Here is a 56,871-nt window from a genome sequence, read left to right as displayed (position 1 = left end):
GACATATCACCACAGAACGCACTTGCGACCTGCTCGGGGAAGCGGGTAGGGCTAGTAAGGACACACAGCCCTACAGCCGGCTTCGGAGGCGCCGCACACCGTAAGTGCACGTTTTTTTGGCTTCGGCAGCCATATGCCGAGAACGATGGAGGACACCCATGTCACCCCGGCTCGACGAATCGCATACCCCACTCGCGACGTCGACACCCACACCGGAACTGGATCATCCCATCAATCCCCTCGAGGCGATCGAGGGACTCCCGGAGATCCCGCCCTTCGACGAGGTCGGCGCGGTCGACGCCCGGGCGCTGTCCCGGACGCTCTTCGAGCGCCTCGAGTCGCTCGAGGAGGGAACGCCCGACTACTCGTACGTGCGCAACACGCTCGTCGAGCTGAACCTCGCGCTGGTCAAGTTCGCCGCCTCCCGCTTCCGCTCCCGCAGCGAGCCGATGGAGGACATCATCCAGGTCGGCACCATCGGCCTGATCAAGGCGATCGACCGCTTCGAGCTCTCCCGCGGTGTGGAGTTCCCCACGTTCGCGATGCCGACCATCATCGGCGAGATCAAGCGCTTCTTCCGTGACACCTCGTGGTCCGTGCGCGTGCCGCGCCGGCTTCAGGAGCTGCGGCTGGACCTGGCCAAGGCCGGGGACGAGCTCGCGCAGAAGCTGGACCGCGCCCCCACCGTGGCGGAACTCGCCGAGCGGCTCGGCATCTCCAACGACGAGGTCGTCGAGGGCATGGCCGCCTCCAACGCCTACACCGCCTCCTCCCTGGACGCCCAGCCCGAGGAGGACGACTCCGAGGGTGCGCTCGCGGACCGCATCGGGTACGAGGACCACGGGCTGGAAGGCATCGAGTACATCGAGTCGCTCAAGCCGCTGATCGCCGAACTCCCCTCCAGGGACCGGAAGATCCTCTCGCTGCGCTTCGTCGCGGGCATGACCCAGTCGGAGATCGGCGAGGAGCTGGGCATCTCCCAGATGCACGTCTCCCGGCTGCTGTCGCGGACGCTGGTGCGGCTGCGCAAGGGGCTGACCGTCGAGGAGTGATCCCTGTGGTGCCGCGTGCCAGGCGGCCCGGTCCACGGCGATCGGGCCGCTTCGCCGTATCCGAGACGGACCACGCCGGTTGCCGGGTACCCGGCGCCCCAGCCCTCATGCCCGCCCGCTCACGGGCCGGTTCCCCGCCCGGGTGCGTGCGCCGGTGCGCCCTCGCCCTGCGCGAACCGTTACCGGGGTTACCCGGGGAAACGTCTTTCCCGAAGCCCGTCGCTCCACCACCATGAGCCCCCAAACCGTCCGGTACGCCGGACAGTTCGAGCGGACGGAGGGCATGCGATGGCTCAGGGCGGCGACGGGGCCGCGGCGGACACGGGACTCGCCGAAGCTCCGGACGCGCGGCTGACGGCACTGCTGCGCACCTCGTCCCCGACGGCCTTCCCGGCCCTCCAGGAACTGCGCCGCCGACACCACCCGGCGGTCCTCGCCTACGCCCGGCTGTGCACCGCGAGCGAGTCGGCGGCCCGCAGGCTGGCGGCCGAGACGTTCACCGCGGCGGTCCGCGAGACGGCCCGCGGCCGGGAGCCGAACGTGCCCCTGCGCCACCAGCTCCTGCTGCTCACCGCCCGGCTGGCGGCCGCCTGGGCGGCCGACGAACGCGCCGCGGGCGTCGACGCCGGTCTGCTGCTGGTGCTGAACGCGAGCGGCCGGCCCGACGGGCCCGCACCGGCGCTCCTCCCGGCGTTCCAGACGCTCCCCTCCCGCGCCCAGGGCCTGATCTGGTACGCCGTCCTCGAAGCGGAGCCCGTGGAGCGCACCGCGGCCTGTCTGGGCCTGAGCCACGTGGACGTGAGCCATGACACCCCGCAGGCGTTGCAGGCGCTGGCCCAGGCCTGTCTGCGGCACCGCCTGGCCGGCTCGGACGACCCGCGCTGCCCGGACTTCCGCCGTCTGATCGAGGAGGCGGTACGGCCCGCGGGTCCCCGCCGCAGCGCCGACCTGGACGCCCACCGGGCCCACTGCCCGCACTGCACGGCCGCGGTCGAGGAGCTGACCGCGCTGCGGGACACCCCGCGGCAGACCCTGGCGGAGGGCCTGCTGCCCTGGCACGGGACGTCGTACCTCCGTCCTTCCGATCCGGATCCCGCGCCCGGTCCGCGTGCCACGCGCCGGAACCGGCCGCCCGGCCGCCGCTATCTGCCGGCGGCCGCGGCGCTCGCCGTGGCCCTGGCGCCCCTGCTGGTCCTGCTGCTCTCCCCGTCCGAGGCCGCCGACCGGCAGGCGACGGCGGCGACACCCGCTTCCCCGCCGGTGACGGTGACGGCCACGGTCTCGCTGTCCCCGTCGCCGGCGCCGACGCCCTCGCGCACCGGCCGGTCGCCGTCGCCCTCGCCGAGCAGGACCTCGCACGCCCCGGCCACCTCCCCGCCGCCCCGTCGCAGCACCCCGCCGCCGTCCCCGGCGTTCGCACCGCCGGGCAGCGCCTTCGCCCAGGTGGTGAACCTGGCCACGGGCCGCTGCCTGGACATCCGGGACGGCGAGCTGTGGAAGGGCAACGACGTCGTCATGGCGCCCTGCGACTCCTCCGCCACCCAGCGCTGGCGGGTCGACGCGGGTCCGGGCGTGCTGCGCTCGGCCGCCGACTCCGGCTTCTGCCTGGACAGCCGCGGCTCGACCGACCGGGGCGTGGGCATCTGGGAGTGCGACTCGGTCTACGGCCGCAACGGCCGGAACCTCCGCTTCGGCGTCGGCGCCGACGGCACGATCCGGCCGGAGATCGACAGCGGCACCGCGGTGACTCCGGACGACGGCGACGGCGTCGTGCTGCGGCCGCTGGCCGGGGCGTCGGCGCAGCGGTGGCGGGCCGGGGCCGTCTGACCGGCCGGCGGGTACGCCCGGCTCAGACCTCGCGCACGCCGCGCCGCCAGACACCGGCGGTCAGCGGCACGCCCGGCCGGTAGGCCAGGTGCACATGGCTCGGGGCGTCGAGCAGCAGCAGGTCGGCGCGGGCCCCCGGGGTGAGGCGGCCGATGTCCGTGCGGCGCAGGGCCGCCGCGCCGCCCGCCGTGGCCGACCAGACCGCCTCGTCCGGGGTCATCCCCATGTCCCGCACCGCGAGCGCCACGCAGAAGGGGACCGAGGAGGTGAACGACGAGCCCGGGTTGCAGTCCGTCGACAGGGCCACGGTGGCGCCCGCGTCCAGCAGCCGGCGGGCGTCGGGCCACGCGGCGCGGGTGGAGAACTCGGCGCCGGGCAGCAGGGTCGCGACCGTGTCGCTGTGGGCGAGGGCGTCGACGTCCGCGTCGGTGAGGTGGGTGCAGTGGTCGGCGCTGGCCGCGTCCAGTTCGACGGCGAGCTGGACGCCGGGGCCGTAGGAGAGCTGGTTGGCGTGGATGCGGGGGTGCAGGCCCTTCGCCCTGCCCGCGGTGAGGATGGCGCGGGCCTGGTCGCCGTCGAAGGCGCCCTTCTCGCAGAAGACGTCGATCCAGCGCGCGTGCGGCGCGCAGGCGTCCAGCATCTCGCCGGTGACCAGGGCGACGTAGGCCGCCGGGTCGTCGGCGCTCTCGGGGGCGACGATGTGGGCGCCGAGGAACGTCACCTCGTCGGTGTGCCGGGCCGCGATGCGCAGGGCGCGGGCCTCGTCGTCGACGGTGAGGCCGTAGCCCGACTTCGTCTCGAAGGTGGTGGTGCCCTGGCGGAGGGCTTCGGTCAGGTAGCGGGTGAGGTTCGCCTCCAGCTCCGCGTCGGTGGCGGCGCGGGTGGCCGCGACCGTGGTGCGGATGCCGCCCGCGCTGTAGGAGCGGCCGGACATCCGGGCGTTGAACTCCTGGGTGCGGTCACCGGCGAAGACCAGGTGGGAGTGGGAGTCCACGAAGCCCGGCAGCACCGCCCGGCCGCCCGCGTCGACCCGGTTGTCAGTGGCGGGTGCTTTCCTTGATTCACCGGTCCACGCGACGCGGTCGCCGTCGATGACGACGGCCGCGTCCTGGATCAGGCCGAGGGGGGAGTTGTCACCGAGGGAGGGGTCGTTGGTGACCAGCGTGGCGATGTTGGTGATGACGGTGCTGCTGCTCATGGTGTCCTCGTGGGTGGCCGGTCGGGGGTCGGCGGAACGCGGCGGCGCGGGCGTCAGCCGCGCAGGGCTTCGATGGCGTCCGCGAGCGCTTTCGGCACGTCGGGGACGAGCGCGTGGACCCCGTCCCGTACGACGTGACGACCGCCCACGATCGTGTGCCGCACGTCCGCCGCGGTCGCCGCGAATACGGCCGTCTCGGCGCCCAGCCGGGGCAGCGGCCCTGCCGTCCTGACCGAGTCGAGCGCGATCGTCGTCAGGTCGGCGAGCGCGCCCGCCTCGATGGCGCCGGCGTCCTGCCAGCCGAGGGCCGCGTGGCCGTCGGCGGTGGCGGCCCGCAGCAGTGCTGCGGCCGTCCAGTGGCCGCGGGTGCGGGTGCGCAGCCGCTCGTTCAGCTCCATGGCGCGCGCCTCTTCGAACAGGTCGATGACCGCGTGGCTGTCGGAGCCCAGGGAGAGCGGGGAGCCCGCCCGCTGCAGGGCGACGGCGGGGCCGATGCCGTCCGCCAGGTCGCGTTCGGTGGTGGGGCACATGCAGGTGCCGGTGGCCGAGCCGCCGAGCAGCGCGATGTCCTCGTCGGTGAGGTGGGTGCTGTGCACACCCGTGGTGCGCGGTCCGAGGACGCCGTGGTCGGCGAGCAGCCGGGTGGGGGTGCGGCCGTGCGCGGTCAGGCAGGCCTCGTTCTCGGCGGTCTGCTCGGACAGGTGCACGTGCAGCGGGGCCCGCCGCTCCTCGGCCCACTGCGCCACGGTCGCCATCTGGCCCGCGGGCACGGCCCGTACGGAGTGGATCGCCGCCCCGATCCGCGCGTGGTCCCGTTCCTTGAGAACTGAACAGCGTTCGGCCCAGGCCTCCGCGGTGCCGTCGGAGAAGCGCAGCTGGTGGGTGTTGGGCGGCTCGCCGCTGTGCTCGTTCCGGATACCGGAGGACAGGTAGGCGGTGTCCAGCAGGGTGATGCGGATGCCGGCTTCGGCGGAGGCCGCGATCAGCGCCTCGCCCATGGCGTTGGGCTCGGCGTAGGGGACGCCGCCGGGCGCGTGGTGCACGTAGTGGAACTCGCCCACGCAGGTGACGCCGGCCAGGGCCATCTCGGCGTACACCGCGCGGGCCAGGGCGTGGTAGGTCTCCGGGGTCAGCCGGTCGGCGACGGAGTACATCACCTCGCGCCAGGTCCAGAAGGTGCCGGTACCGACCTGGACGGTGCCGCGCAGCGCCCGGTGGAAGGCGTGCGAGTGGGCGTTCGCCAGGCCGGGCAGGGTCAGGCCGCGCAGCACCTCGGCGCCGGGCGGCGGCGTGGGCACGCCGGTGCGGACGGCGGTGACACGCCCGTCCGCGGCCGTCACCACCACTCCGGGTTCGACGTGGTCGCCGAGCCAGGCGTGCTCCAGCCAGTAGGTCGCGTCGGTCACGTGCAGGCCAGCCCTTCCAGTACGTCGGCGAGCGCGCGCACCCCGGCCAGGCAGTCGTCCTCGGCCGCGTGTTCGGCCGGGGAGTGCGAGACGCCGGTGGGGTTGCGCACGAACAGCATGGCGGTCGGGATGCGCCCGGAGAGGATTCCGGCGTCGTGTCCGGCGCCGGTTCCCAGCACGGGCACCGTGAGGCCGGTGTCCTTCCCGAGGAGGCGGCCGAGTTCGTCGCGCAGCGCGTGGTCGAACTCGACCACGGGGGTGAAGGACTCCCGGACGACGTCCAGGTCGATGCCGTGGGCGTCGGCGTACTCCCGCGCGGCCTTCTCGACGCCGCCGACGACGGTGTCCAGGGTCGCCTGGTCGGCGGCGCGGGAGTCGAGCCAGCCGCGCACCAGGGAGGGAATGGCGTTGACGCCGTTCGGCTCGACGGAGATCTTGCCGAAGGTGGCGACGGCGCCGGCGAGTTCGGCCTCGCGGCGGGCGGCGAGCACCGTCTCGGCGTACGACAGCATCGGGTCGCGCCGGTCCACCAGGCGGGTGGTGCCCGCGTGGTTGGCCTCGCCGCGGAAGTCGAAGCGCCAGCGGCCGTGCGGCCAGATGGCGCTGGCGATGCCGACCCGGTCGCCGGACAGGTCCAGCGCGCGGCCCTGTTCGACGTGGAGTTCCACGAAGGCGCCGATCCGGGCCAGCCGTTCCGGGTCGGCCCCGATGGCCCCGGGGTCGTAGCCGGCCGCCTCCATGGCCCTCGGGAGGGTGACACCGTCCGCGTCGGTGAGGCGGTGGGCCTGCTCGACGGTCAGCTGCCCGGCGGTGAGCCGGGAGCCGACGCAGGCGAGACCGAACCGGGCGCCCTCCTCGTCGCCGAAGTTGACGATGGCGAGGGGCTTGGTGAAACGCGCTCCCCTGGCCCGCAGTTCGTCGAGGGCCGCGAAGGAGGACACGACGCCGAGGGGGCCGTCGAAGGCGCCCCCGTCCGGCACCGAGTCCAGGTGCGACCCGGTGACGACGGCGTCCCCGGCGGCCGGGTCGCCCAGCCAGGCCCACTGGTTCCCGTTCCGGTCCACCTCGTGGGCCAGCCCGCGGGCCACGGCCTGCTCCTCGAACCAGGCCCGGCACTCCCCGTCGGCCCCGCTCCAGGCATACCGCCGGTACCCCCCGGAGTCGGGGTGCCGGCCGATGGGCAGCAGCTCCGCCCACATCTCCTGGAAGGAGGGTGGCCGGGGAGCGGCGGGTGCGGCCGCGGCCGCACCCGGCGACGGCGCCCCGGCCCCCGCCGAGGCGGCGCCGCCCCCGCCGCGAACGGAACTCACGCCTCGTCACCCTCACGCATCGGCACCCGCACGCCCCGCTCGTCCGCGACGGACTCCGCGATGTCGTAGCCGGCGTCGACGTGCCGGATGACACCCATGCCGGGGTCGTTGGTCAGCACGCGGCGGATCTTCTCCCCGCCCAGCTTCGTGCCGTCGGCCACCGTCACCTGGCCGGCGTGGATGGAGCGCCCCATGCCCACGCCGCCGCCGTGGTGGAGGGAGACCCACGACGCTCCGGACGCCACGTTGACCATGGCGTTCAGCAGCGGCCAGTCGGCGATCGCGTCGGAGCCGTCGAGCATGGCCTCGGTCTCGCGGTACGGGGAGGCGACGGAGCCGCAGTCGAGGTGGTCGCGGCCGATGGCGAGCGGAGCGGCCAGCTCGCCGGAGGCCACCATGTCGTTGAAGCGCTCGCCGGCCTTGTCGCGCTCGCCGTAGCCGAGCCAGCAGATGCGCGCGGGCAGGCCCTGGAAGTGGACGCGCTCGCCGGCCATCTTGATCCAGCGGGCCAGAGACTCGTTCTCCGGGAAGAGATCGAGGATGGCCTTGTCGGTCTTGGCGATGTCGGCGGGGTCGCCGGACAGGGCGGCCCAGCGGAACGGGCCCTTGCCCTCGCAGAACAGGGGCCGGATGTAGGCGGGGACGAAGCCGGGGAAGGCGAACGCGCGGTCGTAGCCGGCGAGCTGGGCCTCGCCCCGGATGGAGTTGCCGTAGTCGAAGACCTCGGCGCCGGCGTCCATGAAGCCGACCATGGCCTCCACGTGCCTGGCCATGGACTCGCGGGCCCGCGTGGTGAAGCCGGCCGGGTCCTTCGCGGCGGCGTCCGCCATGTCCTCGAAGGCGATGCCCACGGGGAGGTAGGCCAGCGGGTCGTGGGCGGAGGTCTGGTCGGTGACGATGTCGATCGGCGCGTCCATCGCCAGGAGCTGCGGGACCAGTTCGGCCGCGTTGCCGAGGACGCCGATGGACAGCGGGCGCCGGGCGTCGCGGGCCTCGGTGGCCAGCTGGAGCGCGTGGTCGAGGGAGTCGGCCCGCACGTCCAGGTACCGGTGCTCGATGCGGCGCTCGATGGCGCGCGGGTCGCAGTCGATGCAGATGGCGACGCCGTCGTTCATGGTGACGGCGAGGGGCTGGGCGCCGCCCATGCCGCCGAGGCCGGCGGTGAGGGTGATGGTCCCGGCGAGGGTGCCGCCGAACTTCTTCGCGGCGACGGCGGCGAAGGTCTCGTAGGTGCCCTGGAGGATGCCCTGGGTGCCGATGTAGATCCAGGAGCCGGCGGTCATCTGGCCGTACATGGTCAGGCCGAGGGCCTCCAGGCGGCGGAACTCCTCCCAGTTGGCCCAGTCGCCGACGAGGTTGGAGTTGGCGATGAGGACGCGCGGGGCCCACTCGTGGGTCTGCATCACGCCGACCGGGCGGCCGGACTGGACCAGCATGGTCTCGTCCTGCTTGAGCGTCCGCAGCGTGCGCACCATGGCGTCGAAGGAACGCCAGTCACGGGCGGCCTTGCCGGTGCCGCCGTAGACGACGAGCTTGTCGGGATGCTCGGCCACCTCGGGGTCGAGGTTGTTCTGCAGCATCCGCAGGGCGGCTTCCTGCTGCCATCCCAGGGTGCTCAGTTCCGTGCCGCGCGGTGCTCGAACGGGGCGGGGTCCCGACATCGTCTGCCTCCTCCTGTTACTACGTCTATTCACATCCTGACCTTCTGAATAGAACTAGTCAACACCTCCCCGCCCGTACACCGGTGCGCGCCGGATGTTTGGCTGGAAGCACACGAAGGCCGACAGGAGGGGAGAGGTCGTGGACCACGACACCGACGCAGAGGCCCGGGAGCGGGCCGCCCGGCGCGACGAGGCGGTACGCGCGGCGGTGGAGCGGGGCCTGCTGGGCCCGGACGCGGCCGTGGTGGGACTGCTCGACGTCACCGGCATCCGGGAGTCGGCGGCCGCGCTGCGCGCGGCCTTCGACGCGGTCGCGGCGCCGGGGACACCGGTGCTGCACGCCTTCGCGGTGAAGGCGAGCCCGCTGGTGCCGGTGCTGCGGCTGCTGCACGAGGAGGGCATCGGCGCCGAGGTGGCGAGCCCGGGCGAGCTGGCGCTGGCCCGGGCGGCGGGACTGCCGCCGGAGCACACGGTCCTCGACTCCCCCGCCAAGACGCCGGCCGAACTGCGCGAGGCGCTGGCCCTGGGCGTCGCCGTGAACGCGGACAACCCGCAGGAGCTGGACCGGCTCGACGCGCTGGTGGGGCCGGCGGCCCCCCGGTCACCGCTCGGCATCCGGGTCAACCCGCAGATCGGCGGCGGCACCATCGGGGCGACCTCGACCGCGACCGAGACCTCGAAGTTCGGGGTGGCGCTGCGCGACGAGGGTGCCCGCGAGTGGGTCGTCCGGGCGTACGCCGAGCGGCCGTGGCTGACCCGGCTGCACGCGCACACCGGCTCCCAGGGCATCCCGCTGTCGCTGCTGGCGCGGGGCGTGGCGGAGACGTACGCGCTGGCCGAGGAGATCAACGCGCGGATCGGGCGGCGGCAGATCGACACGCTCGACATCGGCGGCGGGCTGCCGGTCAACTTCGACGGCGAGGCGACCGCGCCGACGTACGCGCAGTACGCGCGCACCCTCCAGACGGAGGTGCCGGGGCTGTTCGACGGGCGGTACGGGATCGTCACCGAGTTCGGGCGGTCCCTGCTGGCCAAGCACGGCACGGTGGTGGCACGGGTGGAGTACGCGAAGAGCTCCGGCGGGCGGCGGATCGCGGTGACGCACGCGGGCGTGCAGGTGGCGACGCGCACGGTGTACGCGCCGGGGGCCTGGCCGCTGCGGATCGCCGCCTACGACGCCAAGGGCCGGCCGAAGCCGGGCCCCGAGGTGACGCAGGACGTGGCCGGCCCGGCCTGCTTCTCCGGCGACCTGCTCGCCGAGGGGCGCGCGCTGCCGCTGCTGGAGCAGGGCGACTACGCGGCGGCGCTGGACACGGGCGCGTACTACTTCGCGCACCACTACGCCTACAACTCCCTGGTCCGGCCCGGGATCTACGGTTTCGCGCCGGACGGCTCCGGGGACCTGGCCTTCGCGACCGTGCGGGAACCGCAGACGGTGGCGGAGGTCGTGGCCGAGTCCGGAGGGGCGCACGTGTCCGCGCTCACCACCCTGCGCACACCCGGGAGCCGTTGACACACTCCCGCGCCGCATCGAACAAATGGACCAACTGGCGCGGAGTAGCCGTCAGTTGACCCACCCTAGTACGCCGGGCGCACGTTCCAACGGAAAATGCCAAAGCCCTCACTCGCCACGCACACGTTGCGTAGTGTCGCTGTCACTCAACCGGAGTACAGGCGGGGAGGGGAACCGGCGTGCCCGGAATCGACGAGTGCCTACTGGATGCGATGCGGCTGCCCGGCGCCCGGGGAGCCGCGCTGGTGGACTGGACGAGCGGACTGGCCCTGGGATCCGTCGGCGAAGCCCCGGGCGGCGACCACGAGACCACCGCCGCCGAGGCGGCCGAACTGGCGAGGCTGGCCGCCGAGCACGGCGCCTTCACAGCCGGCGACGCCGAGGACGGACGCCCGCCCGTCGAGGACGTGATCATCAGCAACCGCGACAGCTACCACCTGCTGCGGTTCGTGGTCACGTCCTTCGACAGCAGCGTCTTCCTCCACCTGTGGCTGGGCCGCGAGGAGGGCAACCTGGCCCTCGCCCGCATCCGGCTCGGCGAGATGGCCGACCGGCTGGTGCTGGGATGACCATGGTCAGCACACCTCCGCCGCTGCCGGTGCGGGACAGGTCGGTCGCGGCCGACCGGACCGCGGGCGCGCTGTCGCCGATGCTCAGGCGGCTCGCCGAGGAGCAGGCGACCGGCGTGCTCGTCCGGGAGCACGGCACCCTGCACCTCGCCCGGGGCCGGGTCGTGCACGCCGAGAGCCCCCTCGCGCCCGGCCTGAACGTGCTGCTCACCGCCCACGGCACCCTCGCGGCGGCCGCGTGGCAGCGAGCGGCCGAGCGGGCCGGCGGTCCGGCGGACGCCGCCCGGCTGCTGCTCGACGCCGGGCTGCTGCCCTCGGGCGCGCTGGAACTGTGCCACCTGGACGCGCTGTACGACGCCGGGTACTTCGCCCTGGCGCCGAGCAGCACCCCGGGCCGGTTCCGGTACGACGCCACACCCCGGATCGGCCCGCTGCCCTCGGTCCCCGTCATCGCGCTGGAGCGGGAGACGCTGCGCCGCCGGCTGCTGCTGCACCGGCTGTGGCCGGACCCGGCCACCGACAGCGCCCCGCTGATCCGCGCCGACCCGGCCTCGGCGGCGCAGGTCCCACCGCGCCGACGGGCCGTCCTGGACCGGGTGGACGGCGTCCGCACGGCCCCGGAGATCGCCCGTGACCTGGGCCGGCAGGCATTCCACACGCTGGTGGACGTACGCCGGCTCACTGCGGCCGGGCTCGTCCGGCCGGTGCCCACGGCACCCGGCCCGCCGCTCCCGCCGGCTCCCCCGCTCACGGTCACCGACCCCGACATCGCGCTGCTGAAGAGGCTCAGGGATGCGCTGGAGGCGCTTTGAACGGCACCACCCCGCCGCCGAGAGGAGAGAGCTGATGGTGCCCGAACAGGACCTGGAGAGCGTGCTGGACGAGCTGCGCCGGCTGCGCACCCGCGTCCCGCAGCTCACCGGCGCCCTCGCGGCCGGCGTCGACGGACTCGTCGTCGCCCATGACACCCCCGGCGTCGACCCGGAGGGCCTGGCGGCCCTCACCGCGGCCGCCCTCGGCGTGGCCGTACGGGTCGCCGACGCCACCGGCAACGGCGGCTTCCGGGAGCTGCTGGTGCGCGGCGAACGCGGCTACGTCGCCACCTACGCGGCCGGCCGCACCGCCGTGCTGACCCTGCTCACCCAGGACCGGGTGAACGTCGGCCGGCTCCACCTGGAGGGCCGCCGGTCCGGCGCCCGCATCGGGGAGCTGCTCGACGCCGCCGAGGCCGCCGCCCGGGCCGCGGCGCCCGCCGCACGACCGCCCGCCAGAACCGCACCCGTACGTACTCGCACCCCGCGCGCGCCACGCACCACGGCCACCGAAGCGCGCACCACAACCGACAACTGAGAGGACCACCATGGCCAACACCGAGACCGCCCTGAAAGAGGCGCTGACCTCCATCGAGGGCGCCACCGGCGTCGCACTCGTCGACTACACCAGCGGCATGGCGCTGGGCACGATGGGCGGCGGCAAGACCTTCGACCTCAACGTGGCCGCGGCGGGCAACACGGACGTGATCCGCGCCAAGATGCGCACGATGGAGATGCTGGGCCTCAAGGCCGAGATCGACGACATCCTGATCACGCTGACGGACCAGTACCACCTGATCCGCCTGCTCAAGGGCCGCGGCGGGAACGGCCTGTTCCTCTACCTCGTCCTGGAGCAGAACCGGGCCAACCTGGCGATGGCCCGGCACCAGCTCAAGCGGATCGAGGAGGAGCTGGAGGTCTAGGCCGGGCCGTTCGAGGTCACACCAGTGCCGCGGTACGGCGGCGGGACCCGCCGGGGGTCGCGTCGCCGGCCGCGACGCCCGTGGCGCGCAGGCCCTTCACGGCCTTGCCCGCCGGGCCGCCGCCCCGCCGGTCGAGCCAGTCGACCCGCACCCACAGCAGCGTCTCCGCGGACCGCTCCCGGCGTCCCAGCCACGCCGCCTTCAGCCTGAGCCCGGTGCCGGCCCCGGCCAGCAGCATGCCCCCGGCCGCGGGCACCGCGAACGAGCTGCCGAGCGCCGCCGCGAACGCCAGCAGCAGCCACCACCGGTGTCCCCGGCGCCAGTTGCGCACGGTCACCGCCCGGTCCTGCAGCACGTCGTACTTGCTCGCCCGCGCGGCCCCTCGGGCGAGCGCGTCGTACCGCTTCCTGCGCACCAGCGCCACGACGGCCAGGGCGGCCACGAACAGCGCGGCCCCCGCCGTCACCCCGATCCGGCGCCCGGTCATCCCGGGCGGCAGCACTCCTACACCCGCGGCCACCGCCCCGCACCACCACAACGGTGCGGCGCCCGCCCGTACGACGACGGCCACCCGGGCCAGTCCCTGCCCTCCGCGCGCCACGTCAGCCTCCCGTGTCACGTCCGCGTGTCCACCCAGCACCTGGGTCCGGGCACGACGCTAACGGCAGAACGTGAGACGAGTCTGAGAGCGCGTCGGGTCACTCTACGAACAGCCCCCGGGCGGCGGCGTTCGCGTCGAATTGCTCCAACCGGGCCTGCGCGTCCGGCAGATCGTCGCACAGCGCCTCCAGCAGCACCCGCCCGAGCAGCATCGGCGCGCACGCGGTGTCGAAGGCGAGCCCGGTGCCGACCGCGGCGGGCAGCAGCAGGTCGGAGTGGCGGGCGACGGGCGCGAACGCGGAGTCGGCGACGGTGACGACGGTCAGGCCCGCCTCCTGGGCGTAGGCGAGGGTGTCGACCACCTCGCGCGGATGCCGGGGCAGCGCGAAGCACAGCAGGGCCGTGGCGCCCGCGCGGACGGCCGCGTCGATGCGGTCCTGGATCATCGTGCCGCCCTCGTTGAGCAGCCGGACGTCCGGGTGGACCTTGGCGGCGAAGTACGCGAAGCCGTACGCCTGGGAGGCGGCGGCGCGCAGCCCGAGCACCGGCAGCGGGCGCGAGGCGGCGAGGACGCGGCCCGCCTTCTGCACCGGCCGGGGGTCGGCGAGCAGCTCCGCGAGGTGCCTGAGGTTCTCGATCTCGGCCTCGACGGCCTGCTGGTACTCGTTGTACGAGCCCGGCCCGGCGGCGGCCTGCTCGGCGGGCACGATCTCGCGCAGGTGCCGGCGCAGGGCGGGGTACCCGTCGAAGCCCAGGGCGACCGCGAACCGGGTCACGGAGGGCTGGCTGACCCCGGCCAGTTCGGCCAGCTCCACGCTGGACAGGAAGGGGACGTCGGCGGCCCGCCGGACCATGCTGTGCGCGATGCGGCGCTGGGTCGGCGTGAGCCGGTGCCCCTCGAAGAGCGCCTGCAGACGGGTCGCCGCGGTGTCCGTGACGCCCGTGCTCCGGTCGACGCTCATGCTGTGCTCCCCCTCCGGATGTGAACCCATGGTCTATTCAGACATCTAGAACTCTGCATGAGCCTATACAGCCGGGCAAGGCCCGTCTCGTGATCCGGCCGGTCCTGGTCCCCGGGCGCCGAAGAGGGGGGTTTACCCCAGTGCGCGGGGCGCCGGCGCTCCCTACCGTGAAGCGCATGAGCGCACTGGACTCGCGGGACACCGACCTCAAGAAGGATCTGGACGCCACCGTACGGGCGCGTGGGGAACTGGGCGAGGAGTACGACTCCGCGCTCGTGGACTCCTTCCTGGAGAAGGTCGAGCAGCGGATCGACGACACCGTGGACCGCCGGGTGCGGCGGCACCTGGCCGAGCAGCGGATGGCGGACGCGCGCGGCGCCCGGCGGCCCGGGCCGGCCGGCTCCTGGGCGGACCGCTACGGCCTCGCGATCGTGTCGCTGGTGCTGGCCGTCCCGCTGTCCGCGATCTCCGGGGCCCTGGCCGGGATGGCCGGGATCGTGGCCACCTGGATCGGGATCGTGGGTGTGAACGCGGCCCAGGCGGTGCGTCTCAACCCGGAGCTGGTCACCGGCCGGCGCGATGCGGGGCGGTCCGGCCGGGACGACTGAGGCCGGGAAGAGGGGTTGTGCGCGGGGACCGCCGCACCCCCGTTTCCGGGGGGCGGGACGACGGCGGTCCCCGCGAGGGACGCGGGCCGGGTCAGGACCGGGCTTGTGCGTCCTGGGCGTCCATGGAGGTCCGGGAGCCGCTCCGGAGGTTCCTTGGCGCCGCACGGCGCCGGCCCGGGCGGGGAGCCGCTCCCGCCCCTGCCGACACCACCAATGTGCCCGACCCGTGTTAAGCGGGTGCTGCGCGCACGTGACACGCTCGTACCAGTTGCGGAACGGCCCGACCGGCCCAGGTCATCCCCGGTTCGCCGCCGTTGCCGGCGGTTCACCGCGGGTTCGGCTACTTGTTGCCGCCCTTGGCCAGGAAGGCCAGCAGGTCCTGCCGGCTGACCACGCCGGTCGGCTTGCCCTCGACCAGGACGATCGCGGCGTCCGCGGAGCCCAGCACCGACATCAGGTCGCCGACCGGCTCACCGGAGCCGACCTGGGGCAGCGGGGCGCTCATGTGCTTCTCCAGCGGGTCCTCCAGCGAGGCCCGCTGGGAGAACAGCGCGTCCAGCAGTTCGCGTTCCACCACGGAGCCGACGACCTCGGCGGCCATCACGTCCGGGTGGCCGGCGCCCGGCTTGACGACCGGCATCTGCGAGACGCCGTACTCGCGGAGCACCTCGATGGCCTCGCCCACGGTCTCCTCGGGGTGCATGTGCACCAGGGAGGGGATGGTGCCGGCCACCTTGTCCTGCAGGACGTCGCCGACGCGGGCGCTGGGGCCCTCGTCCTCGAGGAAGCCGTAGTCGGCCATCCACTCGTCGTTGAAGATCTTCGAGAGGTAGCCGCGGCCGCTGTCCGGGAGCAGCACGACCACGACGTCGTCCGGGCCGAGCCGTTCGGCGACGCGCAGCGCGGCGACGACGGCCATGCCGCAGGAGCCGCCGACCAGCAGACCCTCCTCCTTGGCCAGGCGGCGGGTCATCTGGAAGGCGTCCTTGTCGGAGACGGCCACGATCTCGTCGGCCACGGTGCGGTCGTACGCGGTCGGCCAGAAGTCCTCGCCGACACCCTCGATCAGGTACGGCCGGCCGGAGCCGCCGGAGTACACCGAGCCCTCGGGGTCGGCGCCGATGACCTTGACCGCGCCGTCGGAGGCGTCCTTCAGGTAGCGGCCGGTGCCGGAGATGGTGCCGCCGGTGCCGACGCCCGCCACGAAGTGGGTGATCTTCCCCTCGGTCTGCTCCCACAGCTCGGGGCCGGTCGAGTGATAGTGCGAGAGGGGGTTGTTGGGGTTGGAGTACTGGTCGGGCTTCCAGGCGCCCGGGGTCTCGCGGACGAGGCGGTCGGAGACGTTGTAGTACGAGTCCGGGTGCTCGGGGTCCACGGCGGTCGGGCAGACCACGACCTCGGCGCCGTAGGCCCGCAGTACGTTGATCTTGTCGGTGGAGACCTTGTCAGGGCAGACGAAGATGCACTTGTAGCCCTTCTGCTGGGCCACGATGGCCAGGCCCACGCCGGTGTTGCCGCTGGTCGGCTCGACGATCGTGCCGCCCGGCTTGAGCTCCCCGCTCTGCTCGGCCGCCTCGATCATGCGCAGGGCGATGCGGTCCTTCACGGAACCGCCCGGGTTGAAGTACTCCACCTTGGCCAGGACGGTCGCCTGGATGCCCTTGGTCACGTTGTTGAGCCGCACCAGCGGGGTGTCGCCGACGAGGCTGATCATCGAGTCGTGGAATCGCACCGTTGTCTCCGGTTGCTTGCAAAAACATTGGTCTTAGTGGTTCCGCCAGCCTACGGCCCCGCCGGCGGGGCCGGCCGGGCGTTCACTCCCCGTTGAGATTGGCACACGGGCTGTACGGGGCAAGGAGTGGGTGTACGGCTACGAGGAGGTGGCGGCGACGCATGACGAGCATGTCGAGGGCGAGAGTGGCCCGGCGCATCGCGGCCGGAGCGGCCTACGGCGGCGGCGGGGTGGGGCTCGTCGGGGCGGCGGCCGTCGGCCTGCTGCTGGCGGAGATGCAACTGGCCCGGCGCCATGTGGGCAACGGCAGCGTGGGCCGGGTGCCGGTGGCCGACGGGGTGTACGGCCACGCGTACGACGTCCCCGGTGAGCCGCCGCTGCGGCTGGCCCTGCTCGGCGACTCCACGGCCGCGGGGCAGGGCGTGCACCGGGCGGGCCAGACACCGGGCGCGCTGCTGGCGTCGGGGCTGGCCGCGGTGGCGGAACGGCCGGTGGAACTGCGCAACGTGGCGCTGCCGGGCGCCCAGTCGGACGATCTGGACCGGCAGGTGGCGCTGATCCTGTCGGCCGCCGGTCCCGTCCCGGACGTCTGCGTGATCATGATCGGCGCGAACGACGTGACCCACCGGATGCCGCCGACGCGTTCGGTACGGCACCTGTCGGCGGCGGTCCGCCGGCTGCGCACGGCCGGCGCGGAGGTGGTCGTCGGCACCTGCCCCGACCTCGGCACCATCGAGCCGGTGCAGCAGCCGCTGCGCTGGCTGGCCCGGCGGACCTCGCGGCAGCTGGCGGCGGCGCAGACGATCGGGGTGGTGGAGCAGGGCGGGCGGACGGTGTCACTGGGCGACCTGCTGGGCCCGGAGTTCGAGGCGAACCCCCGGGAGCTGTTCGGCCCCGACAACTACCACCCGTCGGCGGAGGGCTACGCGACGGCGGCGATGGCGGTCCTGCCCACGGTGTGCGCGGCGCTCGGCCTGTGGCCGGCCGAGGAGGAACGGCCGGACGCGTCCCGGCGCGAGGGCTTCCTGCCGGTGGCGCGGGCGGCCGCGGAGGCCGCCTCGGAGCCGGGCACCGAGGTCACGGCGGCCATGCCCACGGGGCCCCGCGGCCCCTGGGCGCTCCTGAAGCGCCGCCGCCGGCGGCGCGTGAGCGAGGCGGAACCGGCCCGCCCCACGGCATGACGCACCACCCGCGGAGATCCGCCGACCCCCGGAGGCCCAAGCAAGCGCTTAGTAAATTGCGGCCAGTGTCACACCGCGACACCGGTGACCTGAACCATACGGCCGGGTAACTTCCCAACCGGCCCTGCCCAACTCCGTCCTCTGGAGCCGTGATGCCCGAAGCCGTCATCGTCTCGACCGCCCGCTCCCCCATCGGCCGCGCCTTCAAGGGCTCCCTCAAGGACCTGCGCCCGGACGACCTGACCGCCACGATCATCCAGGCGGCGCTGGCCAAGGTCCCGGAGCTGGACCCCCGGGACATCGACGACCTGATGCTCGGCTGCGGTCTGCCGGGTGGCGAGCAGGGCAACAACCTCGGCCGCATCGTGGCCGTGCAGATGGGCATGGACCACCTGCCCGGCTGCACGATCACCCGCTACTGCTCCTCCTCGCTGCAGACCAGCCGCATGGCCCTGCACGCCATCAAGGCCGGCGAGGGCGACGTCTTCATCTCGGCCGGCGTCGAGATGGTGTCCAGCTTCGCCAAGGGCAACTCCGACAGCCTGCCGGACACGCACAACCCGTTCTTCGCGGAGGCCGAGGCCCGCACCGCCGCCGTGGCCGCGCAGGAGGGCACCACCTGGCACGACCCGCGCGAGGACGGCCTGGTCCCGGACGCCTACATCGCGATGGGCCAGACCGCGGAGAACCTGGCCCGCTGGAAGGGCATCACCCGCGAGGACATGGACGAGTTCGGCGTCCGCTCGCAGAACCTCGCCGAGGAGGCCATCAAGAACGGCTTCTGGGAGCGCGAGATCACCCCGGTGACCCTCCCGGACGGCACCGTCGTCTCCAAGGACGACGGCCCGCGCGCCGGCGTCACGCTGGAGGGCGTCTCCGGCCTCAAGCCGGTCTTCCGCCCCGACGGGCTCGTCACCGCCGGCAACTGCTGCCCGCTGAACGACGGCGCCGCCGCCGTCGTGATCATGTCCGACACCAAGGCCCGCGAGCTCGGCCTCACCCCGCTCGCCCGCATCGTCTCCACCGGCGTCTCCGGCCTCTCCCCGGAGATCATGGGCCTCGGCCCGGTCGAGGCGTCCCAGCAGGCCCTGCGCCGCGCGGGCCTGACCGTGGACGACATCGACCTGGTCGAGATCAACGAGGCCTTCGCCGCCCAGGTGATCCCCTCCTACCGCGAACTCGGCTTCGACCTGGACAAGGTGAACGTCAACGGCGGCGCCATCGCCGTCGGCCACCCCTTCGGCATGACCGGCGCGCGCATCACCGGCACCCTGATCAACTCGCTCCAGTTCCACGACAAGCAGTTCGGCCTGGAGACGATGTGCGTCGGCGGCGGCCAGGGCATGGCGATGGTCATCGAGCGCCTGAGCTGACGCACCCTCGGTAGCGGGAGCGGCACCCTACGTCAGGAAGCGGCCCGGAACCCGGAAAAGCCCCGGGTTCTGGGCCGTTTTGTGATCCAATCTCCCTCAGGATGTGACCTATGTCCCTCGCGGAGGTTTCGTTGCAGGTCAGCGTGGTCAGTCGGGAAACGACGCCATGAAAGTCCTGTCCGTTTCGTGACGTTACGCACTGACAGCTGGTTAGTCCGCCCTTCAAGCTGATGTAGGAAGTCGGGGGTCGACTTTGAACCTGGGAGTACGTCAGTGAGCGCCATGCCTTTCGCCCTGCTGCTCACCACGGCCGCCACGGGCGCCGTGGGCGTCGCCGTCCTGCGGACCGTTCTCAAGCTGCGCCGCCAGCTCACCGAGCTGCAGGCGCAGCTCGCCGAGAACCAGGTCTCCGCCAGGCGCGCGCTGCTGCCCGCCGCCCGCGCCGCCGACGCGGACGAGATACGCGCGGCCGTGGCCGAGGCACTGGCCGAGGAACGGGAGCGGGAGCTGGCCGAGGCCCGGGCGTTCTGGGCCGCACAGGAGGCCCGCGACGCCTCCGACGCGCCGTCCCTGCTGAACCTCGCCGAGAACGACCTGTTCCTGCCCCGGCAGACCGACTTCGCGGGTCTGGACTCGCTGGAGCCGGTCGCCGAGCCGGCCACGGAGACCGACGAGTTCTCCGGCGGCGAGTCCCCCGAGCTGGCCGCGGCCCGCCGCCGTCACCCCTCGCACCCGGACTTCGTGCCGGTGCAGTCGCCGGTGGTCAACGACCACGAGCGCACGGTGACCACCCTGGAGCAGCTCGCCGCCGACCAGGTCGAGCTGTCCGACGTCCGGCCCGGCCCCCTGGGCACCCTGGACGTCTACGTCTTCGCCGACGGCACCACCCTGTGCATGACCCCCGGCCACCGGGAGACGGCGGAGCGGCTGGCCGCGGCCGTGCGGGAGGGCGAGACGCCCTTCCTGCTCGGCGGCTCGGGCGTCTCCGGCGCCTACACGCTGACGTTCGCGTGCGGCGGCGACATGGTCTACATCCTGGCGGACCGGGTCATCGCGTCCCTGTGACGGCGGCGGAAGCCGTGGCGGCGCCTCAGACGCCCGCCCGCTTCCGCGCCTCCTCCACCAGCCCGACCGCCTCGCCGACCTCGTCGTCGGTGCGCAGCACCAGCGACAAGTCGTGCGCGGCCACCAGGATTTGGTCGGCGGCGGCGAACATTCCGGCATCCGGCATCTGCCGGGGTTCGGCGGCCGGCTCCTCCACGCGCTGCGCCCACTGGGCCAGTTCGTTGGCGAGGGCCAGCGCCTCGGCCGCGGCTCCCCGCTGCAGCCGGCTCTGCGGAGCCGCCCGCAACCGGTCGGCGAAGTGCTCCACTGCTCGGGTCAAGGGCGTCGTATCAACCACGGGCTGAGCGTAACGCGCCGCACTGTTGCCAATACGCGAACGCTCAGGCACGGTGACGTGAAGGACCGGCTTACATCCCCTTTGCGTCCGGAGGCGCCGATGTCCCAACTCTTCTCCGAGGAGACCCACCGCAACCTGCTCGCCCGCATCCCCCATTGCACCGGTCGTGAAGTCTCCGACTGGCTGCGCACCGTCGAAGAAGGCCCCGCCCTGTTCCGCTTCGAGGAGAAGGTCAGCTGGCTCCGGCACGAGTACGACCTCGCGTACGGCCACGCCAAGGCGATCGTTCATGAGTACGACCTGAGGAGGGCCGCCCGCAAGCTGCTCTGAGCACGCGCGGCGACCCGGTCACGGCAAAGGGCCCCTGCGATCCGCCTGCGACGGATCCGGGGCCCTTTCCCACGACTTCACCCGAACGGCGGCCCGGTCGGGGGCCGGCCGCTAGTCGTTGCTGCTGAAGATCGCCACCAGTCGCAGCATCTCGACGTAGATCCACACCAGGGTGAGGGTGAGACCGAACGCGGCGAGCCAGGACTCGCTGCGCGGGGCGCCGTAGGCGATGCCGTCCTCGATCTGCTTGAAGTCGAGGGTGAGGAAGAAGGCGCCGAGCACGATGGCGATGATGCCGACGATCGCGCCGAGCGGGCCGAAGCTGCGCAGGCCGCCGTCCTCGGCGACACCGAACGCGACCAGCAGCAGGTTGACCGCCATCACCAGGATGAAGGCCATGGCGATGGCCATGCCGATGCGGGCGTAGCGGGCCGTGACGCGAATCCAGCCGGCCTTGTAGACCAGCAGGGTCGCGGCCGAGACGGCCATGGTGCCGAGCACCGCCTGGAAGGGCGCACCGCTCCAGCGGCTGTTGTACATCTCGCTGATGACGCCGAGGAAGACGCCCTCGAAGGCCGCGTAGCCCAGGATCAGGGCGGGCGACGGCGTGCGCTTGAAGCTCTGCACGAGCGCCAGGACCATCGCGATGATGGCGGCGCCGAAGGCCAGGCCGTAGCTGGTCGTGGAGACCGGCAGCAGGACCCAGGCGAGTGCGGCGCCGACGGCGACCGTGCCCAGCGTGAGGGCCGAACGCATGACGACGTCGTCCATCGTCATCCGGCCGGTGGCGGCCGGGGCCTGCGGCGGGGCGCCCTGCTGCACGTCCTGCTGGGCGTAGGGGTTCTGCGCGTACGGGTTCTGCGCGTACGGGTTGCCCTGTGCGTACCCGGCCTGCGCTGCGGTGTTGAAGCCGGCGTAGCCGTTGTCGCGGCTGAACCCCCGTCGCGAGAAGACCGGGTTACTGCTCCTCATTTCACTCCTCCATGGCCACCGTGCGCGGCCTTGGCTCAAGAGTAATGGATTGGCAAAAGAACGGCCGTACTACTTGAGAGGGATCTTTCCCCTGCGGGTTGCCCAACACGCCACGCGATCCCCTGATTCCCCCGGCGGAACCGCTCACTCCAGCGGGAAGCCGGTGTAGGCCTCGGCCAGATCGGTCTCGGCCGCGCGGGAGGAGGTGACGCGTTCCAGCCGGGCCCGCTGGAGGCGGGCGTCGAAGGCGGTCGCGCCGGGCGCGCTGTGCAGCATGGTGGTCATGTCGTACGAGAACCGCTCGGCCTGCCAGATCCGGCGCAGACAGGTGGCGGAGTAGGCGTCGAGGGCTTCCGGCGACCCGGTGCGCCGCTCGTGGACGAGCGCGCGGGCGAACGTCACGACGTCGCCCACGGCGAGGTTCAGCCCCTTGGCGCCGGTCGGCGGCACGATGTGGGCGGCGTCACCGGCCAGGAAGAGCCGGCCGTGACGCATCGGCTCGTGCACGAAGGACCGCATGGGGGTGACCGACTTCTGGGTGATCGGACCGCGCTCCAGCTTCCAGCCGTCGTCGGTCTCCAGGCGCCGGTCCAGTTCCGCCCAGATCCGCTCGTCGCTCCACTCGCCGGCCTCGGTTCCGGCGGGCACCTGGAGGTAGAGGCGGGACACGGAGGGGGAGCGCATGGACAGCAGGGCGAAGCCGCGGTCGTGCCGGGCGTAGACGAGTTCGTCGTGCGAGGGCGCGACGTCGGCGAGGATGCCGAGCCACGCATAGGGGTAGGTCCGTTCGAACACCTGGGAGGCGTCGTCCGGGAAGGCCTTGCGAGCGACGCCCCAGAACCCGTCGCACCCGACGACGTAGTCGCACTCCAGGACGCCCTCGCGCCCCTGGTGCCGGAACGGCACCCGCGGCCGGTCGCCGTCCGCGCCCTCGACGGCCAGCGCCTCCGCCTCGAACAGCAGCGGGCCCCCCTCGGCCAGCTGGAGGGCGATGAGGTCCTTGCACACCTCCGTCTGGGCGTAGACGGTCACGGACCGCCCGCCGGTGAGCCCGGGGAAGTCGACGCGGTGCCGGCGCCGGTCGAAGCGCAGTTCGATCCCGTCGTGCCGCAGCCCCTCGCGGTCCATCCGGGCGCCGGCTCCGGCCTCGCGCAGCACGTCCACGGTGCCCTGCTCCAGGATCCCGGCCCGCTGCCGCCGCTCGACGTAGGCGCGGTCGCGGCTCTCCAGGACGACCGAGTCGATGCCGGCGCGGTGCAGCAGCCGCGCCAGGAGCAGCCCGGCCGGACCGGCTCCGATGATCCCGACGGTGGTGCGCATCGGTCGCTCCCTCTCCTCTGCCCCCGCGCCTGCGTTCGCGTGGTGAAGTTTCTTTCACTCTCTTGGGAGGTGAGTCTCCGCCGCACACATGCCGCTGTCAACGGTCACGGGGCAGAACATGGGGAACGAGGGAGCGGGCCGGAAAAGAGGGAATTGGTGCCCGGAGCCGGACTTGAACCGGCACGCCCGCGAAGGGGCAGCGAGGTTTAAGCTCGCCGTGTCTGCATTCCACCATCCGGGCAGGCCATGGGCACCGCTGCGAGGTCCTGAGCCTATCGGGGCACCTCCCTCGAACAGACGAGGAGCTGGCCCGATGTTGTCTTATTTTATTGACGTCTGAGGGTGCATCAGCACCCGGAACTCGCCATCCGCACTTGCCACCAGCGTGACGGGGCGTGGGTGCGCACGTACGCGGAATGACGGAATTTCACCTACTGAACGAGGGCGCCCGTCCTGTTCTGACCGGCCGCCCGGGTCAGGGTCTTCCGTCCTCCCCAGGTATGACACGGGCCCGCTCCGTCCGACCGGAGTCGCCCCCAGGAACCGGAACAGCGGCTGACTACACGTGCGCCGGCGGCCGGGACGATGGATCAAGTCCCCGAAACAGACGCCGTCCCGACAGGAGCACCCTCCCGTGACCACCACACCCACCGCCGGCCGGACCACGGCCGTGGCCGCACGCGCCACCGAGCTGTCGAAGATCTACGGGCAGGGTGAGACCCAGGTGGTCGCCCTGGACCGGGTCTCGGTCGACTTCCGGCAGGCGGAGTTCACCGCGATCATGGGACCGTCCGGTTCCGGCAAGTCCACGCTGATGCACTGCGTGGCGGGGCTGGACACCTTCTCCTCGGGATCCGCGCGGATCGGCGAGACCGAGCTGGGCTCCCTGAAGGACAAGCAGCTCACCAAGCTCCGCCGGGACAAGATCGGCTTCATCTTCCAGGCCTTCAACCTGCTGCCGACGCTGACCGCCCTGGAGAACATCACCCTGCCGATGGACATCGCCGGGCGGAAGCCGGACAAGGCGTGGCTGGACCGGGTCATCCAGATGGTCGGGCTGTCCGGGCGGCTCGGCCACCGGCCCTCGCAGCTCTCCGGCGGTCAGCAGCAGCGCGTCGCCGTCGCCCGTGCGCTCGCCTCGAGGCCGGAGATCATCTTCGGCGACGAGCCGACCGGAAACCTCGACTCGCGCTCCGGCGCCGAGGTGCTGGGCTTCCTGCGCAACTCGGTGCGCGAGCTGGGCCAGACGGTGGTCATGGTGACCCACGACCCGGTGGCGGCGGCGTACGCGGACCGGGTGGTCTTCCTCGCCGACGGCCGGATCGTCGACGAGATCCACGGCCCCACGGCCGACTCCGTCCTGGACCTGATGAAGCAGTTCGACGCGAAGGGCCGTACCAGCTGATGTTCCGCACCGCCCTGCGCAACGTCTCCGCGCACAAGGCCCGGCTCCTGATGACCGTGCTCGCCGTCATGCTCGGCGTGGCCTTCGTGTCCGGGACCCTCGTCTTCACCAACACCATCTCCGACGCCTACCAGAAGAGCTCCGCCAAGGGCTTCGACCGGGTCGACGTCGCCGTACGGCCCGAGTACCAGGACTCCAAGGGTGACCGGGTCGGCAAGACCCCCGAGCTGACCCGGGCCCTGCTCGACCGGGCCGCCAAGGCGCCCGGCGCCGCCTCCGCGACCGGTGTCGTCACCGGCTTCACCGCGATCGCCGGCAAGGACGGCAAGCTGCTCGGCGACGGGTGGCAGTCCGAGGGCGGCAACTACTGGGGCGCCAAGGACGACCGCTACCCCCTGGTCGCCGGGCACGCGCCCAGCGGCCGGGGCGAGATGCTCATCGACGCCAGGACCGCCGAGCGGGCCGGTTTCAAGGTCGGCGACACCGTCCGGCTCTCGGTGGACGGCCCCGTCCTCACCCCGCGCGTCAGCGGCATCTTCAGCACCGACGACGGCAACGTGGCCGCCGGCGGCAGCCTGGCCCTCTTCGACACCCCCACCGCACAGGCCCTGTTCGGCAAGAAGGGCACGTACGACGAGATCGACGTGCTGGCGAAGCCGGGAACCAGCCAGAGCGCGCTCAAGGCCTCCCTGGACAAGGCACTGCCCTCGCACCTGGTGGAGACCACCACCGGCAAGCGGCTCGCCGACGACCAGGCGGAGACGATCTCCGCCTCGATGAGCGGCCTGAAGCAGAGCCTGCTGGTGTTCGCCGGCATCGCCCTGTTCGTCGGCACGTTCATCATCGCCAACACCTTCACCATGCTGGTCGCCCAGCGCACCAGGGAACTGGCCCTGCTGCGGGCGGTCGGCGCGTCCCGTCGGCAGGTCACCCGCTCGGTGCTGGTCGAGGCGCTGGTGGTCGGCACGGTCGCCGGGGTGACCGGACTTGCCGCGGGCGTCGGCATCGGCGCGGGCCTGCGGTCCCTGCTGGGCTCGTTCGGCGCGAGCGTGCCGGACGGGCCGCTGGTGATCACGCCGGGCACCGTGCTGACCGCCCTCGCCGTCGGCGTCGTCGTGACCGTGCTGGCCGCCTGGCTGCCGGGCCGCCGCGCGGCGAAGATCCCGCCGGTGGCGGCGATGAGCAGCGTGCACGCCAAGGCGACCACCAAGTCGCTGGTGCTGCGCAACACGCTCGGCGCGCTGTTCTCGGCGGCCGGCGTCGCCGTGGTCCTCGCGGCCACGACGATGGACACCGACTCCGCCCAGGGCCCCATGGGGCTCGGCGCGGTGCTGCTCATCATCGGCGTGTTCATCCTGACCCCGCTGCTGTCCCGTCCGCTGATCGCTGCGGCCTCGCCCGTGCTGCGCGTGTTCGGCGTCTCGGGCAAGCTGGCCCGGCAGAACTCGGTGCGCAACCCGCGCCGTACGGCCGCCACGGCGTCCGCGCTGATGATCGGCCTGACGCTGATCACCGGCATGACGGTGATGGCGGGCAGCCTGCAGACGTCGATCGACCGGATGGCCAGTTCGGCGATCCGCGCGGACTACGTCGTGTCGATGGCCAACCGCGGCCCGCTCTCCCCGGACGTGGCGCGCCGGATCGCCGGCGCCGACGGCGTCACCGCCAGCAGCCCGCTGCGCAACGGGGCGTCCCGGATCGGCGGCGAGACGGAGTACCTGACCGGTGTCGACGGCTCGGCGATCGGCAGGCTGACGGATCTGAGGGTGGACGACGGCTCCTTCACCGTGGGCGGCTCGCGGATCGTCGTGGACAAGGACCGGGCCGAGGAGCACGGCTGGCGGGTCGGCTCGCGGTTCACCGCGCACTTCGAGGACGGCGCGGCGCGCGGCCTCACGGTCGCCGGGATCTACGAGGGCAACGACATGCTCAACGGGATCATGCTCGACAACAAGGTCCTCACCCCGCACCTGACCGAACCGGCCGACATGCAGGTGATGGTCAGGACCGAGGGCGGCGCGTCCGACCGCGCGAAGGACGGGCTGGAGAAGGCCCTGGGCTCCAACCCGGCGATCCTGGTCCAGGACAAGAAGGACATCTCCAACGACATCGCGAAGATGTTCACGCTGATGCTGAACATGGTCTACGGCCTGCTCGGCATGGCGGTGATCGTCGCGGTCCTCGGCGTCATCAACACCCTGGCCATGTCGGTCTTCGAGCGCTCCCAGGAGATCGGCATGCTGCGCGCGATCGGCCTCGACCGCAGGTCGGTCAAGCGGATGGTCCGTCTGGAGTCGCTGGTGATCTCCCTGTTCGGCGGGGTGCTCGGCATCGGCCTCGGGGTGTTCTTCGGCTGGGCGGCCGGTGAGCTGCTGGGCACGAAGATGCCGACGTACGAACTGGTCCTGCCCTGGGGCCGGATGGCGCTCTTCCTGCTGCTGGCCGGGGTGGTCGGAGTGCTGGCAGCCCTGTGGCCGGCCCGGCGCGCGGCACGGCTGAACATGCTGACGGCGATCAAGGCCGAGTAGCCGCACCGACGGCAGGGGCCCCGTTCCGCGTGCCGGAACGGGGCCCCTCGTCGTGTCCCTCCGGGTCACGTGTTCCAGGTGCGGGTGCGCAGGGGGAGGCCGGAGTCGCCCGAGTCGGGGGTGCGGACGGCCAGGACCTGGTTGACGCCGATGCGGTTGCGTTCGAAGGCGAGCGCGCAGGCGGCCATGTACAGCAGCCAGACACGGGTCCGGCCGGGGCTGGTGAGGCGCATGGCGCGGTCCCGGCCGGCCTCCAGGCGGCTGACCCACTGGCGCAGGGTGCGGGCGTAGTGCTCGCGGATCGACTCCACGTCCCGGACCTCGAAGCCGGCCCGCTCGAGCTGGGTGACGGTGGTGCCGATCGGGGCGAGTTCGCCGTCGGGGAAGACGTAGGCGTCGATGAACGCGTCGACCTCGTACGAGGATTCGTCGCGCTGCGGGCGGCGGGCGATCTGGTGGTTGAGCAGCCGTCCGCCCGGCCTCAGCAGGGCGTACAGGTCGCTCGCGTACTCCAGGTAGCGCTCGGCGCCGACGTGTTCGGCCATGCCGATGGAGGAGATCGCGTCGTAGGGGCCGTCCGCGACGTCCCGGTAGTCCTGGACGCGGATCTCCACGCGGTCGGTCAGCCCCTCGTCGGCGACGCGCTTGCGGGCGTAGGCCGCCTGTTCCTGGGAGAGGGTGACGCCGACGACGCGCACGCCGTGCTCACGGGCCGCGTGGATGGCCATCGATCCCCAGCCGCAGCCGACGTCCAGCAGCCGCTGCCCCGGCGTCAGGCCGAGCTTGGCGCAGACGAGTTCGAGCTTGTCGCGCTGGGCGGACTCCAGGGTGCCGCCGTCCTGCCAGTAGGCGCACGAGTAGACCATCGACGGGCCGAGGACGAGTTCGTAGAAGTCGTTGCCGACGTCGTAGTGGTGGCTGATGGCCCGCCGGTCGCTGTGCCGTGTGTGCAGGTGACGGCGTCTGCGGACCTCCTCGCGGGGCGGGGCGGGCGGGATCGGCGGCCCGGCGAGCCTCAGCAGTTCGCGCCCGGCGGCCCGCACCTCGGGGTCGCGCAGCGCCTCGGCGAGGCCGCGGGCGTCCTCGTCGCGCTCCCACACCTGCCCCGCGATGACCTCGAGGACCCGGTAGAGGTCGCCCTCCACGTCCAGGTCCCCGGAGACCCAGGCCCGGGCCAGGCCCAACTCGCCGGGCTTGAAGAGGAGCCGGCGCAGGGCCCGGCGGTTGCGGACGATGAGGGCCGGGGCGTCCGGCGGGCCGTCCTGTGAACCGTCCCAGGCGCGGATCCGCACCGGCAGCGGTGCTCCCAGCAGTTGCTCGGCAAGTTTCCTCAGCCGCGACGCGGCGTCGGCCATGGCGCACACCTCCAAGACGACGATCCCGGATGTCCGATACCACGTAAACACCGCGAGGCCCCCGGCGCAGTCCCGCAAAGGAGTTACAGGTGCGCGAACTCCCTCTCGCCGTGCGCCCGCCGGAACGCCGGAAGACCTCCCGCACCACGGATGGCGGGAGGTCTTCCAGGTGGTCCCCCCAACGGTGCGGCGACCGGTGGGGGACCGTGGGTCAGGAGGCCTTGGCCTTCTCGCCGGTCTTGGCGGCGGCGACCGGGGCCGGCTTGGCGGCCTCGTAGAACTCCTCGCGCGGGTTCTCCATGGCGCCCAGGGAGACGACCTCGCGCTTGAGGAACATCCCGAGGGTCCAGTCGGCGAAGACGCGGATCTTGCGGTTCCAGGTCGGCATCGCCATGCCGTGGTAGCCGCGGTGCATGTACCAGGCGAGGCGGCCTTTGAGCTTGATCTTCATCTTGCCCATGACGATCATCGCCACGCCCTTGTGCAGACCGAGACCGGCCACCGCACCCTTGTTGGCGTGCTCGTACTCCTTCTGCGGGAAGCCCCGCATACCGGAGATCACGTTGTCGCCGAGGGCACGGGCCTGGCGCAGCGCGTGCTGGGCGTTCGGCGGGCACCAGGCGTTCTCGTTGCCCGCCTTGCGGCCGACGAGGTCGGGCACCTGGGCGTTGTCGCCGGCGGCCCAGATGTAGTCGGTGCCCTTGACCTGGAGCGTGGGCTCGCAGTCGACGTGGCCGCGCGGGCCGAGGGGCAGGCCGAAGCGGGCGAGGGCCGGGTTCGGCTTGACGCCGGCGGTCCAGACGATCGTGTTGGAGTCGACCTCGAGGCCGTTCTTCAGCACGACGTGGCCGTCCACGCAGGAGTCCATGGAGGTGGAGAGGTAGATCTCCACACCGCGGCTCTCCAGGTGCTCCTTGCCGTACTGGCCGAGCTTGGGGCCGACCTCGGGGAGGATCTTGTCGGCGGCGTCGACGAGGACGAACCGCATGTCCTCGCGGGAGACGTTCTTGTAGTACTTGGCCGCGTCCCGGGCCATGTCCTCGACCTCGCCGATGGTCTCCGCACCCGCGAAGCCGCCGCCGATGAAGACGAAGGTGAGCGCCTTGCGGCGGATCTCCTCGTCGGTCGTGGAGTCGGCCTTGTCCAGCTGCTCCAGCACGTGGTTGCGCAGGCCGATGGACTCCTCGATGCCCTTCATGCCGATGCCCTGCTCGGCGAGGCCGGGGATCGGGAAGGTGCGGGAGACCGCGCCCATCGCGATGACCAGGTAGTCGAAGGGCAGCTCGTACGCCTCGCCCACGAGGGGGGCGATCGTGGCGACCTTGCGGTCCTGGTCGATGGTGGTGACCCGGCCGGTGAGGACCTCCGCCTTCGGCAGGACGCGTCGCAGAGGGACGACGACGTGCCGAGGGGAGATGCTGCCGGCGGCGGCTTCGGGGAGGAAGGGCTGGTAGGTCATGTACGACCGGGGGTCGACGACCGTGACGGTCGCCTCGCCGTAGCGCATCTTCTTGAGGATGCGCCGAGCTGCGTACAGGCCTACGTACCCACCGCCTACTACGAGGATCCTGGGACGCTCCGTGGTGCTCATGGCATCGAGTATCCACCCGGCTCAGGGGGGTTGCTCGTGCGCCCCTTCACAAGCTCTTGCATGCCCTGTGCTAAACTCCGCGGCCCGCGTGACGCAGGTCATGCCGCGGAACCGGAACCGCTGGGCGGTCTGCCCCGTTGTCAAGGCCGCGTGAGCTGCCTCTCTGTCGATTCGGGTCGCTCGTGAGGAGTCGGAAACAGCCTCCGGGCGTCGCCCTCGGGCCCTTCGTGCGACCACCGCCTGAACATGTTCAAACGGCGGAAGAACCCCCGGAAGGGCCAACCGGCCCCTTTTCCCGGCCGTCCGGGACGGAATTCCTTGTGAAGAAGTTCACGAACTTTCCCGACGGGATGTCGCCGAGGGCGCCGAACGGCTCGCTCACACGTTATCCGAGCTGCTCAACAGAGGCTACTCATCAGTAGCATCCGACCGGAAAGCGCCCCCGGAGACGGGGTGTTGGCGCAGGACGCCGACGGTCTCCCGTTACGGCGCCGCGCTCCGGGCCGCGCTGAAGGCGATGCCGTCGAGGATGTCGTGCTCGCTGACGACCACCTCCTCGGCGCCGGTCCGCTCCATGATCGCGAGCAGCACGAGGGCGCCCGCGCCGATCACGTCGACCCGGCCCGGGTGCATGGAGGGGATCCGCGCGCGCTCGGCGTGCGTGGAGTGCAGCAGCTCCCGGGTGATCTCGCGGACGCGCTCCCGGCTGACGCGGGAGTGGTGGATGCGCGCGGAGTCGTACTCGGGCAGCTCCTGGGCGATGGCCGACACGGTGGTGACCGAGCCGGCGAGGCCGACCAGGGTGCGCGCCTCGCGCAGCGGGACCGTCCGCTCGGCGAGGTCGAGGGCGGCCTCGACGTCCGCCCGTATGGCGGCGATCCGCTCCTCGGTCGGCGGATCGACGACCTCGCCCTCGTGCACCAGGTGCCGTTCGGTCATCCGCACGCAGCCGACGTCCACGGACCGCGCGGCCCGTACGTGGTCGTCGCCGACGACGAACTCGGTGGAGCCGCCGCCGATGTCCACGACGAGATAGGGGCGGGGCAGGTCGTCGCGGCCCCGGAGCTCGTTGGTCGCGCCGGTGAAGGAGAACTCGGCCTCCTGGTCGCCTGTGATGACCTCGGGTTCGACACCGAGGATGTCCACGACGCCGCGCACGAAGTCGTCCCGGTTCTCGGCGTCCCGGGAGGCGGAGGTGGCCACGAAGCGGATCCGCTCCGCGCCGTGCTCCTTGATGACCTCGGCGTACTCGCGGCAGGCCGCGAAGGTCCGCTCCAGCGCCTCGGGGGCGAGCCGGCCGGTGCGGTCGACGCCCTGGCCGAGCCGCACGATGGTCATCCGCCGGTCCAGCTCGACGAGCTCACCGGTCGCCGGATCGGCGTCGGCGACCAGCAGGCGGATGGAGTTCGTGCCGCAGTCGACGGCGGCCACGCGGGTCACTTCCCGTCCTCCCCGGCCGGCTCGCACGGCGTCACGCACGGTCCCTTGCTCCACCACTCGGGGAGCATCGCGATCGCCTCGTCGCCGAGCGGGTTCACGCCCGGTCCGGCGGCCAGCGAGTGGGCCACCAGCACGTGCAGGCACTTCACCCGGTCCGGCATGCCGCCGGCGCTCGGGAAGCCCGCCAGCACCTCGATCTCGTCGCGGCGCCGGATGTAGTCCTCGTGGGCGGCGCGGTACGCGGCGGCCAGCTCCGGGTCGGTCCCGAGCCGCTCGGTCATCTCCTTCATGACGCCGTCCGCCTCCAGCGTGCCGATCGCCGAGTTGGCGCGCGGGCACGTCAGGTAGTACGTCGTCGGGAAGGGCGTGCCGTCGGGCAGCCGGGGCGCCGTCTCCACGACGTCCGGCTGTCCGCAGGGGCAGCGGTGCGCGATGGCCCGCAGACCGCGCGGCGGGCGGCCCAGCTGCTGCTTGAAGGCCTCGACGTCCGCGTCGGTGGGCTCGGTGCGCGGAGTGGGCGGCGGAGGCGTTTCCATGACTGCTTTCAGGGTGGCTTTCTGTCGGTGGCCGGCCCGCGGGCCGGTTACTGGTGGCGGCCGGCTCCCGGCCTGGGTCCGGTCACTGGCCGGGGTCCGGTCACTGGTCGGAGGCGTCGGCCTTGTCGACCCCGTCCCAGACGTTCGCGTACCAGGGCCGGTGGGCGGCCCCGAGGTCGGCGCGGGACTGCTTCGCCGCGCCCGGGTCGACGACCACGTAGCCGGTCTCCCCCGGCATCACGTAGTGCAGCCGGCGCCGGATCTGCTGCTCGGCGTAGGCGTCGTCCTGCCAGCGCGCCTTGAGGTCACGCAGCTGTTCGACGCGCTGCCGGGCCTCCCCCCGCTCCCGCTGGAGGTCGGAGATCTCGGCGCGCTGGGAGACGTACTGCCGCATCGGGTAGGCGAGGGCGACGATCAGCGAGCACAGCACCAGCGCCAGCAGGGCCGCGCGGCCGGTGAGCCGGGAGCGGCGGGCCTGCCGTTTGGTCTGGGAGCGGTAGACCCTGGCCGCTGTCTGCTCGCCGAGGGCGCGCAGCCTGGTGGCGGTGGAGAAACGGTCCCGGTCCTTGACGGCCATCTGGCTCTCCGCCTCCCCTTCCACGTGCGTACGTCCCCGCACACGGTACGGGACCGGGTACGGGGACGTACGTACGACTGGCTGATACCCGGGCCGTCCCGTTCGGATCGGCCCGGCCGGGGTCAGCCCTTGGAGACCCCGGTGTGGCCGCGGAAGCGCGGGAAGGCGCTGCGGCCGGCGTACACCGCGGCGTCGTCGAGGATCTCCTCGATGCGCAGCAGCTGGTTGTACTTGGCGACGCGCTCGGAGCGGGCCGGGGCGCCGGTCTTGATCTGGCCGCAGTTGGTGGCGACGGCCAGGTCGGCGATGGTGACGTCCTCGGTCTCGCCGGAGCGGTGGGACATCATGCACTTGAAGCCGTTGCGCTGGGCCAGCTCGACGGCGTCCAGGGTCTCGGTGAGCGAGCCGATCTGGTTCACCTTGACCAGAAGGGCGTTGGCGGCGCCCTCGTCGATGCCGCGGGCGAGGCGCTCGGGGTTGGTGACGAACAGGTCGTCGCCGACGAGCTGGACCTTGTCGCCGAGCTTGTCGGTGATGATCTTCCAGCCGGCCCAGTCGTCCTCGAACAGCGGGTCCTCGATGGAGACGAGCGGGTAGGCCGCGACGAGCTCCTCGTAGTACTCCGTCATCTCGGCGGCGGAGCGCTCCTTGCCCTCGAAGAGGTACTTGCCGTCCTTGTAGAACTCGGAGGCGGCGACGTCGAGCGCGAGGGCGATCTGCTCGCCGGGCGCGTAGCCGGCTTCCTTGACGGCCTCGAGGATGAGGTCGAGGGCCTCGCGGTTGGAGCCGAGGTTCGGGGCGAAGCCGCCCTCGTCGCCGAGGCCGGTGGACAGGCCCTTGCTCTTCAGGACCTTCTTCAGGGTGTGGTAGACCTCGGTGCCCCAGCGCAGGGCCTCGGAGAAGGACTCCGCGCCGATCGGCGCGATCATGAACTCCTGGATGTCCACGTTGGAGTCGGCGTGCGAGCCGCCGTTCAGGATGTTCATCATCGGCACCGGCAGCAGGTGCGCGTTCGGGCCGCCCAGGTAGCGGAACAGCGGCAGGTCGCTGGCCTCGGAGGCGGCGTGCGCGACGGCGAGGGAGACGCCCAGGATTGCGTTGGCGCCGAGCGAGCCCTTGTTGTCGGTGGCGTCGAGGTCGAACATGGCCTGGTCGATCAGGCGCTGCTCGGTGGCGTCGTAGCCGACCAGCTCCGGGCCGATCTGCTCGATGACGGCGAGGACGGCCTTCTCGACGCCCTTGCCCTGGTAGCGGTTGGGGTCGCCGTCACGGAGCTCGATGGCCTCGAAGGCACCGGTGGAGGCACCGGACGGAACGGCGGCACGACCCGTGCTGCCGTCGTCGAGGCCGACCTCGACCTCGACCGTGGGGTTGCCTCGGGAGTCCAGGATTTCCCGGGCTACGACGACGTCGATGGACGGCACGAGCATCTCCTTCTTGGATGTGACGCTGGAAGTGCGGGGCGGGGTGCCTTGCGGCTCTGCCTTGCGACTAGAGCCTAACCGTCCAAGGGGCGTCGGCCACCGACCGACCGTCCCGTGGACAGGGAGACGGTACCCATTGTTCCCGCCCGGAACAAAGGGGTTCGGCCAAGGTCCCGCCGACGAGGCGGGGAAGAGCCGGCGAAGAGCCGGGAAAAACACAGCCCCGCCCCGGTGCGTACGGGGGAACACGCACCGGGGCGGGGAGCCCGTGGGGGACGGGGGGAATGGCCCTCACGAGGCCTTCGGCTTGGGGGACGGCCTGGTGAGGGCACTGTGGTTCCGGTCGGAGCCAGGTGTCACTTCAGGTGAAGCTGCTGGCCCGGGTAGATGAGGTCGGCGTTCTCGACGATGTCCTTGTTCAGCTTGTAGAGCTTCTGCCAGCCGCCGTCGACCTTCTGCTTCTCGGCGATGGTGCCGAGGGTGTCGCCCTTGACCACCTTGTACTCGCCGTCGCCCTTCTTGACCTTCTTGCCGGTCGGGGTGGTGACGGTCTTCTTCGCGCTCGCGGCCGGACGCTCGCTGGAGCGGGAGGCGGCCTGCTGGTCGGTGGAGCGGGTGGCGGTGCTGCCCGAGGAGGTGTTCCCGGAGGAGGTGCTCGGGGCGGAGCCGTTGTTGGGGGTGCTCGACAGGCCCTTGCCGCACACCGGCCAGGCGCCCTTGCCCTGGGCGGCGAGGACCTTCTCGGCGACGGCTATCTGCTGGGCCTTGGAGGCCTGGTTGGCCTGGCCGGCGTACTGCGTACCGCCGTAGGCGGCCCAGGTGGAGGCGGAGAACTGCAGACCGCCGTAGTAGCCGTTGCCGGTGTTGATGGACCAGTTGCCGCCGGACTCGCACTGGGCGACCGCGTCCCACTCGGAGGTGGTGGCGGCGGAGGCGTTGCCGGCCGCCATGAGCGGGGCGGCGACGGCGGCGCCGGTGACACCGGCGAGCGCGATGGCACGGGTGGCCTTGGACGGACGACGGTGCTTGCCCTTGCTGGAGAACAGCATGGATGGATCCCCTCACCGACGCCTGCGAGGTGAGCTGTCGGGTTCGGGCCGAATGAGTTGCCCGGCCGCGGGCCCGCTTTCACGGGCCGCGGCTCCACCCCTAGCCGGTTCCAGCGCGTGCGCTGGTTCCGGCACTTACCTTGGGTCCCCCGCTCCTGCCTACGGCGCATTACGCGACGACTGTTCCCGGGCGGCCACTGGCAGGATTCGGCGTTGCGGCAGCCGGGGCTCGTGGTGACGAGCGGTCACGACCGTAGACACGCGATCGAGGGAATTTCAAAGACGATCAGGGCTTCTGAGACTCATCCCACACTTTCACCGAAAGGGACATCGGTGATCAATCCGGGCGTCAACTACCGCTGCTTTTGGCCCGTTTAGCTACCGACTTCGAGGGTCTGACCGGCGGAGATGTGGTTCGGGTCGGCGCCGATGGCCTTCTTGTTCAGGGCGTACAGCTCATGCCATCCGCCGTCCACGTCAAGGGAGTCGGCGATGGAGGCGAGGGTGTCGCCTTCGTGGACCGTGTAGGCGTCCGCCCCGCGGGAGGCGTGCTTGCCGGACACGGTGGCGTTCTGACCGTTTGTCACGCTTTCGTCCGCACTGTCGCCGCGGTGACGTCCGCCACTGCCGAGCGCTCCGGTGTCGACGAGGCTCCAAGAACCGCCGGTCTGCCATGAATTGTCCGAGTCCTCCACGACAGGATCCGGAGTCGCGGACTCGCTCCCCTCCGACTCCTCGGCGCGAGGCGAGGCGGACTTGTCGGACTTGGGAGCTTCCGCACCCTTGTCCGTAGCCTTGGAGTCGGCGCCCTTGCCCGTGTCCGAGGACGGCTTGCCGGCCGAGTCCGAGGAGGAGTCGGACGACGGTGAGGAATCGGGCAGACCGGACGAGTCGGAATCGTCCGTGGAACCGGACGACGGGTCCGTGGAGCCGGAGGCGTCGCCGGACTGGTCGTGCCCCGAGTCGGACTTGCCCGGGCCCCCGACGCCCGTGTCGACGTCCAGGGAGCCGGAGTCCGAGGTCAGACCGGAGAGCAGGGCGCAGGTCGTCCAAGGCGTGGTGCCCTTGTCGGCGAGGATCTTCTCGGCGACGGCGATCTGCTGCGAACGGCTGGCCAGGTCGGCGGTGGCGGCGTACTTCGTGCCGCCGTACGCGGCCCAGTCGTCCTGGGAGATCTGCAGCCCGCCGTAGTACCCGTTGCCCGTGTCGGCGCTCCAGGAGCCGCCGCTCTCGCACTCGGCGACCTTGTCCCAGGTGGTGCCGTCGGCCGCGTTGGCGCTCGCGGCGCCGAGGAGCGGGATGGCGATGGCGGAGCCGGTCACTCCGGCCGCGACGAGAAGTGCCGGAGCCTGACGGGGGCGACGGTGACGACCGTTCCCGGAGAGCATGCGGAAGCCTTTCGTGCGACAGCGGGACCGGCGCGGCCGATGGTGCTGGGGCCGCGCTGATGGGTGAACGTATAGGCATACGATCACTTGTCACAAGTTCATGCCGCACAGATCACGTGAAGATCACAGAGTTGAACGCCCGTCATGTTTACGGTTGTACGGCCTGTTCCGCGGCCGGGGTGAACTCCACGGGCAGGGTGCGCAGCCCGCGCATGATGAGCCCGCCGCGCCAGCGCAGTTCGGCCGGATCGGCCGCCAGCCGCAGGTCGGGGAGGCGGGTGAGGAGCGTGGCGAGCGCGGTCCGGCCCTCCAGCCGGGCGAGCGGGGCGCCGAGGCAGTAGTGGATGCCGTGGCCGTAGCCGAGGTGCTGGTTGTCCGCGCGGGCGAGGTCGAGGACGTCGGGGTCGGCGAACCGCTCCGGGTCACGGTCGGCCGCCGCGAGGACGACGAGCACCGGGTCGCCGGCCGCGATGTCCTGCCCGCCGAGGGTGAGCGGCCGGGTGGCGAACCGCCAGGTGGCCAGCTCGACCGGGCCGTCGTAGCGGAGCAGTTCCTCGACACCGGTCTCCAGCAGGCCCTGTTCGCCGCGGGCGAGGGAGTCCTGCAGCCGGTGGCGCTGCTCAGGGTGGGTGAGCAGCGCGTAGGTGCCGTTGCCGATGAGGTTGACGGTCGTCTCGAAGCCCGCGAACAGGAGGATGAAGGCCATCGCGGCGGCCTCGTTCTCGGTGAGGTGCTCGCCGTGGTCGGAGGCGCGGATGAGACCGGAGATCAGGTCCTCGCCCGGGGTGGGCTCGGCCGGCAGCGCCGCACGCTTGCGGTGGATGAGCTCGGCGAGGTAGCCGCGCATCTTCTTCACGGACCGGGCGACCCCGCCCCGCGGTCCCCCGCCGTGCCGGATCATCATCCCGGCCCAGTCGCGGAAGTCGTCCTGGTCCTCGCGCGGGACCCCGAGCAGGTCACAGATGGCGTAGATGGGCAGCGGGAAGGCGAAGTCGTGGATGAGGTCGGCGGAGCCCGTCCTCGCGAACCGGTCGATGAGGTCGTCGGTCAGCTCCTGCACCCGGGGCGCGAACTCGGCGACCCTGCGGGGCGTGAACGCCTTGCTGACCAGTCTGCGCAGCCTGGTGTGGTCCGGCGGGTCGATGTTCAGCAGGTGCGTCATCAGCTCGGCCTTGCGCTCGCCCGGGATACCGGTCTTGCCCTTGGCGTGCGCGGGCTCGTCGTGGTGCGCGGGGTTCTTGCTCAGCCGCTGGTCGGCGAGGGCCTGCCGGGCGTCGCCGTACCGGGTGACCAGCCAGGCCTCGACCCCGCTGGGCAGCCGCGTCCGGCGCACCGGCTGGTGCTCGCGCAGCCAGGCGTAGGCGGGGTAGGGGTCGGCGGCGAACTCCCAGGTGAACAGTTCCGGGGCGGTGCTGGGCGGGGCGGGCTGGTCGGTCACTCCTCGACGGTATCGGTCGCGGACGCCGGCCCCGCCCCGGCCGGCGTGAACCGCCCCGGCCGGCATGACCGCCCCGGCCGCCGTGACTGACCCGGCCGGCGTGAACCGCCGCGGCCCGTTTCCGCCGCGGCCGCCGCGGTCGTCCGCGCGCGCCTCGGGCCGGCGAGGCCGGACTGAGACGCCGTCACCGGGACGCTCGCGGCGGCTGTCAGCCCTCGGCCGCCCGTATCGCGTCCCGGTACACCCGCGCCGCCGCCCGCAGGGCCGCCTCCGGGTCGACGCCGTCGGCCTCCGCGCGGACCGCGAGGGCCAGCAGTTCGTAGCCGATGCCCTCGCCCTCGGGCAGCGGCACCTCCAGGCCCGCCGTGCGGGTGCGGGAGGCGAGCTTGGCGGCGAGGGCGAGGCCGGGCTGGCCGAGCGGGACGCCCTCGGTGACCGAGGTGCGCCGCTTCTCCTCGGCCTTGGTGCGCAGCCAGTGCTCCTTGACGTCCTCCGGGGTCTCGGCCGTCTCGTCGCCGAAGACGTGCGGGTGGCGGTGGATCAGCTTGGCGACGATGCCGCCGGCCACGTCGTCGACGGAGAACGGCGCCTCCGGGTCCTCCTCGGCGATGCGGGAGTGGAAGACGACCTGGAGCAGGACGTCGCCCAGTTCCTCGCGCAGCTCCTCCCGGTCGCCGGCCTCGATCGCCTCGACCAGTTCGTACGCCTCCTCGATGCCGTACTTCGCCAGACCCAGGTGGGTCTGCCGGGACGACCAGGGGCATTCGGCACGGATGCGGTCCATGACCTGGACGAGGTCGAGGAGGCGGGCGCCGGGCAGGTCGTAGGAGGCCGGCAGCAGCTCCAGCTCGGGCATCCGGACCCGTCCGGAACCGGCGAGGCGGGCGAGGCTGTCGGTGAGGGCGGGCTCGCCCTCGCCCGTGGCCACGACCACCACCGTCCGCCCGCCCGCGCAGGCGTCGACCAGCTCCTGCGCGGTGGGCGACGCCTCCGTCACGGCTGTCCCGGCCTCCCGCAGATAGGGGAGCTGCGGGTGGGCGCCGTCCGCGCACAGCACGGCGTCGGCGGCGCGCAGCGCCTGCCAGGCGGGCCAGGACAGCAGGCCGGGCGCGACGCGGTGGCTGGTGGTGAGCAGGACGATGCGGCCGGGGGCGGCTTCGGGGCTGGTTGCGTTCACCATCCGAACGTAACCCACGGCGACGAGGGACGGGATCGGTTGTCCACAGGGCCGGAGGCGACGTGTGATCGTATGACCGACCGCCCGCTATGCCGGCTGCTGCGCCCCGGTCGCCGTGACCTCCCGCACCCAGGGCGTCTTGGCGTCCACGCGGCCGCTCTTCTGCACGTCCCAGGCGCCGTAGCGCGGGTTGAGGTCGACGTGGAGTTCCTGGGAGGCCCGGGACAGGGCCTTCCAGAAGGCGGGCTGCGTGGTGTCCGTGCCGAGCTTCTGGGCGAGCTTCTGCGCCTCGAGCTGGAGCCGGAGGTTGTCGTCCAGGCGGCCGGGCGCGATGCCGTACTTCTGCAGCCAGGCCGTCTGCAGGCCCTTGGCGCCGCCCGCCTGCTGCTCCAGGCCGGCCCGCATCCGCAGGACCTCCTTGCGGGTGACGGAGATGCCCTCGTCCCGCGCGGCACGGTGCAGCACCTGGTCCAGGACCATGTTGTGCAGGGTGTCGCGGGTCAGGCTGCCGGTGGAGGCGAGGACCTGCTGGTACTGGGTGTCGTCCTGCACCACGGCCCGCTGCGCCCGGCGTACCTCGTTGACCCGGCCCTCGAGCTGGGCGACGGTGATCCGCTCCCCTCCCACCACCGCGGCGGCGCCCGGGTGCGCCTCGCCTCCGCAGGCGGTGAGTGCGGGTGCCGCGGCGGCGATCGCGGCGGAGAGGAGGAGCGCGGTGCGACGGCGGCGGTGCAAGGAGACCTCCAGGGGGAGATTGCAATGACACTGCGGCGCGCCAGCGCCTCCGCCAGGGGTGGTGGTCGGGCGACGGGCGGGCGCACAAAGTCTTGCGGTGATCGATGTTAGGCAGTGGGGGGCCTGTGGCCAACCCATTCGACCAACGATTCGCACGCGCTTCGGGCACCGCCGCGCCTCCTCCCGCCGGAGGACGGGTCAGCCCGTGATGGCCACCGGCGCGTCCCACGCGTCACGGTCGACGGTGAGGGTGACCCCGCCGTGCGACTCCTTGCTGTTGACCATGTACTGGTGGGCGCGGCTGTGGTCGGTGAACCGGGTCGAACCCCACGGCCAGTCCGACGTCGTGGTGTTCTTCTTGTCCCACAGCGCGTACCAGAGGTTGCCCGGCAGGTCGGTCCTGTCGCTCGCGGTGGCCACGGCCTTGGCGCTGGAGCTGGTGAAGCCGTAGTAGCCGGCGCGGTACGTCTTGACGCGCAGTTCCTTGTCGAAGGCGCGGACGTAGGTGAGCACGGCGTCGTTGCACGACTTGTTGGTGACGTCGTACGGCTCCATGTCCAGGTAGATCGCGCTGCCGGCCTTCATGCCGAGCGCGGCGGCCTTGGCCACGGCGTCCTTGGCGTCGCTCGTGCCGAGGGAGGCGGCGGTGGACGCGGAGAGCTTCTCCGGGTTGGAGCCGGTCTGGCAGGGCGGCTGGGCGCCGACGTAGATCGGGACGAGCTTCCAGCCGAGGCCGCTGACGTACGTCACCCAGGAGGCCGTCAGGTTGGGCTGGGCGCAGCCGCGGTTCCTGCCGCCCACGTAGACGGCGGCCGCGCCGTAGAAGCCGGTGTGCCAGGCCTTCATCGTCGCCTTGGGGGGCGCGGTGCAGGTGTCGAAGGCGCGGCCGGTGAAGGTCTTCTGCGCGGGCCAGGAGGTGGCGGCCATCGAGGTCTGCGCGGCGATGCCCCCGCCCGCGACGACGGCCGCGCCCGCCACGGCCCACGTGATGTACCTGCGCCTCTTGGACTGCCGATGACCTGCCATGGAACCCCACCCCTGCTCGAACGTGCGTGGCGAAAACGAACCGCAACCTATCCCGGCCGGTCACACGTTCGGGAAACCCAACCTCTTGTAAGGGACAAGAATCTCCCGGGCGACGGCAAAGACTAGCCGCGCACCTGCCCCAGCCATTGCAGGGTCCGGCGGATCTCCACGGCCAGCGGGTCGCCGGGGCCGCGGAAGCGCTCGACGTCCACCAGCAGCCGCGCCAGCGTGTCGTGGGCGGCCGGCCGGTCGCCGAGGGCGAGCAGCAGGTGGCCGATGCGGCGGCGCACGTCGTGGGCGAGCTGCGGATCGCCGGAGACGTACTGGTTCTCGTAGTACGGCAGCAGCGCGCGGTACTCGGCGAGTGCCGCCGCCGGCTCCCCGAGCTGTTCGAGGCACTGGGCCGCCTCGTAGCGGAAGCGCAGGGACTGCGGGTCGGCCTGGCCGGCCTCGGCGGCGCGCTCGTCGGCGAGGCGGCGCAGTTCGGGCAGCGCGCGCCGGTACTGGCCGTCGTCCAGGAGGGTGGCCGCGTACTGCTTGCGCAGGGTGCGCACCACCGGGGAGCGCTCGCCGTGCTGTTCGGCCGCGGCGGGCAGGATCGCGCCGAGGATGTCCACGGCCTGGGTGATGCGGCCCTCCCCGAGCAGGCGCTTGACCTCGTCCACGGCGGCGGCGACGTCGGGCTTCCCGGCGACGGGCGGCGCGGGCGCGACGGGAGCGGGCTGCGGCGCGGGCGTGCGCGCGCGGTCCGGCCAGGGAGCGTGCGGCCGCAGGAAGGGGCGCGTCGGATCCAGCGGCGCCCCGGTGGGCATGCCGCGCGCGGGCAGCAGCAGCGCCAGGTGCTCGTACACCTCCTGCGCCGAGTCCGGCCGGTGCTGCGGGTCCTTGGCGAGCAGGCGCAGGACGAGCGACTCCAGCGCCTCGGGGACCTCGGGGCGGATGCGGCGCACCGGCACCGGCGGCTCGTACAGGTGCCGGTGCAGCACGCCGAGCGCGGTGGAGCCGGCGAACGGCACGTCGCCGCTGAGCAGTTCGTGCATCAGCACGCCGAGCGCGTACAGGTCGGTGTACGGGCCGACCGCGCCGCCCATGGCCTGTTCGGGCGCCATGTAGGCGGGCGAGCCGATCGGGGAGCCGGTGTGGGTGAGGCGGGTGGTGTCGGTGTCCATCACGGAGGCCACACCCAGGTCGAGGACGGTGATGGTGCCGTCCTGCTTCACCATGACGTTGCGCGGCTTGAGGTCGCGGTGCACGATCGGCACCGCGTGCACCGCGCTCAGCACGGCGCAGAGCTGCGCGGCCACCGCCACCGCCCACTGCCACGGGTACGGGTCGTGCTCGGCGAGATGGTCGGAGAGGTCGGCGCCGTCGACGTACTGCATGACGAGGAAAAGCTCCTCGCCCTCGCTGCCCGCGTCGTGCACCGTGACCAGACCCGGGTGGTCGACCTGCGCGGTCACCCGGCACTCGCGCACGAAACGGCGGCGCAGTTCGTCCGCCTCCTGTCCGGCCACCTTGTCCGGGCGCAGCAGTTTCACCGCGACCCGCCGGTCCAGCCGCTGGTCGTACGCCGTCCACACCTGGCCCATGCCGCCCTGGCCGATGAGCGTGGACAGTTCGTAGCGGCCGGCGACGACACGTCCCGCCGCCACGCTCACCGTCCGCCCTCGTGGCCGGCGTCCCGTATGCCGTCGCCGTCGTGCTTGCGCAGGTAGTCGCTCAGCTCGTCCAGCTCGGCGCGCACCTGGTCGATCCGGGCGGGCGCCGGGCGCTGCGGCGGCGGGGCGACCGGCGGGGGCTGCGGCACGGGCGTGTGGTGCGCCGGGGGCGTCGCGGGTACGGGGGTCTGCCGCATGGTCGTCGCGGGGAAGGGCGTCGCAGGCCCCGGGTAGCCGTAGCCCGACACCGTTCCGCTCGCGTACGTCTGACGCAGCCGCTGGTAGTGGCGGATCTCCGCGACCAGGTAGTACACGGTGATGACCACCAGGCCGCCGAGCAGCAGCGTCATGCCCACGTAGCCGCCGGGGGTGTGGACCTCGTCGCCGGGTTCGCTGCCCACCAGGACGATGGCGAGGATGTCGGCCGCCAGCCCGGCCACGAACAGGCCCCAGTCCAGCGACCTGCGGGTGACGGCGGCCAGCCGCAGCAGCATCGCCCAGGCCAGGAAACCGGCGCTGAGGACGCCGAACGCCACCAGCAGCACCCGCACGAGGACCAGCCACGCGTTGTGCGGCGGCTGCTTCACCGGCTGTGCGTAGCCGTGGCCTTGCATGGCTGCTCCTGATGCCTGAAATGGGCGTGCCTGTCCGCCCGGTGTGCTCCGCCGGGCTGACACCACTCGTGCGATGGTCGCTTCGAGCATATGGCCCGGCACGGACAAGCGGTCCGGGTTGTACCGAACCGTTGTCCGGCAGCACCGTCAATCCGGCGCGACGGTGCCGTCCGTGAGCCCGTCGTACATCCCGCGCACCAGCTGGTCGCCGAGCCGGCTCGCGTGCCGCACGGCCCGCTCGAACTCGTCCAGGGCGCGGAACCGCGCGCCGTAGCGCCGCTGTTCGTCGAACGGGAGCCGGGGCAGCTGGAGCCGGCGCACGTCCAGACGGGTGGCCGTGGAGGCATAGCTGCTGGCCTGGCGGTGGTTGGCGGTGCCGCGCAGGAAGCCGGCGAGGAACCACGGGTCCAGCGCGGCCGGATCGGGCCGCAGCAGCACCAGGTTGCGGCCCAGGGCGGCGCCGCGCGTCGCCTCGTCGATCACGCGCGCCACCGAGCCGCCGCCGAGCACCGGCACGACGACGTCGCCCGGTTCCGTGAGCACGGCCTCCTCGTCGCTCTCCGGCAGCGTCCCGGAGGGCGCCGTGCCGGCGAGCACGTCGTGGTCGGTGAGGACGGGCACGCGCGCGCGGCCGCCGTTCCCGCCGGTGCGCAGGACCAGCGTGCCGCCGCGCGCGAGTTCGCCGACGGTGGTGAGCGGCCAGCGCGCGGGGGGCGCCGGGTCCACGGGGGGCGGGGTGAGGTCGGCGGTCAGCCGCAGCGTCTCACCGAGGCGCTCGCGCACCGCCGTGAGCTGCTCCGCGCCGTCGGCGGCCGCCGCGGGCGGCAGATGGCGGGCGGGGGCCAGGTCGACGTCGTCGTCGAGGAGTTCGATGACCGGGACGGACCGGGCCAGTCCCGGGAGCTCCGTCAGCCGGCCGGCGCGTTCGAAGGCGCGCCAAGCGTCGAGCACGGCCTCCCGCACCGCCTGCCAGTCGGGGCCGCCACGCGCCGCACCAGCGAACCGGCCGGTGTCGGCGAGCAGCACCTCGGGCGCCGCGGGCGTCCGGTCGGGCCGGCGCAGCACCCACACGTGGAGCGGGATGTTGTAGGGCGGCGCCGCCCCGACCGGCAGCGCGACGACGGCGCGCAGCGCGCCCCGGCGCAGCAGGTCGGCGCGGATCCGGCGCCCGGAGCGGCGTGAGGCGGCGGCCGGCGGCATGAGCAGTACGGCGGTGCCGCCGTCGGCGAGGCGGGCCAGCGCGTGCTGCACCCAGGCCAGCTCGGACTCGGTGCGCGCCGGGAAGCCGTACTCCCAGCGGGCGTCGTAGGCGAGTTCGTCGTGGCCCCAGTTGCGCTCGTTGAACGGCGGGTGGCACAGCACGGCGTCGGCGCGCAGCTCCGGGTGGGCGTCGGCGCGCAGGGTGTCGCCGACGGCGGCGTGCACGCCGGCGCGGGACTGCAGCCTCAGGCGCAGAGCGGTGAGCGCGGCGAGGTCGGGGGCGCCGTCCTGGGCGTACAGCTCCTGGCCGGGGCGGGTCTCCACGGCGCGCAGCAGGGCGCCGGTGCCGCAGGCCGGGTCGAGGACGGTGCGGGCGGGGCCGGCGAGGTCGGCCATCAGCCGGGCGAGTTCGGCCGGGGTGAGCGTGTACTGGCGCGGGTTGGCGTCCAGATGGCGGCCCAGCAGGAACTCGAAGGTCTGCCGCGCTCCGGCCTCGGCGGCAAGTTCGGCGGCGCCGCGAAGGAGCGGGGCGGAAGGGAGGAGCTGGGGGCCGGACGGGGTGCGCAGCGCGGGGGTGTGAGCGGCGGCCGTGTTGTGAGCGGCGGACCCGGGGTGTGCGGCGGACGGAGTGTCTGCGGCGGACGCGGTGTGAGCGGAGCCGCCGGTGTTCACGGGGAGCGTTGTGTTCACACCCAGGACCTGCTCCAGCGCGCCCGGCAGCATCGCGGCCAGACGCTCGTCGGAACCGGCACTCACGTCCAGCCAGACGGTGGGCCGCTCATGGATGAGCAGCAGTACGCAGCCCGCGTGCACCAGCGCGGTGACCGGGCCGTCGGGATGGCCGGCGAGCTGCTGCCAGACGCGTTCGCGCAGCGGGACCTCGGCGAGTTTTCCCTGCTCACGCAGCCATGCCTCCACCTCGGCGAGCGCGAAGGACGGGCTGGTCTCGGTGCCGCCGACCGGCTTGGGGAAGTCGGCGTGCCGGCGGCGCCAGTTGCTGACGGCGGCACGGCCCACTCCGGCGAGCCGCGCGATACCGGCGGCGGTCACCTCTGTCGCGTTGTCCTGCACCGGTCCCGCTCCCCTCGTCCCGTTGTGCGCCGAGCATACCGGCGTACACAAGACCCGTGCATTCACGAACGTGTACGCACCCCTAACTGTGAATCGTGTTGACTCGGTTCACAGACTCTGGTCTTATTGACCCAGCGAACGAGCGGCCAGCCGGAGGGGGCGGCCGCCGCATCGGGGAGGGGATCCGTCATGGGTCTGGGCAAGATCGCGCTGGGCGCCGTCGTCGGGGTCGCCGTCATCGCCGCCGTGTCCGCCAACGCCGACGACGGCAAGGGCAGCGGCAGCGGCAGCGGCAGCGGCAAGGACACCTCGGCGTCCGCCGTTCACCGGCCGGGCTCGAAGCAGGACACGGGCGGCGGCAAGGACTCGGGCGGCAGGGCGGCGGCGAAGAAGGCCGCCTTCGCGGGGGACGGCGAGTTCCAGGTCGGCTCCGACATCAAGCCCGGCACCTACCGCACGACGGGCAACACGGACGGCATGTGCTACTGGGAGCGGGCCAAGGACGCCTCGGGCGAGATGGACTCCATCCTGGCCAACGACAACGTCTCGGGCACGAGTTACGTCACCGTCAAGGCCGGCGACAAGCTGTTCAAGTCGAACGGCTGCGCGGACTGGGAGGCCGTCGCCGCGAAGCCGAAGGGCTCGCCCGCCTCCTCCATGGACGGCGACGGCGGCATGTTCAGGGTCGGCGCCGATATCGCGCCGGGCACCTACAAGTCGGCCGGCAACAGCGACGACTCCTGCTACTGGGAGCGCACCAAGGACGCCGCGCACGGGCTCGACTCGATCATCGCCAACAACAACGTGAAGGGCACGGCCGTCGTCACCATCGGCGCCGGCGACGCCTACTTCAAGACGACCGGCTGCGGGAACTGGAAGAAGACGGCCTGACGGCCCCGTTCACCACCGCACCGCGCCACCACCGCACGGCGCCATCGCCGCGCCACGCACCGCTCCACTCCCCACCACATCTCACCCCACTTCTCGTAGCAAGGAACTGTCATGCGCCGAACCGCACTTGCCGCCGTCTGCCTCATCACCGCGGCCACCGCGGGAATCACCGGCTGCCTGCCGGGGCAGGACAAGGCGGACAGCAAGCCGAAGGGCCCGTTCGCCGGGCTGAGCGGCGGCCAGATCGCCGACCGCGCGCTGAAGGCCACCACCGGGGCCGCGTCGCTGCGGATGAAGGGCGAGGTCGCCGACGACGAGAGCACCGGCACCATCGGGCTCGACATGGCCCTGGACAAGAAGGGCGAGTGCGCCGGCACGATGAGCATGGGCGGCCAGGGCAAGGCCGACCTGATCAAGACCGGGAGCACCGTCTACATGAAGTACGACGAGGCGTTCCTGCGCGCCCAGAGCAAGGGCGAGTCCAAGGCCGACACCGACGCGGCCGTGGACATGCTGGCCGGGAAGTGGACCAAGATGGCGGTGAAGGGCCAGGACGCCAAGGACATCGCGGGCTTCTGCGACCTGAACTCGGTGCTGGCCGGCGCGGGCGACGTCAGCTCCGACGCCACCCGCGGCAAGACCACCACCGTCGACGGCACCCCGGCGATCGTGCTGCACGAGAAGGACGGCAAGGACCGCTACACGCTGTACGTGGCGACCGAGGGCAAGCCGTACCTGCTCCGCGTCGACAGCGCGGCCGGCGCCAAGGAGCCGGTGCACCTGGCCTTCGCCGACTACGACAAGCCGGTGCCGGCGCAGAAGCCCGCCGGGAAGGTAATCGACCTGGACGCCCTGGGCGGCTGAGCCGGGGCGAGGCCCGGCGCGGGGTCACAGCGGGTGCCGCATCCACACGTTGGGTTCGACGTAGACGGCGTACCCGCGCTCCGGTTCGCAGTGGACCGGGACCAGCGCGCCGGGCACCTCGACGTCCCCCCGGGTGTCGAAGGGCAGCCCGGTCCAGCGGCGCCACTCCTCGAGGGAGGCGCCGACGGTCATGGAGGCCGTCGCCACGGAGTCGATGGTGGCGCCGGCGCGGGCGTGCACGCGCAGCCACGGGTCCTGCGGCAGCCCGTCGGGGCGGACCCGGTGGGCGTACTCGGCGATCGGGGTGCGCGGTTCGCGGTGCTTGGCGCTGGGGCGGACGGGTGCGACGACCTCGCCGAAGCCGCGGGCGCGGGCGTTGTCCCGCATGGCCGAGAGCATGACGGCGGACAGGCCGTGCCCCTGGGCGTGCGGGGCGATGACGACGGAGATCGCGCTGACCGTGTCGGGGCGGGTGCCGCGGCGCAGGTCGGCGAAGGCCCACAGCAGGATCTGGTCCCAGCCCCGGGCGGGCAGGGTGCCCCGGCCCTCGGCGGCGAGGGAGAAGGGGACGCTGAAGGCGTGGGCGACGACCTCACCGCGCTCGTCCTCGGCGAACAGCGCGTACTCGGGCAGTTCGACGGGGATGCGGCCGTAGTGGGCGTTGCCCACGGGGTCGTTGGTCACGAACTCGGGCCAGGTGTCGGCCATCTCGAACACCGCCGGCAGCCGGTCGGGCCGCTCGGCGACGCTGCTCACCTTCACGTCCATGCCGGTCACCGTAGGCGGTGCGGATCGCCCGGGAAACCGAATTGCCGCTCACCGGGCCTTGAAGCGTTCCGGGGCGTTCGTGGGGTTGCCGCCCGTGGGGAGCTTCTGGTCCGGGCAGCCGGCCAGCACCTTCTTCATCGCGGCCTTCTCGGCGGCGGTGACCCACAGGCCGTACTTCTTCTTCACCGCCACCTGGGCGGCGACGTAGACGCAGCGGTAGCCCTTGTTCGGCGGCAGCCAGGTGGCCGTGTCGCCGTCGCCCTTGCCGCGGTTGGTGCTCGCGTCGACGGCCAGCAGGTTGAGCGGGTCGTTGGCCAGGGCTATGCGCTTTCCGGGCGCCCAGTACTTGGCGCCCTTCTGCCAGGCGTCCGAGAGGGCGACGAGGTGGTCGATGTCGACCTGGCTGCGGCCGCGCCGGTAGGTGATGACCTTGCCGGAGTAAGGGTCGGGCTTCAGCAGGCCGTAGGAGACCTTGCAGTCCCCACCGGTGTACTTCACCTGCTCCAGGTCGCGCTTGAGGATGTCGTCGCGCGTGTCGCAGGAGTTGGAGTCGGTGTCCGCCCAGGCGGAGCCGAAACGCTCGCGGGAGTAGCCGGTCTTGGGGGCGCGCCCCTTGACGGTCAGCGAGTCGGCCGCGGACAGGGCCGCTCCCCCGTGCGCCTTCTCCTCGGGACCCGAGGACCCGCCGATCTCGTCGGTCTTGCAGCCGGCCACGGAGACCGCCATGACGACCGCCGCGGCGACCGCCCCGCCCCTCAGACGCGTCACGGTGCGTCCCCTTCGCTCGCCCTGTCCGCCCTGACGTGCGGGCGGATCGTGTCCGCGTCCACCGTAACGGGCGTACGGCGCACAGCAGATGGGGCTCAAAGGGGCACTCGGGCCGCTACCGGGACGATGGCCGCGAAATTCGGTGCTCCGTCACCGGCCGTCGCGGCACGGCAGCGGGGCGGGAGGTCTCGCCCTCCCGCCCCGCGCCAGGCTCTTCTACGACCCCAGGACCGAGGCCAGGAACTCGCCGACCCAGCCCAGCAGTTCGCGTCCGACGAGCGGCTTGCCGCCGACCTTCGCGGTCTTCGGCCGCGGGACGAGGACCTGGTGCGCGGCCGGCTTGATGACCGTGCCCGGGTACAGCCGCTTGAGCCGCAGCTCCTGCGACTCGCGCAGCTCCACCGGCGCGAAGCGGATGTTGTTGCCCTGCAGCACGATCTCGCCGACGCCGCAGGCGCGCGCGAGCATCCGCAGCCCGGCCACCAGCAGCAGGTTCTCCACCGGCTCGGGCAGCTTGCCGTAGCGGTCGGTGAGTTCCTCGCGGACGGCCTTGACGTCCTCCTCCGAGTTGGCGGAGGCGATGGCGCGGTACGCCTGCAGGCGCAGCCGCTCGCCGGGGGCGTAGTCGTGCGGGACGTGCGCGTCGACGGGCAGCTCGATCTTGACCTCGAGCGGCGGCTCCTCCTCGATCTCGCCGGTCTCCAGCTGCCGCCGGTAGTCGGCGACGGCCTCGCCGACCATGCGGACGTACAGGTCGAAGCCGACGCCCGCGATGTGCCCGGACTGCTCGCCGCCGAGGAGGTTTCCGGCGCCGCGGATCTCCAGGTCCTTCATGGCGACGTACATGCCCGCGCCCATCTCGGTGTGCTGGGCGATGGTGGCCAGGCGCTCGTGCGCGGTCTCGGTCAGCGGCTTCTCCGGCGGGTACAGGAAGTAGGCGTAGCCCCGCTCCCGGCCCCGGCCGACGCGGCCGCGGAGCTGGTGGAGCTGGGACAGGCCGAAGTTGTCGCCGCGCTCCACGATGAGGGTGTTGGCGTTGGAGATGTCGATGCCGGACTCGACGATCGTGGTCGACACCAGCACGTCGAACTTCTTCTCCCAGAAGTCGACGACGACCTGTTCCAGCGCGGACTCCGACATCTGGCCGTGCGCCGTGGCGATCCGCGCCTCGGGGACGATCTCGCGCAGCCGCGCCGCCGCCCGGTCGATGGACTCGACCCGGTTGTGGATGTAGAAGACCTGGCCCTCGCGCAGCAGTTCGCGGCGTACGGCGGCGCCGATCTGCTTCTCCTCGTACGGCCCGACGAAGGTGAGGACGGGGTGTCGCTCCTCGGGCGGGGTGGTGATGGTGGACATCTCCCGGATGCCGGTGACCGCCATCTCCAGGGTGCGCGGGATCGGGGTGGCGGACATGGTCAGGACGTCGACGTTGGCGCGGAGCTTCTTCAGCTGCTCCTTGTGCTCGACGCCGAAGCGCTGCTCCTCGTCCACGATGACCAGGCCGAGGTCCTTGAACTTGGTCTCGGAGGAGAACAGCCGGTGGGTGCCGATGACGACGTCCACCGAGCCTTCCTTCAGGCCCTCAAGGACGGCCTTGGCCTCGGTGTCGGTCTGGAAGCGGGAGAGTGCCTTCACGCTCACCGGGAACTGCGCGTACCGCTCGGAGAACGTGCCGAAGTGCTGCTGCACCAGCAGGGTGGTGGGGACGAGCACGGCGACCTGCTTACCGTCCTGTACGGCCTTGAAGGCGGCGCGCACCGCGATCTCGGTCTTGCCGTAGCCGACGTCGCCGCAGATCAGGCGGTCCATCGGGACCGACTTCTCCATGTCCTCCTTGACCTCGGCGATGGTGGTGAGCTGGTCGGGGGTCTCCGCGTAGGGGAAGGCGTCCTCCAGCTCGCGCTGCCACGGGGAGTCGGCGCCGAAGGCGTGTCCGGGGGCGGCCATGCGGGCGCTGTAGAGTTTGATCAGGTCGGCGGCGATCTCCTTGACGGCCTTCTTGGCGCGCGCCTTGGTCTTGGTCCAGTCGGCGCCGCCGAGGCGGTGCAGGGTGGGCGCCTCGCCGCCGACGTACTTGGTGATCTGCTCGAGCTGGTCGGTGGGGATGTAGAGGCGGTCGCCGGGCTGGCCGCGCTTGGCGGGGGCGTACTCCACGACCAGGTACTCGCGGGTGGCGCCCTGGACGGTGCGCTGCACCATCTCGATGTAGCGGCCGACGCCGTGCTGCTCGTGGACGATGTAGTCGCCCGCCTCCAGGGTGAGCGGGTCGACCGACTTGCGGCGGCGGGCCGGCATCCGGGCGCCGTCGCGGCCGGAGGCCTTCTGGCCGGTGAGGTCGGTCTCGGTGAGGACGGCCAGCTTCAGCGCCGGGTCCACGAAGCCGTAGTCGATGCAGCCGCAGGAGACGTGCACCACGGAGGGGCTGAGCTCGCCGAGGTCGGCGTCCAGGCGGGCGGCGATGCCCTCGCCGCCGAGCACCTCGACCGTGCGGGCGGCGGGGCCGTGGCCCTCGGTGACGAAGACGGTGCGCCAGCCGTCGGCGAGCCAGCCCTTGGTGTCGGCGAGGGCCCGCGCGGTGTCGCCGCGGTAGGTCTCGGTGGCGTGCATGCCGAGCTTGAGGGTGTCCGCGTCGGCGTCGGCGAACGTCTCGTCGGCCGCGAACGGCGACACCGACCACCACATCATGTCCAGCTCGCGCGCCCGGTCGCGGACGTCGGCGATGGACCACAGGGACGCCGCGCCGACGTCGATGGGCGCCTCGCCGCCGCCCGCCGTGGCGGCCCAGGAGGCCTGCAGGAACTCCTGGGAGGTGGCGACGAGGTCGGCGGCCCGGGTGCGTACCCGCTCCGGGTCGCAGACCACGGCCATGGCGCCGCCGGGGAGCACGTCGAGCAGCAGCTCCATGTCGTCGACCAGGACGGGGGCGAGGGACTCCATGCCCTCGACCGCGATGCCCTCGGCGATCTTGTTCAGCAGTTCGCCCAGCTCCGGGTGCTCCTCGGCGAGCGCACGCGCGCGCGTGCGGACGTCGTCGGTGAGCAGCAGCTCACGGCAGGGCGGGGCCCACAGACCGTGCTCGGCGACCTCAAGGGAGCGCTGGTCGGCGACCTTGAAGTAGCGGATCTCCTCGACGTCGTCGCCCCAGAACTCGACGCGCAGGGGGTGCTCCTCGGTGGGCGGGAACACGTCCAGGATGCCGCCGCGCACGGCGAACTCGCCGCGCTTCTCCACCAGCTCCACGCGCGCGTAGGCGGCGGCCGCGAGGGCTTCGACGACCTGGTTCAGGTCGGCGCTCCGGCCCGTTCTCAGGGACACGGGCTCCAGGTCGCCGAGACCCTTGACCTGCGGCTGGAGCACGGAGCGCACGGGGGCGACGACGACGGAGACGGGGCCCGTCTCGGGGTCGTCGGAGCTGGGGTGGGCGAGGCGGCGCAGCACGGCCAGGCGGCGGCCGACGGTGTCGCTGCGCGGGCTCAGCCGCTCGTGGGGCAGCGTCTCCCAGGAGGGGTACTCCGCGACCGTCTGCGGGGGCAGCAGGGTGCGCAGGGCGGCGGCCAGGTCCTCGGCCTCCCGTCCGGTGGCGGTGACCGCCAGCACGGGCCGGCCGGTCTCGCGGGCCAGGGCGGCGACCGCGAAGGGGCGGGCCGCGGGGGGACCGACCAGGTCGACGTGCATGCGGTTGCCGTCCGCCGCCGCCTCGATCGCTTCGGCGAGGGCGGGGTCCTTGACTACGGCGTCGAGCAGACCGTGCAGGCTCATGGAGAGGCTTTCCGTCCGGGTATGGGCAACGCGAACCACCCGACACGCGGGGCGGGCCGGGGGTTTCCAGGGTACGTCGCCCGGGCTCCCGTCACCCGGCGGAGTGAACACGCCGGCGCGCTGGAGGGACCCGGCGCCGGCTCGTGTTCCACCGCGTGATCGCCGCCCGGGCCCGGCTCGGGGGCCTGACGGGCATCAGCGGAACGACCGGCTCCAGAAAGTACGACGTGGGAAGCGCCCCCGCATGAGAACACCCGGCGCCGAGAAGTCCCCCGTGACTTCTCGGCGCCGGCCCCCGTGCCCCGTCTCCCCCGTCCGGGGCCGCTATTCGGTCGCGATGGCGTTCAGGACGTTCATCCGGCCCGCCCGGAACGCCGGGATCAGGGCGGCGAACAGGCCCACGAAGGCCGAGGCGACGAAGACCGTGATGATCGTCGGCCAGGGGATCTCCAGGACCTTCAGGCCCTCCAGCGCCAGGAGCTTCTGCGCGGTCGCGCCCCAGCCCATGCCCAGGCCCAGGCCGAGCAGGGCGCCGAAGACCGCGATCACCACGGACTCCAGGCGGATCATGCGGCGCAGCTGGCGGCGGGAGAGGCCGATGGCCCGCATGAGGCCGATCTCCCTGGTCCGCTCGACCACCGACAGCGCCAGGGTGTTCACCACACCGAGGACGGCGACGATGATCGCGAGCGCCAGCAGGCCGTAGATCATGTTGAGCAGCTGGCCGATCTGGTCCTTCAGCGCCTGCTTGTAGTCGGTCTGGTCGCGGACCGTCAGGCTCGGGTCGCTGTGCAGGGCCGCCTTCAGCGCCTTGTAGGCCGCGTCCTGCTGCCCGTCCTTGGCGGTGGCGAACACCAGCATGTCCAGCGGCATCCGGTCGGCGGGCACGTACTTCGCGACCGTCGGGATGGACACGTACATGGCGCCCTTGTCGACGACGGCCTCGTCGCTGGTGATCGCGCGGACCGTCAGCCTGGCCGTCGAACCGTTCTTGAAGTCGACGGCGACCTTGGAGCCGACCTTGATGCCGTGCTTCTCGGCGAACCCCTCGAAGACGGACATCGAGTCGGGCCGGTAGGCGTCGGCGAGCGTGCCGGCGACCGTCTTGGTGCGCAGGTCCTGCGCGTAGGTCGGATCGGCCGCGTTGATCGTCTCCTTCTTGGAGACCTTGCCGTCCGGGGTGGTCAGGGCCGCGTCCACGAGCTTGTACTCGGTGACCCGCTCCAGGCCCGGGGTGTCCTTCACGGCCCGTACGGACTGCGGGTTGATGAGCCCGCCCTGGTTGTCGTTCTGGATGATGAAGTCCGTGCCGACGGTCTTGTCGAGCTGGTCGGTGGCGGAGGCCACCATGGAGGAGCCGACCACCGACAGGCAGGCCACCAGTGCCAGGCCGATCATCAGCGCGGCGCCGGTTGCGCCGGTGCGGCGCGGGTTGCGCAGCGCGTTGCGCTCGGCCATCCGGCCGACCGGGCCGAAGACCCGCAGTATGACCATGCCGAGGACGCGGACCAGGCCGCCGGCGAGCAGCGGGCCGATGACGACGAAGCCGATGAGGGTGAGCACCACGCCGAGCCCCAGCCAGCCGGAGCCGCCCTTGGCCTGGTCGGAGGCGGCGGCCGCGAACAGGCTCGCGGTGCCCGCGCCGGTCAGGACCAGGCCGACGACGGCCCGGACGATCCCGGCCTTGGCGTCGGCCGGGGCGTGCGCGTCGCGCAGCGCGGCCATCGGCGAGACCTTGCCGGCGCGCCGAGCGGGCAGGTAGGCCGCGAGGACGGTGACGACGACGCCGAGGAGCAGGCCGAGCGCCGGGGTGGTCCAGGCGACGGTCAGGTCGTCGGTGGACAGGTGCATGCCGATCTGGCCCATGAGCTTCATCAGGCCGACGGCGATCCCGACGCCCGCCGCGACGCCGAGCACGGAGCCGATCACGCCGAGCAGCAGGGCCTCGATGAGCACCGACCGGTTGACCTGCTTGCGGGAGGAGCCGATGGCCCGCATCAGACCGATCTCGCGGGTGCGCTGGGCGACCAGCATGGAGAAGGTGTTGATGATCAGGAAGATGCCGACCAGGAAGGCGATCCCGGCGAAGCCGAGCATCGCGTACTTCATGACGTTCAGGAAGCTCTGGACCTGCTTCTGGTTGGCGTCGGCGACCTCCTTGGCCGTCTGCACCCGGTAGCCGCGCCCGAGTGCGGTGACCACGTTCTTCTTCAGCTGGACGTCGGTGACGCCCTTGGCGGCGGTGACGTTGACGTTGGTGTACACGCCGGTCCGGCCGACCAGGGTCCGCTGGGCGGTCTCCGTGTCCAGGTAGAAGATCGCCGCACCGGGGTTGGTGACGGTGAAGGCGGCGATGCCGGACACGCGCGCGTGGTGGGTGCCGACGACGGTGATGATGCCGATCTCGTCACCGATCTTCAGGTGGTGCTTCTTGACCGTGTCCGCGTCCACCATGACCTGGCCGGGCCCCTTGGGGGCCGCACCCGAGGTGATCTTCATGGTGCGGGCGTCGTTGCCGTTCCAGCTTCCGACGATGGTCGGGGCGCCGCTGGTGGGCGAGAGCTTGTCGAGGTCCTGGTCGACCACGGTCACCGAGGTGGAGAAGACCGTTCCCTCGGCCGCGCCGACACCCCGCGCGCCGCGCACCTCGCCGACCACGGAGGCCGGCATCACGGGCGGCTTGCCGGTGTTCGAGGTGGTCTCGCCGGTGTCGGACGAGTCCTTGGCGCTGACCTGCACGTCGGACGACGTCGCCTGGAACAGGTTGTCGAACGTCGTGTTCATGGTGTCCGTGAACACCAGCGTCCCGCAGACGAAGGCCACCGACAGCAGCACCGCGATCGCCGACAGCGCCATCCGGCCCTTGTGGGCGAGGAAGTTGCGCATCGAGGTTCTCAGCACGGTCATGACGTGCGCCCCCGGGCGTCGAAGTCCTTCATGCGGTCCAGGACCTGCTCGGCCGTCGGCTGGTGCATCTCGTCGACGATCCGGCCGTCGGCGAGGTAGAGCACGCGGTCGGCGTAGGAGGCGGCCACGGGGTCGTGGGTGACCATCACGATGGTCTGCCCGAGCTCCGTCACGGAGCGGCGCAGGAAGCCCAGCACCTCGGCGCCCGCGCGCGAGTCGAGGTTTCCGGTGGGCTCGTCGCCGAAGATGATCTCCGGGCGGGCGGCGAGCGCGCGGGCCACCGCGACGCGCTGCTGCTGGCCGCCGGAGAGCTGGGTGGGCCGGTGCTTGAGCCGGCCGGCCAGCCCGACGGTCTCCACGACCCGGTCCAGCCACGCCCGGTCGGGCTTGCGGCCGGCGATGTCCATGGGGAGCGTGATGTTCTCGAGCGCGTTCAGCGTGGGCAGCAGGTTGAACGCCTGGAAGATGAAGCCGATGCGGTCCCGGCGCAGCTTGGTGAGCTTCTTGTCCTTCAGGCCGGTGATCTCGGTCTCGTCCAGGTAGATCTGACCGCTCGTCACCGTGTCCAGGCCGGCGAGGCAGTGCATGAGGGTGGACTTGCCGGACCCCGAGGGGCCCATGATCGCGGTGAACTGGCCGCGGGCGATGTCCACGTCGACGTGGTCCAGCGCGACGACGCGGGTCTCGCCGGACCCGTACGCCTTGACGACCTGCCGGGCCCGCGCGGCGACGGCCGTAGGCCCTCCAGTGCCCCCGTGCCTGGGAATGGTCACAGCCGATGTCACGGTATGTCTCCTCTGTCGGTCGACAGGTCGGTGGGTGCGTCCGGTGTTCCGGTGCGCCTGTTCCGGGTACGACGCCGAGTCTGGCGTGCGGCGGGCGTGCCGCGCGCTGGTGCGAAGCCCCCAGTCGTGCGGGGGAAAACCCCACCCCCGCCGGTTCGGTCAGCCGCCCCCCAGCGGCGTAAAGCCAGGTTAAGGACGGCGGTGGGGCTTTCTCGTCCTCCGGCGGGACGAACCCTCCCCGACCCTGAGTACGGAGATACCCCTAGGGGTCGTCCACCGTCGGGTGGAGACCCGCCCGGCTCCGGCTCCACCCTCGGCCCCGGAAAGGCTCCACCCTCCCGTCGCGTCAGGTGCAAGTGCCGCGGCCGCGCGGTGACTTCACGGCGCCCCGAACGCGGGCGCCGCCTCGCGAACGCCCTGGTTAACGCGGGTAACAACACGGGCGGGACACGGTTCGGTGGAGTAAGCGCATACCGACCGGCCAGTTCGGTGAAAAGCACGCGCGGCCGTGGCCCCGCGAGTAGCGTGCGTGACCCGCTTCCCCAAGCCCTACCTCCCTGCGGTCCGCCGCCACGGACCCGAGCCACGCAAGGAGCCCCGGGATGTCCTACGACCCGCCGCCCTCCCCGACCTACCCCACCTACCCCTGGCAGCCGGCGCCCCCCGAACCGCCGCGCACGCACCGCGCCCCGGCCCACGAACCCCTCGGGCACCACAGCGACCTGCGCATGCTGCGCGGCGCCTACCGCTGGCAGCGCCGCACCGCCACCCTCACCGCACTCGGCTACTTCACGCTGTTCCTCGTGCTGTCCGCGTACGCCCCGCACGTCATGACGCGGGACCTCGCCGACGGCGTCCCGGCCGGCCTGCTGCTCGCCCTGCTCCAACTCCCGGTCACCTGGCTGGCGATCGCCCTGTACGAGCACACCGCGCGCCGCCATGTCGACCCGCTCGCCGACCGCATCCGCCAGGAGGCCGAACTGGACGCGCGGCGGGGGGCGATCCGGTGACCGCCCGCGCCCTCCCGCCGGACGTCTCCGGCTTCAGCGGCTCCGCCCAGGCCATGTCGCTGGTCGCGTTCTCCGCCGTGGCCACCCTCACCCTGCTGCTGTGCGTGATGACCGGCCCGGACCGCGACGACCTCGACGAGTTCTACACCGGCTACG

General features: G+C 72.3%; 48 protein-coding genes, 1 tRNA gene and 1 riboswitch (1 of these 50 running past the window's edge). Of the genes, 18 read left to right on the top strand and 31 right to left on the bottom strand.

Translation table 11 applies throughout. The annotated features are described in order from the left end of the window. Positions 1–158 precede the first annotated feature (158 nt). Positions 159–1,052, top strand: coding sequence for an RNA polymerase sigma factor SigF (locus tag ACFYU0_RS22150; protein ID WP_351664705.1), 894 nt, complete (start codon positions 159–161; stop codon positions 1,050–1,052). Positions 1,053–1,340: 288 nt separating this feature from the next. Continuing rightward, positions 1,341–2,879: an RICIN domain-containing protein gene (locus ACFYU0_RS22145; RefSeq protein WP_351664706.1), complete on the top strand. Its 1,539-nt coding sequence runs from the start codon at positions 1,341–1,343 to the stop codon at positions 2,877–2,879. Positions 2,880–2,901: 22 nt separating this feature from the next. Here ACFYU0_RS22145 and hutI read toward each other — a convergent pair whose 3' ends face one another. The 4 genes from hutI to hutU form a co-directional block, all read right to left on the bottom strand. Then, on the bottom strand, positions 2,902–4,077 hold the full coding sequence (hutI, locus tag ACFYU0_RS22140; RefSeq protein WP_351664708.1) for an imidazolonepropionase: 1,176 nt from the start codon (positions 4,075–4,077) through the stop codon (positions 2,902–2,904). 53 nt (positions 4,078–4,130) lie between these two features. After that, positions 4,131–5,483: a formimidoylglutamate deiminase gene (locus ACFYU0_RS22135; protein WP_389303594.1), complete on the bottom strand. Its 1,353-nt coding sequence runs from the start codon at positions 5,481–5,483 to the stop codon at positions 4,131–4,133. Next, positions 5,480–6,682 (bottom strand): allantoate amidohydrolase, encoded by a 1,203-nt coding sequence (locus tag ACFYU0_RS22130; protein ID WP_389303641.1) that lies wholly within the window; start codon positions 6,680–6,682, stop codon positions 5,480–5,482. The genes ACFYU0_RS22135 and ACFYU0_RS22130 overlap by 4 nt, the downstream gene beginning before the upstream one ends. 107 nt (positions 6,683–6,789) lie before the next feature. Continuing rightward, positions 6,790–8,454 carry a urocanate hydratase gene (hutU, locus tag ACFYU0_RS22125; RefSeq protein ID WP_389303591.1) on the bottom strand — a complete coding sequence of 555 codons (1,665 nt, stop codon included), beginning with the start codon at positions 8,452–8,454 and terminating at the stop codon, positions 6,790–6,792. A gap of 94 nt (positions 8,455–8,548) precedes the next feature. Here hutU and ACFYU0_RS22120 point away from each other — a divergent pair, with 94 nt between their 5' ends. From ACFYU0_RS22120 to ACFYU0_RS22100, 5 genes are all read left to right on the top strand, one after another. Further along, entirely contained in the window at positions 8,549–9,967 is a 1,419-nt protein-coding gene (locus tag ACFYU0_RS22120; RefSeq protein WP_389303588.1) for a diaminopimelate decarboxylase, read from the top strand. A 179-nt stretch (positions 9,968–10,146) separates the two neighbouring features. Then, the gene (locus ACFYU0_RS22115) at positions 10,147–10,536 is read left to right on the top strand and encodes a hypothetical protein (protein WP_199210805.1); all 390 of its coding nucleotides are present in this window, start codon (positions 10,147–10,149) and stop codon (positions 10,534–10,536) included. After that, complete coding sequence (locus ACFYU0_RS22110; protein WP_351664716.1) at positions 10,533–11,348, top strand: transcriptional regulator; 816 nt, start codon at positions 10,533–10,535, stop codon at positions 11,346–11,348. Before ACFYU0_RS22115 ends, ACFYU0_RS22110 begins: the two co-directional genes overlap by 4 nt. Positions 11,349–11,382: 34 nt before the next feature. Beyond that, positions 11,383–11,886: a roadblock/LC7 domain-containing protein gene (locus tag ACFYU0_RS22105; RefSeq protein WP_389303584.1), complete on the top strand. Its 504-nt coding sequence runs from the start codon at positions 11,383–11,385 to the stop codon at positions 11,884–11,886. A gap of 10 nt (positions 11,887–11,896) precedes the next feature. Then, on the top strand, positions 11,897–12,271 hold the full coding sequence (locus tag ACFYU0_RS22100) for a hypothetical protein (RefSeq protein ID WP_199210808.1): 375 nt from the start codon (positions 11,897–11,899) through the stop codon (positions 12,269–12,271). Positions 12,272–12,287: 16 nt separating this feature from the next. Here the strand turns inward: ACFYU0_RS22100 and ACFYU0_RS22095 are convergent, their stop codons facing one another. Both ACFYU0_RS22095 and ACFYU0_RS22090 read right to left on the bottom strand, forming a co-directional pair. Beyond that, complete coding sequence (locus ACFYU0_RS22095; RefSeq protein ID WP_389303581.1) at positions 12,288–12,872, bottom strand: hypothetical protein; 585 nt, start codon at positions 12,870–12,872, stop codon at positions 12,288–12,290. A gap of 97 nt (positions 12,873–12,969) precedes the next feature. Next, positions 12,970–13,833, bottom strand: coding sequence for a MurR/RpiR family transcriptional regulator (locus tag ACFYU0_RS22090; protein WP_389303578.1), 864 nt, complete (start codon positions 13,831–13,833; stop codon positions 12,970–12,972). 176 nt (positions 13,834–14,009) lie between these two features. Here ACFYU0_RS22090 and ACFYU0_RS22085 point away from each other — a divergent pair, with 176 nt between their 5' ends. Further along, positions 14,010–14,441 carry a hypothetical protein gene (locus ACFYU0_RS22085; protein WP_351664725.1) on the top strand — a complete coding sequence of 144 codons (432 nt, stop codon included), beginning with the start codon at positions 14,010–14,012 and terminating at the stop codon, positions 14,439–14,441. 340 nt (positions 14,442–14,781) lie between these two features. Here ACFYU0_RS22085 and ACFYU0_RS22080 read toward each other — a convergent pair whose 3' ends face one another. Then, positions 14,782–16,173: a cystathionine beta-synthase gene (locus tag ACFYU0_RS22080; protein ID WP_351664726.1), complete on the bottom strand. Its 1,392-nt coding sequence runs from the start codon at positions 16,171–16,173 to the stop codon at positions 14,782–14,784. Between the two features lie 161 nt (positions 16,174–16,334). Between ACFYU0_RS22080 and ACFYU0_RS22075 the strand changes: the two genes are divergently transcribed. From ACFYU0_RS22075 to ACFYU0_RS22065, 3 genes are all read left to right on the top strand, one after another. Then, positions 16,335–17,354: an SGNH/GDSL hydrolase family protein gene (locus ACFYU0_RS22075; RefSeq protein WP_351664728.1), complete on the top strand. Its 1,020-nt coding sequence runs from the start codon at positions 16,335–16,337 to the stop codon at positions 17,352–17,354. A 152-nt stretch (positions 17,355–17,506) separates the two neighbouring features. Beyond that, complete coding sequence (locus tag ACFYU0_RS22070; RefSeq protein WP_389303574.1) at positions 17,507–18,727, top strand: acetyl-CoA C-acetyltransferase; 1,221 nt, start codon at positions 17,507–17,509, stop codon at positions 18,725–18,727. 273 nt (positions 18,728–19,000) lie between these two features. Beyond that, positions 19,001–19,792: a hypothetical protein gene (locus ACFYU0_RS22065; protein ID WP_351664732.1), complete on the top strand. Its 792-nt coding sequence runs from the start codon at positions 19,001–19,003 to the stop codon at positions 19,790–19,792. 25 nt (positions 19,793–19,817) lie between these two features. Here the strand turns inward: ACFYU0_RS22065 and ACFYU0_RS22060 are convergent, their stop codons facing one another. After that, positions 19,818–20,129: a hypothetical protein gene (locus ACFYU0_RS22060; RefSeq protein WP_351664734.1), complete on the bottom strand. Its 312-nt coding sequence runs from the start codon at positions 20,127–20,129 to the stop codon at positions 19,818–19,820. Positions 20,130–20,228: 99 nt separating this feature from the next. Between ACFYU0_RS22060 and ACFYU0_RS22055 the strand changes: the two genes are divergently transcribed. After that, positions 20,229–20,459 carry a DUF4287 domain-containing protein gene (locus ACFYU0_RS22055; protein WP_020940491.1) on the top strand — a complete coding sequence of 77 codons (231 nt, stop codon included), beginning with the start codon at positions 20,229–20,231 and terminating at the stop codon, positions 20,457–20,459. A 111-nt stretch (positions 20,460–20,570) separates the two neighbouring features. Here the strand turns inward: ACFYU0_RS22055 and ACFYU0_RS22050 are convergent, their stop codons facing one another. From ACFYU0_RS22050 to ACFYU0_RS22040, 3 genes are all read right to left on the bottom strand, one after another. Further along, on the bottom strand, positions 20,571–21,431 hold the full coding sequence (locus ACFYU0_RS22050) for a Bax inhibitor-1/YccA family protein (protein WP_351664736.1): 861 nt from the start codon (positions 21,429–21,431) through the stop codon (positions 20,571–20,573). A gap of 144 nt (positions 21,432–21,575) precedes the next feature. Next, entirely contained in the window at positions 21,576–22,751 is a 1,176-nt protein-coding gene (locus tag ACFYU0_RS22045; protein WP_389303570.1) for a 4-hydroxybenzoate 3-monooxygenase, read from the bottom strand. A 154-nt stretch (positions 22,752–22,905) separates the two neighbouring features. Then, positions 22,906–22,992: transfer RNA gene (locus ACFYU0_RS22040), tRNA-Leu, on the bottom strand. 393 nt (positions 22,993–23,385) lie between these two features. On the opposite strand from ACFYU0_RS22040, the gene ACFYU0_RS22035 reads away from it, so the two are divergent. Beyond that, positions 23,386–24,156: an ABC transporter ATP-binding protein gene (locus ACFYU0_RS22035; protein ID WP_351664740.1), complete on the top strand. Its 771-nt coding sequence runs from the start codon at positions 23,386–23,388 to the stop codon at positions 24,154–24,156. Continuing rightward, positions 24,156–26,684: an ABC transporter permease gene (locus ACFYU0_RS22030; protein WP_389303567.1), complete on the top strand. Its 2,529-nt coding sequence runs from the start codon at positions 24,156–24,158 to the stop codon at positions 26,682–26,684. The genes ACFYU0_RS22035 and ACFYU0_RS22030 overlap by 1 nt, the downstream gene beginning before the upstream one ends. Positions 26,685–26,749: 65 nt before the next feature. Here ACFYU0_RS22030 and ACFYU0_RS22025 read toward each other — a convergent pair whose 3' ends face one another. The 15 genes from ACFYU0_RS22025 to ACFYU0_RS21955 form a co-directional block, all read right to left on the bottom strand. Next, positions 26,750–28,039 (bottom strand): cyclopropane-fatty-acyl-phospholipid synthase family protein, encoded by a 1,290-nt coding sequence (locus ACFYU0_RS22025; RefSeq protein WP_351664744.1) that lies wholly within the window; start codon positions 28,037–28,039, stop codon positions 26,750–26,752. A gap of 211 nt (positions 28,040–28,250) precedes the next feature. Further along, complete coding sequence (locus ACFYU0_RS22020; protein ID WP_351664746.1) at positions 28,251–29,630, bottom strand: NAD(P)/FAD-dependent oxidoreductase; 1,380 nt, start codon at positions 29,628–29,630, stop codon at positions 28,251–28,253. Between the two features lie 483 nt (positions 29,631–30,113). Then, positions 30,114–31,070: a Ppx/GppA phosphatase family protein gene (locus tag ACFYU0_RS22015; protein WP_351664748.1), complete on the bottom strand. Its 957-nt coding sequence runs from the start codon at positions 31,068–31,070 to the stop codon at positions 30,114–30,116. Next, positions 31,067–31,606, bottom strand: coding sequence for a DUF501 domain-containing protein (locus tag ACFYU0_RS22010; protein ID WP_351664750.1), 540 nt, complete (start codon positions 31,604–31,606; stop codon positions 31,067–31,069). The genes ACFYU0_RS22015 and ACFYU0_RS22010 overlap by 4 nt, the downstream gene beginning before the upstream one ends. A gap of 100 nt (positions 31,607–31,706) precedes the next feature. Next, complete coding sequence (locus ACFYU0_RS22005) at positions 31,707–32,183, bottom strand: septum formation initiator family protein (protein ID WP_351664752.1); 477 nt, start codon at positions 32,181–32,183, stop codon at positions 31,707–31,709. Positions 32,184–32,305: 122 nt separating this feature from the next. After that, entirely contained in the window at positions 32,306–33,613 is a 1,308-nt protein-coding gene (eno, locus tag ACFYU0_RS22000) for a phosphopyruvate hydratase (protein ID WP_351664754.1), read from the bottom strand. A gap of 350 nt (positions 33,614–33,963) precedes the next feature. Continuing rightward, positions 33,964–34,656 (bottom strand): transglycosylase family protein, encoded by a 693-nt coding sequence (locus tag ACFYU0_RS21995; RefSeq protein ID WP_351664756.1) that lies wholly within the window; start codon positions 34,654–34,656, stop codon positions 33,964–33,966. Between the two features lie 4 nt (positions 34,657–34,660). Continuing rightward, a riboswitch (cyclic di-AMP (ydaO/yuaA leader) is annotated at positions 34,661–34,833 on the bottom strand. Positions 34,834–35,030: 197 nt separating this feature from the next. Then, positions 35,031–36,044: a transglycosylase family protein gene (locus ACFYU0_RS21990; RefSeq protein ID WP_389303561.1), complete on the bottom strand. Its 1,014-nt coding sequence runs from the start codon at positions 36,042–36,044 to the stop codon at positions 35,031–35,033. A gap of 148 nt (positions 36,045–36,192) precedes the next feature. Continuing rightward, a complete protein-coding gene (locus tag ACFYU0_RS21985; RefSeq protein ID WP_389303558.1) occupies positions 36,193–37,482 on the bottom strand; it encodes a cytochrome P450 in 1,290 nt (429 codons plus the stop codon). Between the two features lie 208 nt (positions 37,483–37,690). Then, complete coding sequence (locus ACFYU0_RS21980) at positions 37,691–38,659, bottom strand: nucleoside triphosphate pyrophosphohydrolase (RefSeq protein WP_389303555.1); 969 nt, start codon at positions 38,657–38,659, stop codon at positions 37,691–37,693. An 87-nt stretch (positions 38,660–38,746) separates the two neighbouring features. After that, complete coding sequence (locus ACFYU0_RS21975; RefSeq protein ID WP_351664764.1) at positions 38,747–39,394, bottom strand: SurA N-terminal domain-containing protein; 648 nt, start codon at positions 39,392–39,394, stop codon at positions 38,747–38,749. Positions 39,395–39,592: 198 nt separating this feature from the next. Further along, positions 39,593–40,420 (bottom strand): glycoside hydrolase domain-containing protein, encoded by an 828-nt coding sequence (locus ACFYU0_RS21970; protein WP_389303552.1) that lies wholly within the window; start codon positions 40,418–40,420, stop codon positions 39,593–39,595. Between the two features lie 122 nt (positions 40,421–40,542). Then, entirely contained in the window at positions 40,543–42,036 is a 1,494-nt protein-coding gene (locus tag ACFYU0_RS21965; RefSeq protein WP_351665049.1) for a protein kinase, read from the bottom strand. Between the two features lie 38 nt (positions 42,037–42,074). Beyond that, positions 42,075–42,692: a hypothetical protein gene (locus ACFYU0_RS21960; RefSeq protein ID WP_351664768.1), complete on the bottom strand. Its 618-nt coding sequence runs from the start codon at positions 42,690–42,692 to the stop codon at positions 42,075–42,077. A 147-nt stretch (positions 42,693–42,839) separates the two neighbouring features. After that, positions 42,840–44,963, bottom strand: coding sequence for an N-6 DNA methylase (locus tag ACFYU0_RS21955; RefSeq protein ID WP_351664770.1), 2,124 nt, complete (start codon positions 44,961–44,963; stop codon positions 42,840–42,842). 189 nt (positions 44,964–45,152) lie between these two features. Here ACFYU0_RS21955 and ACFYU0_RS21950 point away from each other — a divergent pair, with 189 nt between their 5' ends. Together ACFYU0_RS21950 and ACFYU0_RS21945 are read left to right on the top strand one after the other, a co-directional pair. Next, the gene (locus ACFYU0_RS21950) at positions 45,153–45,854 is read left to right on the top strand and encodes a hypothetical protein (protein WP_389303548.1); all 702 of its coding nucleotides are present in this window, start codon (positions 45,153–45,155) and stop codon (positions 45,852–45,854) included. 111 nt (positions 45,855–45,965) lie between these two features. After that, positions 45,966–46,718 carry a hypothetical protein gene (locus ACFYU0_RS21945; RefSeq protein WP_351664774.1) on the top strand — a complete coding sequence of 251 codons (753 nt, stop codon included), beginning with the start codon at positions 45,966–45,968 and terminating at the stop codon, positions 46,716–46,718. Positions 46,719–46,742: 24 nt separating this feature from the next. Here the strand turns inward: ACFYU0_RS21945 and ACFYU0_RS21940 are convergent, their stop codons facing one another. From ACFYU0_RS21940 to ACFYU0_RS21920, 5 genes are all read right to left on the bottom strand, one after another. Continuing rightward, a complete protein-coding gene (locus ACFYU0_RS21940; protein ID WP_351664776.1) occupies positions 46,743–47,486 on the bottom strand; it encodes an N-acetyltransferase in 744 nt (247 codons plus the stop codon). Positions 47,487–47,534: 48 nt separating this feature from the next. Beyond that, positions 47,535–48,254: an HNH endonuclease family protein gene (locus ACFYU0_RS21935; RefSeq protein ID WP_351664778.1), complete on the bottom strand. Its 720-nt coding sequence runs from the start codon at positions 48,252–48,254 to the stop codon at positions 47,535–47,537. 216 nt (positions 48,255–48,470) lie between these two features. Next, positions 48,471–52,013: a transcription-repair coupling factor gene (mfd, locus tag ACFYU0_RS21930; RefSeq protein WP_351664780.1), complete on the bottom strand. Its 3,543-nt coding sequence runs from the start codon at positions 52,011–52,013 to the stop codon at positions 48,471–48,473. 324 nt (positions 52,014–52,337) lie between these two features. Further along, a complete protein-coding gene (locus ACFYU0_RS21925; protein WP_351664782.1) occupies positions 52,338–54,920 on the bottom strand; it encodes an FtsX-like permease family protein in 2,583 nt (860 codons plus the stop codon). Beyond that, the gene (locus ACFYU0_RS21920) at positions 54,917–55,705 is read right to left on the bottom strand and encodes an ABC transporter ATP-binding protein (protein ID WP_351664784.1); all 789 of its coding nucleotides are present in this window, start codon (positions 55,703–55,705) and stop codon (positions 54,917–54,919) included. The genes ACFYU0_RS21925 and ACFYU0_RS21920 overlap by 4 nt, the downstream gene beginning before the upstream one ends. Before the next feature lie 602 nt (positions 55,706–56,307). Here ACFYU0_RS21920 and ACFYU0_RS21915 point away from each other — a divergent pair. Then, the gene (locus tag ACFYU0_RS21915) at positions 56,308–56,715 is read left to right on the top strand and encodes a DUF485 domain-containing protein (protein WP_389303543.1); all 408 of its coding nucleotides are present in this window, start codon (positions 56,308–56,310) and stop codon (positions 56,713–56,715) included. Positions 56,716–56,768: 53 nt separating this feature from the next. Then, a protein-coding gene (locus ACFYU0_RS21910; protein ID WP_389303638.1) for a cation acetate symporter crosses the window boundary here: on the top strand, positions 56,769–56,871 show its 5' portion. It continues 1,478 nt past the right edge of the window; 103 of the gene's 1,581 nt are visible here — the first part of the coding sequence; it begins with the start codon at positions 56,769–56,771; its stop codon lies off the right edge, out of view.

This window comes from Streptomyces sp. NPDC003720 (genome assembly GCF_042875075.1).
In the GTDB taxonomy this organism is placed as follows: domain Bacteria; phylum Actinomycetota; class Actinomycetes; order Streptomycetales; family Streptomycetaceae; genus Streptomyces.
Note: the sequence above shows the minus strand (reverse complement) of the source record. Positions and strands in the feature narration are given on the sequence as shown.

Bases quoted from the DNA above. Each gene is read 5' to 3' on its own strand.
- ACFYU0_RS21945 (WP_351664774.1), top strand. From the start codon at position 45,966: ATGCGCCGAACCGCACTTGCCGCCGTCTGCCTCATCACCGCGGCCACC.
- hutI (WP_351664708.1), bottom strand. From the start codon at position 4,077: ATGAGCAGCAGCACCGTCATCACCAACATCGCCACGCTGGTCACCAAC.
- ACFYU0_RS22025 (WP_351664744.1), bottom strand. From the start codon at position 28,039: ATGGCCGACGCCGCGTCGCGGCTGAGGAAACTTGCCGAGCAACTGCTG.
- ACFYU0_RS22145 (WP_351664706.1), top strand. From the start codon at position 1,341: ATGGCTCAGGGCGGCGACGGGGCCGCGGCGGACACGGGACTCGCCGAA.
- ACFYU0_RS21990 (WP_389303561.1), bottom strand. From the start codon at position 36,044: ATGCTCTCCGGGAACGGTCGTCACCGTCGCCCCCGTCAGGCTCCGGCA.
- ACFYU0_RS21960 (WP_351664768.1), bottom strand. From the start codon at position 42,692: ATGCAAGGCCACGGCTACGCACAGCCGGTGAAGCAGCCGCCGCACAAC.
- ACFYU0_RS22075 (WP_351664728.1), top strand. From the start codon at position 16,335: ATGACGAGCATGTCGAGGGCGAGAGTGGCCCGGCGCATCGCGGCCGGA.
- ACFYU0_RS22020 (WP_351664746.1), bottom strand. From the start codon at position 29,630: ATGAGCACCACGGAGCGTCCCAGGATCCTCGTAGTAGGCGGTGGGTAC.
- ACFYU0_RS22030 (WP_389303567.1), top strand. From the start codon at position 24,156: ATGTTCCGCACCGCCCTGCGCAACGTCTCCGCGCACAAGGCCCGGCTC.
- ACFYU0_RS22105 (WP_389303584.1), top strand. From the start codon at position 11,383: ATGGTGCCCGAACAGGACCTGGAGAGCGTGCTGGACGAGCTGCGCCGG.
- ACFYU0_RS22090 (WP_389303578.1), bottom strand. From the start codon at position 13,833: ATGAGCGTCGACCGGAGCACGGGCGTCACGGACACCGCGGCGACCCGT.
- ACFYU0_RS21970 (WP_389303552.1), bottom strand. From the start codon at position 40,420: ATGGCAGGTCATCGGCAGTCCAAGAGGCGCAGGTACATCACGTGGGCC.
- ACFYU0_RS22010 (WP_351664750.1), bottom strand. From the start codon at position 31,606: ATGGAAACGCCTCCGCCGCCCACTCCGCGCACCGAGCCCACCGACGCG.
- ACFYU0_RS22100 (WP_199210808.1), top strand. From the start codon at position 11,897: ATGGCCAACACCGAGACCGCCCTGAAAGAGGCGCTGACCTCCATCGAG.
- mfd (WP_351664780.1), bottom strand. From the start codon at position 52,013: ATGAGCCTGCACGGTCTGCTCGACGCCGTAGTCAAGGACCCCGCCCTC.
- ACFYU0_RS22050 (WP_351664736.1), bottom strand. From the start codon at position 21,431: ATGAGGAGCAGTAACCCGGTCTTCTCGCGACGGGGGTTCAGCCGCGAC.
- ACFYU0_RS22005 (WP_351664752.1), bottom strand. From the start codon at position 32,183: ATGGCCGTCAAGGACCGGGACCGTTTCTCCACCGCCACCAGGCTGCGC.
- ACFYU0_RS21995 (WP_351664756.1), bottom strand. From the start codon at position 34,656: ATGCTGTTCTCCAGCAAGGGCAAGCACCGTCGTCCGTCCAAGGCCACC.
- ACFYU0_RS22130 (WP_389303641.1), bottom strand. From the start codon at position 6,682: ATGTGGGCGGAGCTGCTGCCCATCGGCCGGCACCCCGACTCCGGGGGG.
- ACFYU0_RS22070 (WP_389303574.1), top strand. From the start codon at position 17,507: ATGCCCGAAGCCGTCATCGTCTCGACCGCCCGCTCCCCCATCGGCCGC.
- ACFYU0_RS21940 (WP_351664776.1), bottom strand. From the start codon at position 47,486: ATGGACGTGAAGGTGAGCAGCGTCGCCGAGCGGCCCGACCGGCTGCCG.
- eno (WP_351664754.1), bottom strand. From the start codon at position 33,613: ATGCTCGTGCCGTCCATCGACGTCGTCGTAGCCCGGGAAATCCTGGAC.
- hutU (WP_389303591.1), bottom strand. From the start codon at position 8,454: ATGTCGGGACCCCGCCCCGTTCGAGCACCGCGCGGCACGGAACTGAGC.
- ACFYU0_RS22150 (WP_351664705.1), top strand. From the start codon at position 159: ATGTCACCCCGGCTCGACGAATCGCATACCCCACTCGCGACGTCGACA.
- ACFYU0_RS22085 (WP_351664725.1), top strand. From the start codon at position 14,010: ATGAGCGCACTGGACTCGCGGGACACCGACCTCAAGAAGGATCTGGAC.
- ACFYU0_RS22110 (WP_351664716.1), top strand. From the start codon at position 10,533: ATGACCATGGTCAGCACACCTCCGCCGCTGCCGGTGCGGGACAGGTCG.
- ACFYU0_RS21950 (WP_389303548.1), top strand. From the start codon at position 45,153: ATGGGTCTGGGCAAGATCGCGCTGGGCGCCGTCGTCGGGGTCGCCGTC.
- ACFYU0_RS22055 (WP_020940491.1), top strand. From the start codon at position 20,229: ATGTCCCAACTCTTCTCCGAGGAGACCCACCGCAACCTGCTCGCCCGC.
- ACFYU0_RS21915 (WP_389303543.1), top strand. From the start codon at position 56,308: ATGTCCTACGACCCGCCGCCCTCCCCGACCTACCCCACCTACCCCTGG.
- ACFYU0_RS22120 (WP_389303588.1), top strand. From the start codon at position 8,549: ATGTTTGGCTGGAAGCACACGAAGGCCGACAGGAGGGGAGAGGTCGTG.
- ACFYU0_RS22045 (WP_389303570.1), bottom strand. From the start codon at position 22,751: ATGCGCACCACCGTCGGGATCATCGGAGCCGGTCCGGCCGGGCTGCTC.
- ACFYU0_RS21925 (WP_351664782.1), bottom strand. From the start codon at position 54,920: ATGACCGTGCTGAGAACCTCGATGCGCAACTTCCTCGCCCACAAGGGC.